This window comes from Thalassospira indica (genome assembly GCF_003403095.1).
GTDB classification, from domain to species: domain Bacteria; phylum Pseudomonadota; class Alphaproteobacteria; order Rhodospirillales; family Thalassospiraceae; genus Thalassospira; species Thalassospira indica.
Genome location: NZ_CP031555.1, coordinates 1,205,669 through 1,263,339, shown reverse-complemented (window position 1 = coordinate 1,263,339; position 57,671 = coordinate 1,205,669). Strand labels below are relative to the sequence as shown.

Below are 57,671 nucleotides of genomic sequence, written 5' to 3'. Positions count from 1 at the left end.
GGTTCCCCGATATCACTGAGATATCCGGTGCAGTAACGCGCCGGAATATTCATGCAGCGACACAGTGCGATGGCAAGATGCGTGAAATCCCGGCAAACGCCGCGTCGCTCCTCAAGCGCCTCTGATGCGGTCCGGGTCGCGCGTGCATCAAGATATCCAAACGTAATGTGATCGTAGACGAAATCACATATCGCCTGAACCCTTTCCGAACCCGGCGGTGTGCGTTCAAAAAGTCGCCACGCTTCGTTTGACAGCAGGTCCGTATCGCAATAGCGACTGCCAAGAAGGTAAATGATCGTATCAGACGGCAAATCCTCAACCGCATGCTGCTTGGCATCCCGGCATGGCTCATCCTCGGTCCCGTCGTCGAAGATAACGCCGTCTGATTGCAAGACGAATTTACCGACCGGCGCAGTCCAACGCGTACAGATATTGCCAAACCCGTCGACATAACGTGTTTGCGCCAGTTCCGGTACTGTCTGCAGGCGGTCGTCGCCCTCAAGATCATGAACGCGGGAGTGATGAACATTTAGCAGCGCGATCATTGGTGTGATTTGCTGCAATTGATACTGGAAATAATATCCGATGCTTAAACGCATTTAATCTGTCCTGACCGAGTTGAGTGGACCAAAGCAACAGCCGTGCAAAGCGCCCTCAAGATAGTGAGAGCTTCGCAAGGGCCGCGGCTGCAAGGGCATGCTCGCGGTCGTGATAGTGCCCGCGAAAAACGCCATCCACACTGATTTCCCAGATGCTGTTCTTTTTGATCAATTGCACACGATCAACACGGCCGCTGCGCTCTATACGCTGTCCATAGGGTGCGTGGGCAAAGCCGACACCGCCCTGCTGCCCGACCGACGTGTTCTTGCTCAGCGCGGATTTGTCACGGGCTGTCAGGCCTTTCGCCTCAAGCAACATCACAGCGCGAATGAAATCTTCGGCATATTCGTCTGTTTCTTTGTGGTCATGCTCATGAGGCGCCCGCGACATCGGCGCAACGAACCTGTCTTGCAGATGCTCAACAAATCGCGGATCGCTTCGCGACATGTAAGCGATAAGCGATTGCAAAATCCTCTCATGGGCAAGAACCCGCCGCTCCAAAGATGTCTCCTCAGGCGGCAAAGAAGAAGTCGTCCTCTCGTCTGACACTATCTTTATCTCCTTGGGTCTCGCAATTATGACAACTCCGGCTCAAGCGCTTTGACACAAGCCTGTGCAAGATCGCGGTTTGGAATATCGGTGCCTGGCATCGTTGCCCAGCCGGCTTCCATCAGGGCTTCTCTTTGCTGATAACTTGAAGCCCCCCGGATCGTTTCGAGTTTTGCCGCACGATTTAAATCCGCACTTGCCTTGGCAACACAAACAGGCACCAACGCGGCGATCACTTTGTCATCGGACATTGTCTCTGACATCTGACGCGCGTCACCGCCCGTCACCCAGCCGCCCCACGTAAAGCCGACAACCGTTGCCAAAGCAGCACCGGAAACCGCACCAAGAACATAAGGCTTCAACCAATCGGGATAGTTCATAATCTTGTCCTCCAAAAGGGCAGATAAAGGGCTCAAATGTCTGGATTGTTTCGCGCAAAGAGGGCTTGATAAAACACGGCTCTTTGCTTTGCGAAGTACGCATAACGACGCGAACGAACATGCGTCTCGAATTTTCAAATGATTGGAAAATTGCGGATTGATACAGCGACCAAATCGGCGCCTGCCAGCAACCCGCAGGCAGAGACCGGCCTTGATGTTAATCCAAGCCGACCGGTTACGAGATGCGATCCAACATCGCAGAACATTTAATGAAGACTACTCTTTTACACCGATTGTGTGCCTGTGGAGCTAACCTCGGTTAGTTTTGGCAAAATGGTCCGTCTGCAATTGAAAGAAATCCGTTCAGATGCGAGATCGATTTTGGCAACGGTGAACAGCCCTTCTATCTGCGTGCCAAATAGCGTTATGAACGCACAGCTAATCCACATTAGCTCCGCCGCGCACAGCTTGATCCATAATGTCAACCACATGGCATTTCGCCAGGGCAGTTAAATCAGGCTTCTTGCCAAAGATCTAACACCGACATTTGCATGGATTGGTCTATCATGATGGAAAACTATCCAAACGGCCTCGACACACGATACGACAGGTTTCTGCAAACAAGGATCGGTGCAGGTTTGAACGGAACGCCTGTTACGACACTTTCAATGTTGGCCAGACTTGGGCTGGATCCATGGCAAGTCGCGCGCGACCTCAGCGCGATGTCAAAAGAAACCGCCTGGGCAAAACTTGAAAAAGTAATGATCAGTTTCGCAGACCTGACGCACTCAGCTAAGAATCGTCAGAACATTGTAACGGGCTTGATCGCGTCTTTGCACTAAACGACATGACCCGGTCTGACGGCACAAATTCTGTGACCGGCATGTTGTTCGAACGCTGCGATATCAGACTGATTTTTGCGCGAAGATTGAAAGCGATGTAGCAGTGGTTACGTTTTGCAATCACTGCTCCATTGTTATGTGCCACAAAAGCTGACATTTCTCTCAAAGTACGTTTGCAGGTCTATGACTTTCTCTGCCTGAAACGGTCAAACGCCACGGCAATCACAATGAACGATCCAACAAACGTTCCCTGCCAAAATGTGCTTATGCCAAGCAAAATAAGGCTGTTGCGGATCACTTCAATCAACAATGCGCCGACGACAGCACCAAATGCAGTGCCTCCGCCACCTGCAAGATTGGCACCGCCAATAACCGCGGCGGCAATGACGGTCAGCTCCATGGCCTGACCAAGATTGGTCGTAACCCCACCGAGCCAGCCAACTTCCAGAACCCCGGTGATACCTGCCATCAGGGCTGAAAACATATAAACGCTGACTTTGATGCGCGCGACGGGAATGCCGGTCAGAACCGCTGCGTTTTCGTTACCGCCAATCGCGAACAAATGCTGGCCCCAACGTAAATGCCTGAACGCGAACGCCGTCAGGCAAGCCAGGATCACCATAATGATCAACGGATGCGGAAGACCAAGCGTTGAACCGCCCCCAAGCCAAAGCAAAAAGTCGTGATCCGGCCCGAACTCGTAGATCATCTTGTTATCAGAAAGCACCATTGCCAGACTGCGCGCGACCGACAGCATGCCAAGCGTCACCACGAATGGCGGCATTTTCGCATAGGCAATCAGCACGCCATTAACCGCCCCGACAAGCAGCGAGATGCCAAGTGCGGCAATACAACCGAGCCAAAAAGGCATTCCTGCGGACATGATCACGCTGACCGTCATCGCGGAGATCACCAGCGTAGAACCAACAGAAAGGTCAATCCCGCCGGAGGCAATAACCGCCGTCATGCCAAGCGCAATGATTCCGACAAACGCAAAATTGCGGGTCACATTGAACAGGTTGCGCTCTGTTGCAAAACTGTCAGTCAGGATCGTCAATGCCAGGCAGGCAAAGACAGCCGCCATAAACACCCAAAAAATCTGCTGGCTTGTGATCCGCGCAATCAGCCCATGATGCTGAGAACGATTGATGACTTCAGCAAGAGTCGGCGTTGCCATATTCATTGTTCCTTTTTTTGGTCCACTCATGCGTGCTCAATCGCGCCGGTAATCAGGCCCGTAATTTCTTCTGGCGAAGACTGCGAAGCTTTTTTGTCTGCAACAAGTTCGCCGCGCCTTAGGACAACAACCTTGTCTGCGACCTCAAAGACATCGGGCATTCGGTGGCTGATCAGAACAACGGCGATACCCTGATCACTAAGCTGCCGGATAAGGTTGAGGACTTCCGCCACCTGCCGAACGGAGATCGCAGCCGTTGGCTCGTCCATCAAAACGATCTTGGCATCACTCAAAAGTGTTCGTGCGATTGCAACGGCCTGACGCTGCCCGCCGGACATTTTGTGCACCAGATCACGGGGACGGGTTTCCGATTTCAATCGCGCAAACAGTTCGGCGGATTTGCTGCGCATGAAGGCATAATCCACAACCTTGATCGGCCCTATCCTGCGGGTTGGTTCACGTCCCAGAAATACATTAGACGCTGCACTCAGATTGTTGCAAATCGCCAAGTCCTGATAAACGACCTCGATACCGGCTTTCTGTGCATCCAATGGTTTGTTAAATGCCACTTTCTTATCGGAAATAAGGATATCGCCCGACGTCGGGGCAAAGTTCCCCGCAATCACCTTGACCAAGGTGGATTTCCCCGCACCGTTATCGCCCATAAGTCCGACAACTTCGCCCGGCGCAATGGCAAGTGACACGCTATCAAGCGCCTGTATGGCACCATAACGTTTGGATATGTTTTTAAGTTCAAGCACATTCATGAACACCCCCCATATCTGCTAATCCACCTGACGTGGTAACAAGCAGACGGTTTTCTTTTGTGATTTATGGTTTTTGCAGCAAACCCAGCGCCCTTTCGGTATTTTTTCTGGTGCGATAGGCTGCAAATTGCTGATCTGCCAAGACACCCAGTAAAATCACAGCGCCCATCACTGCGAAATTCAGCGAAGATGGAATGCCCAGCAAATTCACCAGGTTCTGCAGTTCTTGCAGCAACACGGCCCCAAGAACGATCCCGATCACTGAACCTTCGCCCCCGCGCAAAGAACATCCGCCCAAAACAGCCGCCGCAATCGCATACAGCTCGTAAAAGTTACCGTGCGAAGACGGCTGGACGGACTTGGTGAACATTGCGAAATATATCGCCGCAATCGATGCGAGCACGGCACAGATCACATATGCCATCACCGTGACGAAACGGGTGTTTATCCCCGAAAAGCGTGCGGCTTCCTCGTTCTTGCCGACCGCGCAAAGGTGACGGCCAAAAACTGTGTGATGCAATACGACCCACATCACCGCCGCTACAATCAGCATCGCGACGAAAGAGTGCGGGACGCCGAAACTCCGCCCGATTGTAAGCCATTCAAGCTGAGGATAACTGGAACCAAAAGGAAAGCCTGCCGTTGATTCCGCAGTGTATCCACGTGCGATGCCGCGATAAATCAAAAGCCCGCACAAGGTAACGACAAATGGCTGCAGCCTAAATCGTGTAATCAGGATACCGTGCGCCAGCCCGATCAGAACACCAAGGCCTATGATGATCGCCACGGCCAATGGCCAGGGAACACCGAACTTACCGACCATGTCGACAAACAACACACCAAGCAGTGCGATCACCGATCCGACGGAAAGATCAATACCGCCGGTCATGATGACAAACCCTTGTCCAATGGCAAACAGGCCAAACAGGCCGATAAGATTTGCGGTATTACCAAGGTTGATGGGCGACAGAAACAGCGGGTTGCGCATATAAACAATTGCGCCAACCACGATAATCAGAATGCCAAGACCGATATCTTTTTTTTGCATTTCTCAGGCCTCTTCCAGCACTTTACCGACGGCAAGATTGAGCACATTGCTCTCTGAAAAGCGAAAGCGCGGCAATTCCCCGGTAATCAGCCCGTCTTTCATCACGACAATCCTGTCTGAAACCCCGATTACTTCTTCCATATCGCTCGATATCATCATCACCCCCACTCCGCGATCGGCCAGCGATCGCATCAATCCATAAATCTCGGCTTTTGCGCCGACATCGATCCCCCGGGTCGGCTCATCGAAAATGATGACTTTGGGATCCATAGACAGCCACTTTGCCAGAACGACTTTTTGCTGGTTTCCACCAGACATTTCATTTGCAGCCCGGCGAACATCATGTGTCTTGATCGCCAATGCACTGCGCTGGGATTCCGCCACAGCGATCTGACGTTTCTGGGAAACAAGTCCGCGCGATGTGTATGCTGGCAAGTTGGCCATCGTGACATTTTCCAAGGTCGGAAATTCAAGGATCAACCCGGCCCGCTTGCGGTCTTCGGGCACAAGATAAAGCCCTGCTGCGATGGCATCGGCCGGGCTATTGATCTCGGTCTTTCTGCCATCAATCAGAATGTCCCCACCAAGCTTGTCGCCGACACCAAATATTGCCTCGGCCAAGTCTGTACGCCCTGCCCCGATCAAGCCCGCAACGCCAAGGATTTCGCCCGCCATCACATCAAAGCTTGCCGTGCGATCAGGTTTGCTTTTGATCGCAAAGTTTTTGACAGAAAGAACGGGTTTGGTGGCCGGCACCGAAGGTGGTGTGTAAAGCGCCTTGAGCTCTCGTCCAATCATCATGCGGATCATCGCGTCATGCGTAACGGCCTGACGCTCAAGCACCCCGACATTATGGCCATCGCGCAGGACAACCGCACGGTCGACACATTCCTCCACCTCGCTCAGGCGATGTGAAATATAGATGACGGCAATCCCTTGCGCCTTAAGGTCAGCAATGACCTTAAGCAGCATGTTGGTCTCAGAAAGTGTGAGACTTGATGTCGGCTCATCCATGATGACCAACCGCGCATTCATCGACAACGCCTTGGCGATTTCCAGCAACTGGCACTCCGCCAAGGATAATGTGGAAACCGGTGTATCTGGCTTGAACGGCGCGCCAACACGCTCGATCAGCGGCTCCGCCATTTTATTCATGGCTTTGCGATCCGTCAGCCGCAGAGGCCCACGCACCAGTTCCCGGCCAAGGAAGATGTTTGCGGAAACATCCATGTTATCGAAAACATTCAGTTCCTGATGGACGAACGCAATCCCTGCTTGTTGGGACTGTTTGACGTCAAAGGCGTCATACTGCTGTCCATCAAGAATAATTTTCCCGGATGTAGGCGCGATCAGCCCGCCGAGAATCTTCATCAGGGTCGATTTTCCGGCCCCGTTTTCACCAAGAAGTCCAACAACTTCGCCAGCTTTAATCTGCAATGAAACATCATTAAGGGCCACCACACCGGGATAAACCTTGGTGACGCCTTCAAGTCGCAGATCAAGCCCATGCACTGCACTCATATATTCGGCTCCCCAATGTCCATTCGACATCGTTGGAAAGGTGCGAGCAGGCGCACTCGCAGATTTCACACGCCCGCTCGCTAGGCAGGGGGAAGAAAATTACCCGCCTATTCTTTCCTTAACGACAGCCTCGAACTCATCAACATTGGATTTGTCGATTACCTGGGTCGGCACGATGATCAAGCCATCTGCGGGCACCTTCGACATATCGCCCTCAAGATAATCCGCCATCAGGTGCATGCCCTGATAACCCCACTGGTACGGGTCCTGAACAACCGTGCCGGCAAAGCTGCCCTCTCGAACCGCGCCAAGCGTTACAGGATCTTCATCAAAGGCAACAACCGTCACCTGCCCCAATTTGCCCGCAGCCTGCAATGCTTCGTAAATTTTAGGCGGGTTGTAGGAATAAAACCCGACCATGCAATCAATGTCGGGATTTGCCGCAAGCACGTCATCGACGTTTGATCGCGCACGCGCAAAATCAACATCATCACCACGCACATCAACAAGCTCAATACCGCTGCCTTCAACCGCCTGACGGAAACCGGCGATGCGTTCAATCGCGTTGTCGGCACCAAGGAACCCGACAAAGCCCATGCATTTTCCGCCGTTTGGCAGTGCGTTCACGGCAATCTCACCAGCCTGAACGCCAGCGGCAACGTTGGATGATCCAAGATAGGCGATGCGATCACTTTGCGGGGCATCACTGTCGGTAGTAAAGAGCGGCACCTGGGCCGCAATGCGATTGAACGCATCAATAGAGTTCTTTGGATCGGCCGACGAAATCATGATCGCATCCGTTCCCCCGGCAACCAAATCATCCATCAGCGCATTCTGAAGTGCTGCCGTTCCCTGTGCAGGATAACGGAACTGCAGCTCATATTCGGGGAGTTCTGCCTGTGCGGCTTCGACCCCTGCTTCTGCCAGTTTCCAAAAGTCCGAAGCAGCATTCACCACGAATGCAAGCTGCTGCTTTTCTTGTGCGAACGCCCCGCCAGCCAGAACCATTGACAGGCCGAGGGTCGCGAATGTTGTTGCAAATTTCATGCGTTTAATCCTCCCGATTAACAATCCGCACGACTGTATTTATAAATTATCTGTGCGGCTTATCATTAATAATATCATTAATAATTTTGGATCAAGCGTTTTTCACCCCAGGTTGCGTAAGTTGATGGTTTTAATTACAGATTGACCCACGTTTTTTGCTCTTCGCTCGCAAAAACCGCATCAAGAACACGCATGGAGGCAATCGAATCCTCGATGCCGTATGGCAAACTTCTTCCTGTCAGAATGGCCTGCGCAAACATTTCCGCCTGTTCGGTATATTGATCACACGCTGGCACGACCTCGCAGCCAGCCAGGCTGCCATCCAGGCTCTCGCCCGCATCGATAATCAGGGCGGTTTCTTTATCTGCCGGCGCATTGTAGGGGATCATGATTTCGGCCCGCGCCTTCGTGCCAAACACATTCAAGGTCTGATACGGACACAGTTGCGTCGAAACCATGAATGACAATTGCCGACCGCCGCCAAAGTCCGCAACCGCACTCGCCATCCGATCGGTTTTGAATACGGGATCTCGATCGATCAGGGCCATAACGCGCAAAGGCTCGTCTTCGAACAAAAACCGTCCCACCGTGATCGGGTAGCAACCGATATCCATGATGGCACCACCACCGGCCTCTGGCCTGTTGCGAATATCCTGACCATCATCGTTAAAGTAACTGAATGCCGCCTGGATCGCCCTGACCTCACCAAGCTCACCGCTTCTAACCATCTCGCGCACACGTATCCATTGCGGGTGGTAGCGCACCATAAAGGCCTCTGCGACCAACACATTTTTCGGACACGCGCGTAGCCGCTCTGCATCGCGGGCATTTAACCCGATGGGCTTTTCACACAGCACGTGCTTACCCGCCTGTGCCGCAGCCAGCGTCCAGTCGACATGCATGTGGTTTGGCAACGGGTTGTAAATCGCGTCAATTTCCGGATCAGCAATCAACGCCTCGTAGGACGCATAGGACTTCTGAATTCCAAGATCATTGGCCACCCTCGCCGATCGCCCTGCATTGCGCGATGCAATCCCCAGCACATTCGACGAGGCTGATTTTTTGATTGCCGGAATAACTTTCTCCACGCCGATATTGGCCGTCGAAAGAATGCCCCAGTTGATTTTTGTTTTTGTCACGTTGTCTTCCGCCCTGTGTAAGTCCGGATAAAAATCGAGCCGGATCTGATCAACAAATCCGGCCCAGTTCATCAAGGATTGGTATTAGTTATCCGCGCAAAAACCCGGATCCGACTGATTGCAAACATCCAGCCCCGTATAGAGTGGATCATCTACCTTTTTGCCATTAATCAGTTCGATCATCACATCAGGCGCCCGATACCCCATTTCAAACGGACGCTGACCGACCTGCGCATGACTGCGCCCGTCGCGGAATGCCTGGGTTTGCGGAGGAAGTGTATCGCCCGCAATCAGGATCAGTTCCTTGGATTTCAGCCGGTCCATGACCTGATCGGTAACCTGGGCATAGGCTTGCGGTGCAAACTGTGCCCAGCCGCCAATCAGAATAAAGGCATCAAGATCGGGATTTGCCGTGAAGGTATCGGCCATCTGCTGATTGGCAAGATCGACCTGATCATTGGTAAAGACCGGACACCCTTCAATTTCCGTCCAGCCATTGCTGTTCGCAAGGCGCTCTGTCCCCTTAGCCCCTGAAATCGTGTCGCGGAAGCCAGAAGCACGCGCGTTGATATTGTCCGCCGCAACATTCCCCAACTGCAAACATACCGATCCCCCATCCGGCTTAAGCATCATGGCTTCTTCGGCCATTTTGACACCCATCAGATAGTTGTCAGTCCCCAGATAGGTCGCACGCAAGTCACGATCTTTTTCAAGGAAATCGGCATCAATCGTCATCACCGGAACATTCGGGTTGATCTGACGAATTCGGTTTGCCATCGCCGGCGCATTTGACGGCGAAATTGCGATTGCGGCAACACCGCGGGTCAACAGATCATCGACGATCTGAACTTCACCAGCCTCATCAGCACTGGATGCAGGCCCGGTGTACAAACACTCATATTCAGAGTCCATGTTCTCCGACATCCACTTCTGACAACCCAGATTGATTTGCTCGAAGAACGGGTTATCCAAGCCTTTCACCACAATGGCCAATGTCTTTTTCCCATCAGCATTTGCAGCGCCAACACCTGTCGCAAGAATGAGCGCAGATGTGAGAGTTAGTAACATTTTATGTTTCACGTTTAGCTCTCCCTAGTTGGTCTGGCCCGGAATTGATTACCCCGGATACCAGATTTTCCGAGGATCGCTCGGGCTTCTTTCATATGCCCACGCCCGCTCGATCATCTCCTCGAAATCTACTTGCGGCCGCCAACCTAAGGCGTGCCGTGCCTTGGTGTTATCAAGCCAGTTGCTGTGAAACGGTGTGGGGATTTCCACGGGTTCCATATCGCGCGTTCGCACCAGGTAATCTGCGACCTGCGCGTAATCGACCGGCTCATCCATAGAGATATTGAAAAGCTCCTGCATCGCGGCAGGGTGATCGAGGGCTGCCATCAATGCAGCGACCAAATCATCGACATGCACAAAGTTGCGCTTAAGAGCTGCGCCCTTTTTATCACGCATCAACGGCACAAATCTGCCCTCGGCAAGGCGCGCAGCCTTTTCCGCGCTTATCAAGTCGCTCCAGACCGGGCCACCAAACTGGTCCGGACCAAACGAAAGCGCATATTTGAAATCGTCTTTTTCCATAATCCAGGGCGCACGCAAAACGGTGCCATTCAGGCCATACTGGATCTGATATTGCTCGATCATCACCTCTTCGAGCACCTTGGTCAGCGCATAACAGCCACTATAAGCCTGCCGCGGGGAGGTTTCCGTGATTGGCGCCGGATAATCCTTGAAAATGTGCCCAACAGAGCAATCGCCACCTATCAGAATGAACTGCTTAAGCGTCGATGACTGGCGCGCGGCTTCCAGAAGCAGGAACATCCCCTTTATCGCAACATCAATGACCAGATCGGGGCTTTCTTTCACCGCCGCCATATGAAGAACGTGGGTGACACCCTCCATCACGTGCGCAACCGCATCCGGATCCGACAGAGACCCCGTAATGACCTCTACCCGTTCACCCGCTTCGACCTTGCGGTTGTGGCACAGCGCCACGATCTTGGCCGATGTATACTTGGGGTTATCAAGAAATGCCGCCAAAAATGCCTTGCCGACCTTGCCGGTTGCACCCGTAATCAAAATTTTCATTAATTATCCTCCCTATTGAATTAATAATATTAATTAATAATATGGAGTCAAGTGACCTCAGGATAGAATGCCGATATAAATTCAACTGCAAGAATGATTACTAATTATGCTGCAGGCGCGGCAGACGGCTTGTCTTGATCGTCTTGAATAAGGTATTACCAATATCGGCTTGGTGGTTCAGACGTGCGCCAACCTGTTCAATTCTAAGGGCGAAAACGCCGCCTATCGGTCGTTTTTGCACCATCTGACGCAATCACTGCTCAATATCGGTTGGCTAAAAGACCAGAGGCAAAACGAGTTCAATGTCGCAAAAGAAACATTACGGTGGCAAAAATCGCCCGACGATGATGGATGTTGCCTCGATGGCGGGCGTATCGCAGGCAACAGTCTCACTGGTCCTGAACGGGAGCCCGGCCAAACTGACTGAATCCACACGTCAGCGCGTGATCGATTCTGCGAACAAACTTGGCTATCAGCTTGTTCGGCGTGAAAACCAGGTTGCGCCAAGCAACAAGTCACGATCCGTCATAATCTTTATCGCAGACGAAATCAGCACCGATCCCTGGATGGCGCTGGCCTTCGAAGGGGCGCACAACAAGGCCCTGGAATACGGGATCAATGTTTGCCTCGCAGTCAGCCACGGCAATGCGAACATCGAAGCCAGCATCGTCAATCAACTGGCAGACTCGAACGTCATCGGGATCATTTACGGTACAATTCTTACCCGACTGGTGGAATTGCCACCGATCCTGTCAAAGAAGCCCACTGTCCTTGTCAATTGCTACGACAGCACCCGCACCCTTCCGTCTGTTTTGCCAGGTGACCTGCTGGGGGGACGGGCGGCAACTGAACGTCTGATACAAGCCGGCCGCAAACGTATTGCGATCATTAACGGGCAAAAAGGTGTCGACGCCTCGCGCGACCGCCTCAAGGGATACCGTCAGGCACTTTCGAGCAACGATATACCTTTTGATCCGGCACTTGTCCGGCCAGGCAACTGGGAGCCCTCAACCGGTTATTCGATGACCCATGAGCTTATGGCACTCGATAATCCACCAGACGCGATTTTCTGTGCCAATGACCTGATGGCGCTTGGTTGTTTTGACGCCCTGCGTGAACTGGGGAAAAGCATCCCGGACGATGTGGCTGTGATCGGCTTTGACGACCGCGAAATCGCCCAGCACACACACCCTGCCCTCACGACGCTTATTCTACCGCACTACGAAATGGGCGAAATTAGCGCAGAACTGCTGATCGACAGCGTAGGCGGTCTTCTGGCAACACCAAACCAGATCAAGGTCGAATGCCTTATGGTAGAACGCGATTCTGTCGAGAAATCCGAAGAAAATGCTTGATTACCCTGAATTATGGCAATTTGGATGACAGCAGCGTCAGACTGATTCTTGCGGGAAGATATAGAGCGATGGAGCTGTCAGGTGCCACAAAAGGTGACAACCGACCTCTTGCGAAATCAATGCCTTAGCATTTCCAATTGTCAGATAAGTTGTCATCGATTGTCACAAAAGCTGACAAAACTCTGCAGAATTGACAGAAAAGCTGACATTTTTCTCAAAGTACTTTTGCCAACGGAAAACTGACGCGCTTCGTTTACCGGACACGTTTACAGTTTGAGGGTTGAACATGATTTCTTCCTTGCACAGTTCTTCGGATATCGTCGCCCAATAAACTTGGTCAACGTCAACGTTAACTGTCTCAGTGCAATCAATTGAAGCTCAAGCTCCTAGTCACTTGACCACTGTCAATAATCAGGAATCTGCGATGGAATATGAGAAGCATTATGGAAAAAATGCTTCGCACATTTCTGTTGTTTCTGATCGCACTTTCCCTGACCGGAACCGGTGTTGTTCAGGCTATTGCTCAGGTGACGAAGCAAACTGCAGGTGCTGACCTTGTTCAAATCACGATCTGCAGCACAGACCAGACTCCCGTGACAATATTGATCGACCGGAACGGCAACAAAGCACCCGCACCTGTCGAATGCGATTACCCAAATTGCATGAACTGCCTGAGCGGATCTGCATTCCAGCTTCCAGACCCTATTGGCGTGCCAGAACATGACCGCAAAGTCGTTCTGACGATCTTCCCCATGTCATTTGACCACGCTGGCGCAACACTGACTGCACCGGCGACGGCACGCGCGCCTCCGCACAAGGTTTGAATTCATGAACATCCCATTTGCCCCACGTCATCTTCAGACCAAATACAAGGCACCCAGAGCATTGATGCTCCTGCAGTGTCTTCTGGTCATTGCTGTTGTTTGTATTCTTTCTTCAGTGCTGTGGGTTTCCCGGGCAAACGCGCAAAACAAACCTGTTCTGGCGCAGTTCATTGAAAAAGTTCCCGCGTCGTCACTGGTCGAGGACGCTGATGGTTATGGTCCGGTTCAAAAAGACGTGCCTGTCGCACCGGTTCTCAAGAACGGTGAGCGGATCGGCTGGGCTTTCATTACCTCGGATTTTGTGGGCACCACCGGCTATTCCGGCAAACCGATCCACGTCATGGTCGCTGTTGACTCAAATGCCCGGATCATCGGTGTCAAACTGGTCAAGCATTCCGAACCGATTGTTCTGATTGGCATTCCAGAAGAGCGGATCGCGTCACTCACCGAGGGATATGTCGGCTTTGACCTGGTTGCAGCGACAAAAGATGCCGACCATGACCTGAACATTATTTCCGGTGCAACGGTCACCATCATGATCATTGATGACTCGATTCTGCGGTCTGGCATCAAGGTTGCGCGCATGCTCGGACTGGGTGGATTGAGTGCCCCCGAACCGTCTAACGCAGCACAATTTAAAATCAACTCAGATGCGACCGCCCCGGAAGACTGGTTCACACTGGTTGGTGACGGGACAGTTCGTCGCATGTCACTTGATGTCGGTCAGGTGAATGACGCTTTTGCCGCGATGGACGATCCAAGAGCGCTTGAGCGACCGATTGAAGCTCCCGCCGACGAAACCTTCATCGATATGTATGTCTCGCTTGTCAGCATTCCGGCCATTGGCAAGGCAACAATTGGCGAGCGTGGCTACAACAATCTGAAATCATGGCTCAAGGACGGAGAAGAAGCTGTTCTTGTGACTGCGCGGGGACAGTATTCGTTCAAGGGTTCGGGATATGTCCGCGGCGGATTGTTCGATCGTATCCAGCTCATCCAGGGCGATATGTCGGTACGTTTCCGCGACCGGAACCATCGCCGTGTCGGCGACATCATGGCCGATGGGGCACCGGAATTCAAAGAGATGGATCTGTTCAAGATCCCGACAGACAGCGACTTTGATCCAACGCAACCCTGGCGCCTCGAACTTCTCGTCCATCGTGATGTCGGCGCAATTGAACGCCTCTACACCACCTTTGACATCGGCTGGCAGCCGCCAGCCAACTACCTCACCAAGGTAGTTGCGCCGACGCCCGCGGCAGACAACTCAACCGGGGCCAGTTTCGCAACGGACGAACAGGTTGCCAAAACCGCCCTTTGGCAGCGGATCTGGCGTGACAAAACGGTCGAAATTGTCGTGCTCAGCATCATGCTGATTGTTCTGACGGCGGCATTCTTCTTCCAGGGCTTCCTGACACGTTCTGCAAAATTTACCTTCTGGTTCCGCATCTGCTTCCTGACGGTCACGCTGGTGTTCCTTGGCTGGTATGCCAACGCGCAGCTTTCCGTTGTGAATCTTATGGCGCTGACGAACTCACTTGTGACGGGCTTCACCTGGGAAGCGTTCCTGCTTGATCCACTGACCTTTATCCTGTGGTTCTCGGTTGCGGCGGCGCTGATCTTCTGGGGGCGTGGTGCCTATTGCGGCTGGTTGTGCCCGTTTGGCGCGCTTCAGGAACTGACCAACCGGATTGCCAAATTCTTCCATGTCCCGCAATGGACGCTTCCGTGGGGGCTGCATGAACGGCTCTGGGCGGTGAAATACATCATCTTCCTTGGCCTGTTTGGCACCATGCTGGCCTCCATTGATCAGGCGGAGAAACTGGCCGAGGTCGAACCCTTCAAGACCGCCATCATCCTCAAATTTGATCGGGCATGGCCGTTTGTTCTTTACGCCCTTGTCCTTCTTGGCGCCGGGCTTTTCGTCGAACGGTTCTATTGCCGGTATTTGTGCCCATTGGGCGCTGCCCTCGCGATCCCGGCGCGTATGCGCATGTTTGACTGGCTTAAACGCTACAAGGAATGCGGCAGCCCCTGCCAGAGCTGCGCGCATGAATGCATGGTTCAAGCCATCCACCCCACAGGAGAAATCAACCCCAACGAGTGTCACAACTGCCTTCACTGTCAGGTGCTGTATCAAAGCGAAAAAATCTGTCCGGTCGTGATCAAGAAACTCAAGCGGCAGGAAAGCCTCTTGGCAAGCACGGAAGGCGCACAAAAAGCGCTGAACCGGGCCCGGACGACCAAGCAAAATCTCAAGGAGAAGTCATGATGTCTGACAAAACATCCAAACCCGGAATCAGCCGACGTGATCTATTTGGCGTTGCCGCTGGCGGTGCTGCCTTTGCCGGCGCGGCAGGTGCTGCACGCTTGGCAGCAGTCGGTGGCGCAACCGGTGCTGCAACAGCCCTTTCGATTGGCAGCGCCCAGGCTTCAACCGGCGCTGAGGCAAGTCTCGCCCCCGGTCAGCTTGACGAGTATTACGGTTTCTGGTCATCGGGCCAGACGGGCGAAATGCGCATTCTGGGTATCCCGTCCATGCGTGAACTTATGCGCGTTCCTGTTTTCAACCGTTGCTCGGCAACGGGTTGGGGGCAGACCAATGAAAGCCTGAATATTCTTACCGAGAACATGTTGCCCAAAACCAAGGAATTTCTCGCTGCCAACGGCAAGAATATCCATGATAACGGCGACTTGCACCACGTCCATATGTCCTTCACCGAAGGCAAGTATGACGGCCGTTTCCTGTTCATGAATGACAAGGCGAATACGCGTGTGGCGCGTGTGCGTTGCGATGTCATGAAGGCTGACAAGGTCCTGGAAATCCCGAACGCAAAGGCCATTCACGGCCTGCGTCCGCAAAAATGGCCGCGTACCAACTATGTCTTTGCCAATGGCGAGGACGAGACGCCGATGGTCAATGACGGCAAGGTACTTGATGATCCGTCGCAATATGTGAACTTCTACACTGCAATCGACGCAGACGAGATGCAGGTCGCATGGCAGGTCATGGTATCGGGCAACCTTGATAATACCGACGCCGACTATGACGGCAAATATGCCTTTTCAACCAGCTATAACTCGGAAATGGGGATGAACCTTGCGGAAATGACCGCGTCCGAGCTTGATCACGTTGTTGTCTTTAACATCAAGGAAATCGAAAAAGGCATCGCAGCAGGCGATTACATCGAACTCAATGGTGTAAAAGTTATCGATGGCCGCAAAGGCAAGAACAAGAACTACACCCGATACATCCCGATCCCCAACAGTCCGCATGGCTGTAACATGGCACCGGACAAGAAGCACCTTTGCATCGCCGGCAAGCTTTCCCCGACTGTATCGGTGATTGATGTCACCAAGCTGGATGCCGTGTTCTATAACGGCGCAGAACCGCGTTCCGCCGTTGTTGCCGAACCGGAACTGGGTCTTGGTCCGCTACATACCGCATTTGACGGCAAGGGTAACGCACTGACCACCCTGTTCCTCGACAGTCAGGTGGTCAAATGGAACATTGAAAAAGCCGTGCGTGCCTATGCTGGTGAAAATGTCGATCCGATCATCAAAAAGGTCGATGTCCATTACCAGCCGGGCCACAACTCCACCTCGATGGGGGAAACTCTGGAAGCTGACGGGAAATGGTTCATTTCAATGAACAAGTTCTCCAAGGACCGCTTCCTGAATGTCGGCCCGCTTAAGCCAGAAAACGAACAGCTGTTCTCGATGCAGGGCGATGATCTGGTTCTTATGCATGATGGTCCGACATTCGCCGAACCCCATGATTCGATCATTGTTCACCGTTCGGTGGTCACCCCGGCCAGTGTCTGGAATCGTCAGGATCCGATGTGGGCCAAAACCCGCGAACAAGCCGAGGCAGATGGCGTCGACATTGACGACTGGACCGAAACCGTTGTCCGCGATGGCAACAAGGTCCGTGTCTATATGAGTTCTTCAGCGCCAACCTTCAGCCTTGAGTCCTTCAAGGTCAAGGAAGGCGATGAAGTAACCGTCATCATCACCAACATGGACGACATCGATGACCTGACACACGGTTTCACCATGGGGGACCATGGCGTTGCATTCGAGGTCGGCCCACAAGCAACTGCATCGGCAACCTTTGTCGCCTCCAAACCGGGTGTCTACTGGTACTATTGCCAGTGGTTCTGTCATGCCCTGCACATGGAAATGCGTGGCCGTATGTTCGTTGAACCGCGGAGTTAACCTGTGATGTTGCGCCCCGTCATGATGATCTTGGCCATGGCTGTCTTGCCGCTGCAGGTTCTTGCGGCAACGCAATCTGTGCCGTCAACTGACGGGGCGCTGATCTCTGCCATCGCCGGGGCTGCCCCCGGCGATGTGCTGCTGCTTGATCCGGGGCTCCATCAGGGTCCCATAGAACTCGATAGGCCCGTCACCATTGATGGTCAGGGCAAAGCAAAAATTTATGGAAACAAGACCGGAAGCGTCATTTCTGTAACCGGAACGGATATCACCATCCGTGGGCTTGAGATCGTGGGTTCGGGTTCAGCACATGAAACAATTGATTCCGGCATCCAGCTCCATCGGACAGCCGCACGTATTCTGGTCGAGGATAACCGCATCCTCGGAAACCTCTATGGGGTTGATATTCACGGCGCCAAACAAGCCACGGTGCGCGAAAATGTCATTATCGGACGCCGCGATCACAGACTGAATTCGCGTGGCAACGGCATATATGTCTGGAACGCGCCGGGAACACTGGTCGAAAACAACGAGATCCAATTCGGACGCGACGGCATTTTCGTGAACACCTCCAATCGCGGCGTCTTCCGTGGCAATCTGATGCGCGATCTGCGATTTGCGGTGCATTACATGTATGCCCATGATTCAGAAATCTCGGGCAATGTGTCGATTGGCAATCACCTTGGTTTTGCCCTGATGTATTCGAACCGCATCACGGTGCGCGATAATCTGTCTCTTGCTGATCGTGACCAGGGCTTGATGCTGAACTATACCAACAAGTCTGATCTGGTCGGAAATCTGGTACGCGGCGCAGGAGGGAAATGCCTGTTTATCTATAACGCGCATCACAATCTGATCGGGGACAACCGGTTCGAGGGCTGCCAGACCGGCATACATTTCACCGCTGGTTCCGAAAGCAATGCCCTGACAGGCAATGCCTTCATCGCCAACAAAACCCAGGTCAAGTATGTCGGGACCCGTGACGTCGAATGGAGTTTCGATGGCCGGGGAAATTTCTGGTCCGATCATCCGGTATTCGATCTTGATGGCAACGGCATTGCTGACAGCCGGTTCCGGCCAAACGATCTTGTCGATCATATTTTATGGTCCCAACCCGCAGCCGGTATGCTTTTGGGATCACCCGCCGTTCAATTGATCCGCTGGAGCCAGGCACACTTCCCCGCAACGTTGCCGGGCGGGGTCGTCGACAGCTTCCCGCTCATGAAACCGATCGAAATTCCGGTTCCCGAAGAAATCGTCTCTCTTGAAATGGCTGCTCGCGCCAATCCTGTCTGGCTGCGTGAAAGGACTGAAAATGTGTCTGACCCTCTCGCAAGTCACTAAACGCTATGATGATCATACCGTTCTTGATGCGGTTGGCTTTGATGTTGCCGCAGGTGAACGCGTTGCCTTGCTCGGCCATAATGGTGCCGGAAAATCGACACTGATGAAGATCATTCTCGGCCTTGTCACTGCAGAAGGGGGAACGGTTTCTGTCCATGGTCTTGCACCCGGAAGTTACCGGGCCCGCATGCAAACAGCCTATCTCGCGGAAAACGCGTCCTTTCATCCGTCGCTGACCGGACAAGAACAGCTTCGATATTATCTTCGACTTCGCGGCGAAGATCCCCGAAAGGCCGCATCGCTTCTTGAACGCGTCGGATTGGGGGCAGCAGCAAACCGCCGCATTGGCACCTATTCCAAGGGAATGCGCCAACGTGTCGGCATGGCTCAGGCGCTTATTGGTGAACCGAAACTCCTGATCCTTGATGAACCGACAAGCGGTCTCGACCCGGTATCACGACGCGAGTTCTATGTCATTCTTGATGAACTGGCAGCACAAGGCACCGCAATTCTTTTGTCTTCTCATGCCCTTACCGAGGTTGAGGCCAGAACTGATCGGATCGTCATTCTTTCGTCAGGCGTAATGGTCGCAAACGATACCCTGGCAAACCTGCGTCAACAGGCATCGCTACCCATCCACCTTCAGGTATCTGCCCAACGCGGCAAGGCAGACGAGGTCGCCCAAAAGCTTTCCGGGGAACGCAGCAACGGCGTGATGGTCGATCTGGTGTGCAATTCCGAGGAAAAGCTCGCACGTCTTGGCGATATCTCGGCACTGGGGCCATTGGTCGATGATGTCGATGTCATTCCGCCAAGCCTGGAAGATATCTATAGCCATTTCAGCAAACGGGGGAACGCATGAACAAGGTTCTGGCAACAGCCCATAGCGAATTCATCATTGCGCTTCGTAACCGCTGGGTCGCGATCTCTGTCGCGATGATGGTGTTGTTTTCTCTTGTGTTATCTGCGGCCGGCAGTGCCCCGACCGGCGCAGTTGGTGTGGATAAACTGTCCGTCACCGTCGCAAGCCTGACATCCCTTGCGGTGTATCTTGTGCCGTTGGTTGCACTGTTGATGTCATTTGACGCAATCGCAGGCGAAATCGAACGCGGCACCTTGTCCCTTGTTCTGACCTATCCCGTCGCCCGCGGGGAACTGGTCCTTGGAAAATTCATCGCCCATCTGGCGATCCTGAGTATCGCGGTCTTGGCCGGCTACGGAATTGCCACCGTCGCTGCGATTGCATCGGACCCCAATGCGCTTGTTGGTATCCCTGCCCTGTTTCGCCTGTTCTGGTCGTCGCTTCTTCTTGGCGCGACTTTCCTTGGCATTGGTTATGGCATATCGGCATTCGCACGCCGACCCGGCGCAGCAGCAGGGTTGGTGATCGGGCTCTGGCTGGTTCTAATCGTTTTATATGATCTTGGCCTCTTGGCAGCCATCGTCGCCGATGATGGCGGAACCTTCACAACGCATTATTTTCCGTGGCTGTTAATCGGCAATCCGGCAGATGCCTTTCGGATATATAACCTTGCCGTTTCGGATGCGACCGCTGCTGCAGCCGGCCTGACAGGGGCTGCCAATAGCATCCCCGCTGTTCATGCCCTGATATCCATGCTGATCTGGCCGGTGATTGCCACGGTCCTCGCCTGGCAGATTTTCAGGAGGGTGACACCATGATTTCCCGACTTGCGCTATCTCCAGTCACAATCGGCCTGCTTATTCTTGCCGGATGTCAACAGCAAACGAAAGATACCATGCCGCCACCGGTCGCCATGACCGAAGAAGCCGTCGGACATTTCTGCCAGATGAACATTCTTGAGCATGCAGGCCCGAAGGCACAAATTCATCTTGAAGGTGTACCCTATCCCCTGTTTTTCAGCCAGGTTCGCGATGGCATTGCCTATGAACGCATGCCCGAACAAAACTATAAAATCCGTGCGATTTACGTCACCGACATGTCGAGGGCCTATGACTGGGAAAATGTCGGACGAGAAAACTGGATACAGGCAACCAGCGCGCATTATGTCGTCGCCTCTGCCAAGACCGGGGGTATGGGGGCACCGGAACTTGTTCCCTTCTCCGATCAGGACGACGCCAAGAATTTCGTCAGTCGCCATGGTGGCCAGATAATGCGCCTTGAAGACATTGACGACGAGCTGGTTCTAAACAGTGCGCCACTCACACCATCTGGCGAGACACACGAAACGGCGATCATGCCAGATGACGACGATTATCGCGCGCGTCTTGAAAAACTTCGCAAAGAATGAGGTCCACCATGCCCGACTTTTCTCGACGCCGGTTTCTGACGATATTTGCCGCCGCTAGCGCACTATCGGCTGCACCGTTTGCATTAAAGGCACAGCATCCAGTCCGTACTTGGAAGGGCGTTGCAATGGGGTCTGCTGCATCGATCAGCCTGTCGCACCCCAACGCTGACGATATCCTTTTGCGTGCAACCCGCGAACTTGAACGACTGGAAAATATCTTCAGTCTCTATCGGGAAAATTCCACGCTTGCACAGTTGAACCGCGATGGTGTGATTAACACTCCGCCTTTCGAACTTTTGGAATGCCTGGGACTGTGCGGGACCATAAACCGGGCAAGTGGCGGGCTTTTTGATCCAACGGTTCAATCGCTTTGGCAAGTCTATGCGCAAAGCTATTCAGAAGGCCGGGCGCCCGAGAATGCATTGATCCGTAAAACGATTTCAAGAACAGGCTGGGACAAGCTTGTTATCAATCAGAGCCAGGTCAGCTTCAAAAGACCGAACATGGCAATGACCCTGAATGGAATTGCCCAGGGCTACGTTGCAGACCGTATCGCCAAGTTGCTTCGCGATGACGGATTGAACAACGTCCTGATCAATACCGGCGAGTTCGCGGCACTGGGTGGCCACCCTGAAGGTGAAGACTGGCCTGTTTCAATCAACACCGGATCAGAAATTCGAAAAGAAAGGGTAATGTTGCGCGACAACGCCTTGGCAACATCACTGCCGAACGGCACCTTCTTTGATCAGGCGGGCCTTGTTGGTCACATTCTTGATCCGCGCACCGGCCTTCCCGCACAAGCACGCCCAACGGCGGTTAGTGTGACAGCAACAAAGGCAGCTGTGGCAGATGGGCTCAGCACGGCAATTTGCCTTATGAATAAAGGCGAAGCAGACAAATTACTCGCACAGTTCCCAAGCGCAAAACTGGTCTAGCTTTGCCTCCCATACTGGATGACATTTCTGGCAAACGTTGGAACGCCGCTGACCTAGTGGGCCAGTTCCAGAAGTACGTCACGATCAAGTATCTGCAGTTTCGGCCCCGCTGATATGGCGCCAGATGCTTCAAGCTTGCGCAAGGACCGGGAAAACGTTTCTGGTGTAATACCGATCCGGCTGGCAATCTGGCGCTTATCGGGAAAGTTCTTGCCACTTGTGCCGTCGATGGTCGCGCCATTTCGGTCTTCAAAATCGATCAGAAACGCAGCAATTCGTTGGATCGGACGCGTATGACGCAGTTTATAGATTTCCTCAAGGAAGAACCGTTCCCACCGCAACAGGCTTGCCAGTACATCTCCGACAACGTCAGGCGCGCTTTTGAGGATGCCAAGATAGGCCGTGCGCGGAATGGCCACGATTTCACAATTCTCGACGACCTGACATTCAACCGGATAGGACCGGCCCGCAAAGGAAACTGCCTCCGCAAAGGAACCGGCCTCGGTCAGGAAATGCATCACTGTTTCATCCCCCTGCGAGGAGGTTTTCACAAGCCGCAAATGACCGGACAAAAGAATGTAGAAATATTCGGCCACATCACCGGCCCGAAAAAGATGTTCCCCCCGGTCATGGCTTTCGACCTTGCATGTTCCCAGCAGTGTCTTTAGCCGTTCTTCCCCAAGTGCCGCCAACAGCGGCACCTGAAAGATTACATCGTGATCTGCGCTAGACAGCGACCTTGAAACCATCAGACTGTTCCTCCCTGGCTTCACTGCTTGATAAACCACACCACTCGGCCAGCATCTCGGTATCTGCAATACGGATGATGTACCCGTTGGAGTGTTGGGAAACGCCATGTTCCGACAACTTTTTAAGCGCCCGGGAAAATGTCTCGCTTGTCATGCCAATCTTGCGAGCCAACGCAGACTTTTCCACGGTAAGCGGCGTTTCATGCACATCTCCGACAGGAACGGCATCTGCAAGCAAATATATCCCCAAACGTTGGGCCGCTGACCGGCATTTGAGTTCCTCGGTCTGGCGCAACATTTGACATAGTCTTTCTGTTACGACCGACATCATGGTTAGTGCCCGATCAAAGTGCGCCGAGAGAAAATCAGCAAAGGCAGCTCCGTCAATCCGGATGGCGGTCGTCGCGTCCAGCGTTTTGATTGAAACGGCGTAACAGGCTTCAGGTGCGAGCGCACACTCACCTACAAGCTGTCCGTCACCCAGCAAATCAATAACACCGTCCTTGCCCTCCCCGTCCGTGTAGGACAACTCAACATGCCCATTCACAATCAGAAAAAGGGCTGATGCTGGGTCTCCGGCATGAATGATTACCGTATCTGGATCATACCGAACCCACGTACACAATGACGCCAGTTCCAGAATGTCGTCTTTCGGCCAGTTTTTGAAATAGCGCCCAGACTGGAGAACACCCGAGATGCGATCAATATCTCTCATTGTGAAGTTTCCATGGAAAAACGCGGTGGTTGTTAAGCATTGGAACAAATCTAACATTCAACCGCTCGGGTTGGATTGTTCCATGTCAAACAAGTTGGTCAGGTCCATAAAACCAGATGCACTATCCAGCAAAAAAGCCCTGCTGATCAGCAGGGCTTTGCCACAAAAATGCTTAACGACATCGCCGTCACATTTTGCAGAAAACTATTCAAACCGTGGGAACAGGATCGAATTTTCCAAATACATATGGGCAACAAGATCTTCGATCAGCTTGCTGGTCCCGCTGTATAATCTGCGCCACGAACCACATACCCCGTCGGGCAAGGTGCAATTGTTCGTCAGTTTCTGCAGCTTGTGAATGGCTTGACCATGATCGTCATGCTCTTCGCGCATACAATGGATGGGCATGGCCAGTGCTGGCGTGATCGGGGTGTTCCGGCTCATTTCACGCATCGCCGGAAAAAGAACATTTTCCTCTTTCGTCATGTGCATATCAAGTTGCTCTGCCATTTCCATCAATGCATCTGCCAGCCCTACCGGCGCGTCCGGATGGTCACCATGGACAATTTCAATTTCGCGGGACAGCGCAATCAACTCGATCAATTCATCGCGGTGAACATCGTGATAGCGCGTAAGAATGAAATCGATAAACCCATCGACATCCCCCACATTTGGCAAGGTCAAAGGCCCCTTGGGAAGCGCACAGAGTTCCTCCGCAATCACATGCGGATCAAGTTCCTTGCGCTTTGCAGCTTCTTGAAGCGTCCGGTCAGGATGACAACAAAACCCGATGCGATGACGGCGAAAAACCAGCGTTGCGCCAGGGAAACATGAAATCAAGCCTCCCAGACTCTGATCAAGCAGTTCGGCGGGCTTAACGTCCAATGTTGCCATGTTCAACGCATCTTGCATAAAGGTGTCCTCCCTAAGATCGGCATCCAGCAAACAAAAGGGAGTTTAAACCAGCGATAATTTAGCAGATTGACGATGGTCAAATGGATTTATGCCAAAAAATGTTGCGGTCGGTTCTGTTTGATTATCACGTCAAAGTAACATCCTGTCGGGTTGTTCCAACTAAGCGTAATTCCAATCTCACGGTGATTTGACAAACATCAAACGCCAACCCGCCCGGGCCAGTGATACTTCGCCATGCAAAACGCCGGAGTATGCCGTGACAGAAAGCTATCCATCCTTTACGCCATTTTTGCTGGCAAACCCGTTCATACGCAATGCGCCAACCCTTTTGGTCGAGCGCATATGCCGCCACGCGATGGCGACGATGCATCATCGCTACAGACCGGTATTTGAACGGGTGGCAGAGCAAGAAGCATTCGCGTTGCTGATTTCTCCGACTGACCTGGATTTGCAATTCTATTTAAAAATAGATGCCGATCATCCTGAACTCCGCCCCGCAAGACATAGCGAAGAAGAAACTGTCGCAGCACAGATATCAGGACCGTTACCCGCATTGCTGGAGCTTCTTCAAGGGACATCGGATGGTGACGCACTGTTCTTTTCGCGCACATTGCGGATCAAGGGACGCACTGAACTTGTTGTCGCACTTCGCAATGCCCTGGATGGAGAATCAATTGATCTGCGATCCGCTGTGGCTGAAAGCTTTGGCGTGATGGGCCCTGCAGCCAGGGCAGCACTTGGCCTTGCCGAAAAGATTTATCGACAACTTCAGCACGACATGAACCGGACGGCAAATGCATTGACGTCCCCGACCGCCAAACGTTTGCTCGGCGTGGAAAAACGCACATCCGCGCAAGCGGTCACACTGGCTGAGATCGAGAAAACAATACAAAGGCGGAACCGCCATACGCGACCCAAACCGTCCGGTGCGGCCAAGGATGATTTCGCGCTGCCCGCAAATCCCTGATCCACAACCAGTCACAGGTTCAATATGGAACTCGTTTGTCCTGCAGGAACACCTGCCAGCCTGCATGCCGCCGTCGCGGCGGGTGCTGATGTTGTATATTGCGGTTTTCGGGACGCAACGAATGCCCGAAACTTTCCGGGATTGAACTTTTCACGTGCCGAATTACGCGATGCCGTCAAACACGCGCACAAGCACGGAGTTCATGTCTATCTCGCCTGCAATACCTATCCGCAAGCCGGGGCCGAAGAAATCTGGCATAAGGCAGTTGATGATGCCGTGGCAATTGGTGTCGATGCCATCATCCTTGCTGATATCGGTTTGCTGCGATATGCGCGCGGTCATCATCCTGACGCACGTTTGCATTTATCCGTGCAGGCATCGGCCTCGAACGAAGAAGCCATTCGATTTTATCATCAGGAATTCGGTGTACGGCGTGTTGTGCTGCCCCGTGTTTTGTCGCTTGATGAGATACGCACCCTAAATCAGCGCATACAGGTTGAAACAGAAGTATTCGCATTTGGCGGGATGTGCGTCATGGCCGAAGGTCGTTGTTCACTGTCTTCATACGCGACGGGCGAAAGTCCGAATATGAACGGCGTCTGTTCGCCGGCAGCACATGTTCACTATGAAGAACGCGGCGACGCGACAGTTTCCCGACTGGGGAACTTCACCATCAATATCTATGACAGCGATGAAAAGGTCGGCTATCCGACGCTGTGCAAGGGCCGGTTTCGTGCCATGGACAAATCCGGCTATCTGTTTGAAGAACCCACCAGCCTTGATGTCACCGCCATGCTGCCGGAACTTGCAGATGCAGGCGTTTCCGCGCTCAAGATCGAAGGGCGGCAACGCGGGAAGGCATATATATCGCAGGTCGTTGGCGCATTTCGAACATCACTGGACAAGATCGCCGAGGGCCAACTCAACGCGCGATCAAAACTCAGCACGCTGAGTGAAGGTCAAAGCGATACCACAGGTGCATACCGGAGAAGCTGGCAATGAAAAGATCGCGACTTGTTATGGGCCCGGTTCTTTTTCACTGGGACGAGGACCGCAAAAAGGATTTCTACAGCCGCATTGCAGATGAAACCGACGTCGATACCGTCCATGTTGGCGAAGTTGTCTGCGCAAAACGGATGCCCTTCTTTGACAAGCACCTCCCAAGCGTTATCGAACGACTTCAGCGCAGCGGCAAGGAAGTTGTTCTCTCTACACTCGCACTGGTGATGAATGAGCGCGAAGTTAATCAAATACGCGACATCGCGCAGATGCCCGACATTATGATTGAGGCCAACGATATTTCCGTTGTGCGTTTGCTCGCAGGTTAGCCGCACATGATTGGTCCCTACATCAACACCTATAATGAAGGGACGCTGTCCTACTTTGCCGAAAAAGGCGCTAAACGGATCGCCCTGCCATGGGAATTACCGATGTCCTCGATCGCAGCATTATGTGGCGCGCAGACCGCGGCCGAGATTGAGGTACAGGTATTTGGTCGTATGCCTTTGGCCATTTCGGCCCGCTGCTATTCAGCACGGGCGCAAGGCCTGCACAAGGATGGCTGCCGGTACGTTTGCGGGGACCACCTTGATGGCATGGATGTCGAAACACTCGACGATACGCCGTTTCTGGCGGTCAACGGGTTGCAAACCCTGTCCAGCCACTATGTTGAAATGGCGGACAATATCGCACAGATGCAAACCGCCGGTGTGACAGCGTTCCGCCTGTCGCCACATAGTCTGGACATGACAAGGGTTTCGGATCTCTATCGTCAAGTTCTCGCGCGTAAAACCGATCCGGAAGAACTCAGGCACCGCCTGAAGGAAATGCGTTTCCCGATGAACTTTGCCAACGGCTTCTTGCACGAAGCCCCTGGGGCCGAGTTTCGTCAGACGCGTGCGCGGCAGGCAGAATAAGAACCACGCCAGAACCCACCATGAAAGAAAGGGCTGCAATCTGACCGATCGCAGCCCTTCAATACATTCACAATTCGGGGAGTTAGCATGACATTACATTGTGAACACCAAGCAGCTTAACACTGCGATGTTAGGCACCCTTGACAATGATCAACTGGAAGTGCCCGAATGGAACCATGTCGGGAAGGGCACTAGATGTCCTCAATCCAGGTTTTCGCGGCAACCGCACGCGGCAAACCAAGAGGGCCGATAGACAACATCGCAATATGTAACAGATCTTCCTGTGCGATACCTTCGGCCTTGGCACGCCGGGTGTGTGAATGTACCGCTCCTTCAGAACCAATACCGATTGCAAGCGCAAGCTTTACAAGGCGGCGTTCCCGATCCGTCAAAGGTCCTGCCTCTGCAGCTGCCTTACCAAGTTCTGCATAAGCCTTCCAGATATCGGGATACTGGTCCGCCAGTGTTCCGGCAGCACCGGGCATAGATTTAACCATAGGCTCTCTCCTTACGTTTGATCATCGTCAATCAGAGATGTCGGCTTGGCAAATTTCTGAAGAAGGGCGGGGTTAGTTATCTCTATTTTTTCTCCGTTAACCGCGACCCCATATGCCTGAAGTGCCTTGAACGCGCGGCTGAGATTTTCGGGTGTCATCCCTAAAACCGACGCAAGTTGCCGTTTTTCCAGATCAAGATCGAAACTCGCCGGGGCACCATAGGCCCGATGTCGGGACAGCAAATAGTTCGCCAGACGTTCGAGGGCTGTGCGCAACTTCAGGTTCTTGGTGGTCTTGACCACTGAACGATAACAGGCGGCCAATTCGACGACAACCGCACGTGCAAAGCCTGCATCAAGGTCAAAGATCGCCCGAACATCCTGACTGGGGATCATGACAATCCGGCTTTTCTCCATTGTTCTGGCCGACATCAAATAGCGAGCATCGCGAATGGTAGCGGCAAGAATGAAAGTTGAAACCGGCTTGACGATCATGACACTCGTTTCCCGGTTATTCCAACTCGAAAACAGATCCACCGCGCCTGAGACCAAAACATGAAGGAAATCAGCACCTTCACCTTCACCTATCAGGTCAACATGCGGTGGAAATGTTTGCAAATAAGCGCCGCGCATGAGCTTGGCATAGTTCTCGTCGCTCATATCAGCGAAGAGATCCAGACTGCGTACCTCCGGGAAGGTCGAATCGGACATTTGTTCCTCTCTTGTCACCTTGCACAGAGACACGTCTGTCGCTTGATTGATATTTATCAAGCTTTCATTTGCTCTTGTTCTTGATATTCTTGATGTTCGGCAATTCGCCAGAACACATACTTGGCGTGCCTGTTTATTTCACCAAAGGGTTCCACGTTTTCTGATTTAGATCAACCCTGAGCGGCCCCTTCCCAACAGATGATCGGTATCGCAGCAAACACTGCAATATGATGACAGATGTTTGAGGGGATCGAACATGCATACCTTAGAAGGGGTATCCCGAACCGATCAATACCGCGCGTTGGGGCTTAGTACTTTTGCCTTTACGATATGTTTCGCGGTCTGGACAATCTTTTCGATTATCGGGGTTAAAATCAAACAGGACCTCGGGCTGAGTGATACTCAGTTTGGCCTGCTGGTTGCGACACCGGTTTTGACCGGTTCCGTTAGCCGCATTTTCCTTGGTGTCTGGACAGAACAGTTCGGCGGGCGGGTTATCTTTCCACTACAGATGCTGATTACGGCAATTTGTGTGTGGCTTCTGACCTCGGTTCAAAGCTATGAAGTTTTTCTGATCGCCGCACTTGGCCTTGGCCTTGCCGGTGGTTCCTTCATCGTAGGTGTCGCCTATACGTCGCGCTGGTTCGAAAAGGAACGTCAGGGCACCGCGTTGGGCATCTTTGGTTCCGGCAATGTCGGCGCGGCGGTTACAAACTTTGCCGCCCCGTTTCTGGTTGTTGCTTTGGGATGGGAAGAAACGGCGCGTATCTATGCCATTGTGCTGGCCATTACGGCTGTAGTGTTCTTCCTCCTGGCGAAAACCGATCCGCTACAAAAAGCACGTCTGGAATCTGGCGAAAAGCCGGTATCGACACGTTCGCAGCTTGAACCCCTGAAAGACATTCGGGTCTGGCGTTTTGCCACCTATTACTTCTTTGTCTTTGGTGGCTTTGTTGCACTCGCAAGCTTTCTGCCGCGCTACTATGTCGGGGCCTATGGTTTGGAACTGACGACTGCAGGTGTATTTGCAGGGCTTTATTCATTGCCCGGTTCCGTTTTTCGCGCGCTTGGCGGCTGGATGTCCGACAAATGGGGGGCACGTGCTGTCATGTACATGACATTCATCGTGTCCCTGATTGTTTTGTTCATCATGAGCTATCCCGAAACGACATACCTTGTTTCGGGCATCAACGGACCTATCCAGTTCAACTTCGGTGTTTCTGCGGGTCTGTTTGTCGCGATGACCGTGGTACTTGGGTTCGTCATGAGCCTTGGCAAGGCTGCGGTCTACAAACATATCCCGGTCTATTATCCATACCATGTCGGATCAGTGGGTGGTCTGGTTGGTATGATCGGCGGTCTGGGCGGCTTTTTCCTGCCAATCTCCTTTGGCGTTTTGCTTGATCTGACCGGTGTCTGGACAGCACCCTTTATGCTTTTGTTTGCGCTGGTGGCTGTATCAACAGTCTGGATGCATGTTGCGATCCGCCGGATGGAACGTGCCCGTCACCCGGGACTTGCAGACGAAAAATCTCTTTCCGATTTGCCCGACAAGCCACTGGGAAAACAGGTCGTAACGGATTGGAGACCCGAAGACAGCGGCTTCTGGTCAAACACAGGCAGTGCCATTGCACGCCGTAACCTCTGGATTTCCATTCCGTGCCTGTTGCTTGCCTTTGCGGTTTGGATGGTCTGGTCGGTCGTGGTTTCCAAGCTGCCGGTTATCGGCTTCACCTACACGACCGGCGAGTTGTTCTGGCTGGCGGCGCTTCCGGGGCTGTCGGGGGCAACCTTGCGGATTTTCTATAGCTTCATGGTGCCTATTTTTGGGGGCCGTGTCTGGACAACCGTAAGTACGGCATCTTTGCTGTTGCCAGCACTTGGTATCGGCTTTGCCGTTCAGGATCCCAACACATCCTATAGCTGGTTTCTTGTTCTGGCCCTGCTGTGCGGGTTCGGAGGCGGCAACTTTGCATCATCCATGGCAAACATTGCCTATTTTTACCCGAAAAGCTCCAAAGGTAATGCGCTTGCACTGAATGCCGGGCTCGGAAATCTCGGGGTTTCGGTCATGCAATTCGTCGTGCCATTGGTCATTACTGCCGGTGTATTCGGTGCGCTTGGGGGGGAAGGCCAGAATATCGCTGATGGCAGCACGATCTTTTTGCAGAATGCCGGGTTCATCTGGGTACCCTTCATCGTGGTTTCGACGATTGCTGCCTGGTTTGGCATGAACAGTATTGCCGATGCCAAAGCCAGTTTCAAAAAGCAGTCGATCATCTTCACCCGCAAACACAACTGGATCATGTGCATTCTTTATACGGGCACATTTGGCAGTTTTATCGGTTACTCCGCCGGGTTCCCGTTGTTGATGAACATTCAATTCCCGGAAGTTAATGCCCTTCAATATGCCTTTCTTGGCCCACTGGTGGGTGCATTGAGCCGTGCCGGAACCGGTTGGATATCCGACCGGCTCGGTGGTGGCCGCGTCACCTTCTGGACGTTCATCGGCATGATTGTCGCTGTTGCTGGTGTCCTTCAATTCCTGCCGCTTGGGGACAATACCGGCCATTTCTGGGGTTTCTTTGCCTGCTTCATGGCTTTGTTCTTCCTGACCGGTGTTGGAAATGCGTCAACTTTCCAAATGATCCCGTCGATCATGCGTCAGGAAATTCCACGCCTGATGCCCGATGCCGACCAGGCCACCCTGCTGAAACAGTCAGAACTCGAAAGTTCAGCCATCATCGCCTTTACCAGTGCGATTGCCGCCTACGGCGCATTCTTCATTCCAAAAGCCTATGGCACATCCATTGCGCTGACCGGTGGCCCGGCAGGTGCACTTTGGGGCTTTGCAGTCTTCTACGCAGTTTGTGTCGCAATCACCTGGTTCTACTACAGCCGCAAGAACGCACCGGTTCCTTGCTGATCACTTGAAATTCTCCCTGCCCGAACCTGCCGGTTCGGGCAGGGCCCCGCAGCCTTGAGGAGAAACGCCATGAGTCACCTCTTAGACAGACTGAACTTTTTTCAGAACAAAGAACTGGAAAAGTTTTCAAACAATCACGGTCACGTCACCCGCGAAAACCGCGACTGGGAAGACACCTATCGCAACCGCTGGCGCCATGACAAAATTGTTCGTTCGACACATGGTGTGAACTGCACCGGGTCGTGCAGTTGGAAAATCTATGTCAAATCCGGGATTGTCACCTGGGAAACCCAGCAGACCGATTACCCGCGCACCCGTGCCGGATTGCCAAACCATGAACCACGTGGTTGCGCCCGTGGGGCAAGCTATAGCTGGTATCTGTATTCTGCCAACCGCGTTAAAAACCCGCTGATCCGTGGCAAGCTGCTTAAGCTGTGGCGTCGGATGCGTTCGACAATGAACCCGATTGAAGCCTGGACAGCCATTCAAAATGACCCCGTCTTGCGCGCAAGCTATGTGGCAAGCCGTGGCAAGGGCGGGTTTGTCCGTGCAACCTGGGATGAGGCAACAGAACTGGTTGCCGCCGCAAACGCCTTTACGGCAAAAACTTATGGTCCTGACCGGGTGTTTGGTTTCTCGCCCATTCCGGCAATGTCGATGATCAGTTATGCGGCGGGCTCACGCTATCTCAGCCTTCTGGGCGGCGTGTGCATGTCATTCTATGACTGGTATTGCGATTTGCCGCCGGCGTCTCCGATGACCTGGGGGGAACAGACCGACGTTCCGGAATCCGCAGACTGGTACAATGCCGGATATCTGATCCTGTGGGGATCGAATGTGCCGCAAACCAGAACACCGGATGCGCATTTCTATACCGAGGCCCGGTATCGCGGAACCAAGTCAGCCGTCATTTGCCCGGATTATTCCGAAGCCGCAAAATTCGGTGACGTATGGCTGAATGCCAAGCAGGGTACGGATGCCGCACTGGCATTGGCGTTTGGCCATGTGATCCTGCGAGAATTCCATCTTGATCGTCAAACCGAATATTTCGAAGAATATTGCCGCAAATATTCGGACTTCCCGATGCTGGTGAAACTCGACGAAAAGAACGGTTCGCTTATTCCGGGGCGGTTCCTGCGCGCTTCTGATCTCAACGGCAAACTTGGCGAGGACAACAACCCCGACTGGAAAACCGTCGCGATTGACGAAAAGACCGGCAACCTGGTTGCGCCGAACGGGTCGATTGGCTACCGCTGGGGCGAAGCTGGTGAATGGAACCTGGAAGAACGTGCTGCGGGGGCTGACACCAACCTCAAGACGTCGCTGATCCTTGAAGAGGATCATGATGACATTGTCGGGGTTGATTTCCCCTATTTCGGTGGTGATGCCTCGGAGCATTTCGCAACTGATGCTCAGCATCCAAACATTCTGACCCGGAATATTCCGGTCAAACGCGTTCAGACTGCAGATGGGGAAATTATGGTTACGACCGTATTTGACCTGTTCTGTGCCAACTATGGCCTTGATCGCGGGCTGGGTGGCGACTGGGTCACCAGTGACTATGCCGACGGCATGCCCGGCACCCCGGCATGGGCCGAAAAGATTACCGGCGTTTCCGCCGACAAGATCATTCATGTTGCCCGTGAATTCGCCCAGAATGCCGAAAAGACCAAAGGCAAATCGATGGTCATCATCGGGGCTGCGATGAACCACTGGTACCACATGGATATGAACTATCGTGGTGTCATCAACATGCTGGTGATGTGCGGCTGTGTCGGCCAATCGGGTGGCGGTTGGGCCCACTATGTCGGACAGGAAAAACTCCGCCCGCAAACCGGCTGGCAACCACTGGCCTTTGCCCTTGATTGGGGACGCCCGCCCCGGCACATGAATTCGACCAGTGCCTGGTATGCCCATACCGATCAGTGGCGCTACGAGACGCTGACGGCCAAAGAAATCCTGTCTCCGACGGCGCCGGATGGGGACTGGGACGTTTCAATGATCGACTACAACATCCGTGCTGAGCGGATGGGGTGGCTGCCATCGGCACCGCAGCTGAAGACCAACCCGCTCGACGTTGCAAAGGCGGCGAAAGCCGCTGGCAAGGAAATTCCGGTCTATGTTGCCGAACAATTGAAGTCCGGAGATCTGGAAATGTCGTGCGAAGACCCGGATGATCCCAAAAACTGGCCGCGCAATCTGTTTGTGTGGCGGTCCAACCTGCTGGGGTCTTCGGGCAAGGGCCACGAATATTTCCTCAAACATCTGCTTGGCACTGACCACGGTGTCATGGGCAAGGATCTTGGCGAAGAAGGCCGTCAACTGCCCAAGGAAGCCAAATGGCATGATGAAGGCCCGCGCGGAAAGCTTGATCTTCTGGTCTGCATTGATTTCCGGATGAGCACGACCGCGGTCTATTCCGATGTCGTTCTGCCAACCGCAAGCTGGTACGAAAAGAACGATCTTAATACATCGGACATGCACCCGTTCATCCACCCGCTTCAGGCGGCTGTTAACCCGGCCTATGAAAGCAAGTCGGATTGGGAAATCTTCAAGGCCATTGCCAAGAAATTTCAGGAAATCGTTCCGGGTTATCTGGACAAGGAAACAGATATCGTTGCCTTGCCGATCCTTCATGACACACCGGGTGAAGTCGCCCAGGATCAGGTCAGGGACTGGAAGAAAGATGAATGCGAACTTATTCCCGGCAAGACTGCGCCAAACTATATCGCAGTTGAGCGCGATTACGCCGCAATCCATGACCGCTTTACCGCACTTGGTCCGTTGCTCGACAAGCTGGGCAATGGCGGCAAGGGGATCAACTGGAAGACCGAGCCGGAAGTTCAGCATCTTCGCGATTTGAACGGCGTGTGGCAGGAAGGTTCTGCCAAAGGCTGTGCGAAGATCGATACCGATATTGATGCCACAGAAGTGGTTCTGATGCTGGCACCCGAAACCAATGGTGAGGTTGCGGTCAAGGCATGGGATGCGCTTGGCAAGGTTACCGGACGCGATCACACACATCTTGCCCTTCCCAAGGAAGACGAAAAAATCCGCTTCCGCGATATTGCCGCCCAGCCGCGCAAGATCATCTCTTCGCCGACCTGGTCGGGACTTGAGTCCGAGCATGTCTGCTATAACGCGGGCTACACCAACGTTCACGAACTGATCCCGTGGCGAACCCTTACCGGGCGTCAGCAGCTTTATCAGGATCATCTGTGGATGCGGGCCTTTGGCGAAGGGTTTGTCTCCTATCGTCCGCCGGTCGATCTCAAGACCGTGACCGAGGAAATCAACGACGAGGCCCGTGACGGTGTGCCGCATGTCGTGCTGAACTTCATCACGCCGCACCAGAAATGGGGCATCCATTCGACCTATACCGACAACCTATTGATGCTCACACTCAACCGTGGCGGTCCGGTTATCTGGATCAGCGAACATGACGCGAAACGTGCGGGCATCGTCGATAACGACTGGGTGGAACTATACAACACCAACGGTGCGCTGACCGCGCGTGCGGTTGTATCCCAGCGCATCAAGGATGGTACGACCTTCATGTATCACGCTCAGGAGAAGATCGTGAATACGCCCGGCTCCGAGAAAACCGGCAATCGTGGCGGCATTCATAACTCTGTTACCCGCACCATCCTTAAACCCACGCATATGATCGGGGGCTATGCCCAGCAATCCTATGGTTTCAACTATTACGGAACCGTCGGGGCCAACCGTGATGAGTTCGTCATTGTCCGCAAAATGCAGAAAATCGACTGGCTTGACGAAGAAGCAAACGACAAGGAGGTCGGGAAATGAGAGTCCGCGCACAAATCGGCATGGTGCTGAACCTCGACAAATGCATTGGGTGTCATACCTGTTCGGTAACTTGCAAAAACGTCTGGACCAGCCGCGATGGCGTTGAATACGCCTGGTTCAACAACGTCGAAACCAAACCGGGTACCGGCTATCCGACCGACTGGGAAAACCAGAACCGCTGGAACGGTGGTTGGGAACGCACCAAGTCGGGCAAGCTGCAACCCAAACAGGGATCGAAATGGCGCATTCTGGCAAATATCTTTGCCAATCCGGATTTGCCGGAAATCGACGACTATTACGAGCCGTTCGACTTCGATTACGATCACCTGAAATCCGCCCCGGAAATGAAAGCCTTTCCGACGGCCCGTCCGCGCTCACGCATTACCGGCGAACGGATGGAAAAAATCGAAAAAGGTCCGAACTGGGAAGAGATTCTGGGCGGAGAGTTTTCGAAACGCTCGGAAGATTATAATTTCGAGGGCATCCAGAAGGAAATCTACGGCGAATACGAAAATACATTCATGATGTATTTGCCGCGCCTGTGTGAACACTGCCTGAACCCGGCATGTGCCGCAAGTTGCCCGTCTGGTGCGATTTACAAGCGTGAAGAAGACGGCATCGTCCTGATTGATCAGGAAAAATGCCGCGGATGGCGCATGTGTGTTTCCGGCTGCCCCTACAAAAAGGTGTATTACAACTGGTCGACCGGAAAGTCGGAAAAATGCACCATGTGCTATCCGCGTATTGAGTCCGGCAACCCGACGGTATGCTCCGAAACCTGTGTCGGGCGCATCCGCTATATCGGTGTCATGCTTTATGATGCTGACAAGATCGAAGCCGCGGCCAATGCCGAAGAAACCACCGATCTTTATGATGCCCAGCTTGGTGTGTTCCTGGATCCGAAAGATCCGGAAGTTATCGCGGCGGCCCGTGCCGACGGCATTCCGGAAGACTGGATCAAGGCAGCCCAGGACAGCCCGATCTGGAAAATGGCGATGGAGTGGAAAGTTGCCTTCCCGCTGCATCCGGAATACCGCACCCTTCCGATGGTTTGGTATATCCCGCCACTTTCCCCGATCCAGAATGCTGCCGAAGCCGGTGCAATCGGCATGGACGGGGCAATGCCCGATGTCCGCAACCTTCGCATTCCTTTGAAATACCTTGCCAATATGCTGACAGCAGGGGACGAGGAGCCAGTGGCACATGCTCTCGAACGGATGTTGGCCATGCGGGCCTATATGCGGTCGAAAACCGTCGATGGTGTCATTGATGAGTCGGTCGCCAAGCGCGTCGGTCTTGATGGTGCAACCATCGAGGACATGTACAAAATCATGGCGCTTGCCGATTACGAAGACCGGTTCGTCATCCCGACCACCCATCGCGAACAGGTCGAGGAAGCCTATGACCTGCGTGGCGGCGAAGGGTTCACCAACTGCAACGGTTGTTCTTCGGGCATCAGTCAGGGGTCCCTGTTTGGTGGCAGCAAGAAGCCTCTGAAAATGCCAGAGGAGGTACGCTGATGGACCGCACACTCAAATCGTTCTCGCTTCTGCTGAGCTATCCGACAACAGAACTGCAAGAAGCCATGCCTGAAATCGGTGGTGTTCTGGCATCGGACACCCGCCTGACAGCGGCGGCGCGTCGCGATCTGCGACCGTTGGTAGAGGCCATGTCAAACGATGACATCTACGATCTTCAGGAACGTTTCGTCATGCTGTTTGATCGTTCGCGCAGCCTGTCACTTAACCTGTTCGAACATGTTCACGGCGAAAGCCGCGACCGTGGTGGTGCCATGGTCAGCCTGCTTGAAACATATCGGGCTGGCGGCTTTGAACCGGCAACAACGGAGCTTCCAGACCATCTTCCTGTTCTGCTGGAATTCCTGTCAACCCGGCCGCGTGCAGAGGTGCAGGACACATTGGCTGACGCAGCACACATCTTTGAGGCAATCCGCGCCCGTCTTGAAAATCGCGAAAGCCCCTATCAGGCGGTGTTTTCCGCCTTGCAGCAACTGGCCAATGTCACGGCTGACGCCAATGCCGTTGCCGAACTCCTTGAACAACCTGAAGACGACCCCAATGACCTCGAGGCCCTCGACGAAGTCTGGGAGGAAAGCGAGGTCACGTTTGGACCGGACCCGAATGCCGGTTGCCCGCAGGTGCGTGACATTCTGTCGCGTATTGATCAACCCGCTGGACCGGTACCGCCGGCAGCAGCAGAGTAAAGGAGGCCCAAATGCATAACTTCCTTTTCGGGATCTATCCCTATATCGCGCTATCGGTCCTGGTTATCGGCTCTATCGCCCGATATGAACGTGATCCCTTCACCTGGAAAACATCATCAAGTCAGCTTCTGCGTCGCAGGCAATTGATGCTGGGCTCCGTTCTGTTCCATGTCGGTGTGCTGGTCATTTTCTTTGGCCATCTGGTCGGACTTTTGACGCCAATCTGGATTTTTGATGCCCTTGGGATCACTCATGGTGCCAAACAGACCCTGGCAGTTGTGGCCGGTGGCATTGCCGGTGTCATGGCCCTGATTGGCGGCCTGATGCTGTTTCATCGCCGGATCACCGATCCGCGTATCCGCAAAACGTCAAGCTTTGCCGATATAGGCATTCTGGCCCTGTTGCTGGCACAGCTTTTTCTTGGGATCGGCACCATCTTTGTGTCGCTTGAACATCTCGACGGGTATGAGATGACCAAGTTCATGGCTTGGGCACAGGGAATTTTCACGTTCCAGTCTGATGCCGCCAGCCACATTACCAATGTGGCCTGGATCTTCAAACTGCATCTGGTTCTGGGCCTGACGATTTTCCTGGTGTTCCCGTTCACGCGCCTTGTGCACATGCTGTCAGTTCCAGTGCGGTATTTCTTGCGTCCGGGGTATCAGATTGTCCGGTCACGCCGCACCAGACCTTTGTCACATCGATAATGGACAGTCGGCGCATTCATGCGCCGACGACTTCCTGCAAACAAAGGACAAAGCGCTATGAATACGCAAATGTTTCCCGATCTCGTCATCAATGGCGAAACCATTCCGCAAACAGCGGTTGCTGCGGAATTGCAAAACCACACAGCGTCAAAGGACAATTTTGCCGACGCTTTGCGTAACGCGGCAAATGCACTGGTCATCCGTACCCTGTTGCTTCAGGAAGCGCGCAAAAACGGTATTGAAGCAGTCCCGCAGGAAGTTTCACCAAACCGGTTTGAAACCAACGAAGAGGCCATGATCCGCGCATTGCTTGAAGCAGAAATCGATATCATCCCCCCAAGCGAAGACGCCATTCGTGCCGAATGGCAAAAGGATCCTGAACGGTTTCGCTCGATGCCGTTGTGGGAAGTGTCCCACATTCTGTGCAAATGCGATCCGAATGACGCCGTGGAGAGAGAACTGGCCCTCAGACGGGCAAACGATATCCTCAGCGAACTTCGCAAAGGTGGGCAAACGTTTGAAAATATTGCACGCACGCAAAGCGACTGTGGATCGCGTTCAGCTGGCGGATCGCTTGGTCAGTTGCGCCCCGGCGACACGGTGCCGGAATTTGAAGCCTCTCTTCGCCAGCTTTCTGAGGGCGAAATCGCGCCCGAGCCTGTACTGAGCAGATATGGCTATCACGTCCTCCGGCTAGATGCACTGGCAGAGGGGCATCCACTGCCGTTCGAGACCGTGAAACCAAAAATCTCCGAAGCGATGGAAAAAGCCCAATGGGCCCGCAAGGCAAAGGCGTTTGTCGACGGCCTTATTGCGTCCTCCTCCATCACCGGAGCCGACCTTGGACGCGGGACCAACAATACGAAACCCAATTAAGCGCGCGGTTTTAGCGCATATAACCCACAACCGGTGTGAGGTTTCCATGCTTGAAAACCTTTTGGAACGAAACAAGGTCTGGTCGCGATCACGGCAAGACGAAGAGCCGGGATATTTTTCCAGACTGGCAAGCCATCAGGCGCCAGAGTTTTTCTGGATCGGATGTTCAGACAGCCGGGTACCGGCCAACGTTGTTGCCGGGCTTGATCCCGGAGAAGTTTTTGTTCACCGCAACGTTGCAAACGTGGTGCATTCATCAGACCTGAACCTTCTGTCTGCGCTGGAGTTTGCCGTCGAAACCCTGAAGATCCGCGAGATTATTGTTTGCGGTCACTACGGGTGTGGTGGGGTGAAAGCCGCGACGGAGGACCTTCCCCATGGCTTGGCCGATCACTGGCTTGAACCAATCCGTCGTCAAGCCCGCTATCATGCCCGTGCACTTGACCAGCACAGTGACATCGAGGTGCGGCGTGACAGGCTCGCGGAGCTCAATGTGATTGAGGGTGTTAGCCGGGTGGCCGAAACCCCGATCATGCGGCGTGCCTGGCGCGCTGGCGCAGAAATCAAAATTCATGGCCTGATTTATAGCCTGAAAGACGGCCTTCTGCGTGACCTTGGATGCACGATCCGTCGATCGGATTTTCCCAATTCCGAGGAACAGGCTTCCTGACTCAGGTGAGCTATTCCCCGACGAAACGAAACAAGGAATACGAAGATGAAAATCGCATACACGATGGCAGCGGGTAGAGGCGACACAGACTTGCTTTTGTCGCGCGTTGCCCGGTGCCTCTTGGACAAGGGCTTGCGCGTTTGCGGAACAGTCCAGATCAATTCAGAACGGGAAATGGACGATCCGTGCGATATGGATGTCAAGGTACTGCCGGATGGTCCGGTTATTCGCATTTCTCAGGCACTGGGCAAACATTCACGCGGCTGCCGCCTCGATACAAGTGCACTGGAAGATGCCGTTGGCTTCGTCACCCAGGAGCTTCAAAAAGGTGCTGATGTTCTCATTATCAACAAATTCGGCAAGCACGAGGCCGAAGGGCGCGGTTTTCGGGATGTCATTGCCGATGCTTTGGTAAAAGACATCACGGTATTGGTCGGCCTGAACCAACTAAACCTCGAAGCATTCAAGGAATTTGCCGGAGGTCTGGAAATCGCCTTGCCTCCAAAAGAAAACGATCTTTTTGATTGGCTTGAGGAGAATTGTGCGTTGGCCCAGCCAGCCTAGCACACGCATTAACCGAATATGACAACGTCACGAAAACACCCGAGGCAAAAAGTGAGACCATTGGTAGACGGGGGAGACTTTACCAGGGATAATAATCATATCGTATGATTATTATCCTGTGCCACAAAGGGTGATATCTGCCAAAACAACTACAGCGTTACCGAAGTAGCTTTAGGATTAAATATCAAAATTGGTCGGCAGAACGATCATGTCGCGGATGGTGACGGTTCTTGGACGTGAGAGCATATAAATCACGGCATCCGAAACTTCTTCAGGATCAAGCAGCGCACCATTTTCCTTCGCCTTGCGCAGATTTTCTTCCGGCCAGTCGGCCAGAAGTGCTGACACAACAGGCCCTGGTGACACCTGGCCCACGCGAATGCCGTGTTTGTTCAGCTGGCGGCGCATGGTCTGGACAAAGCAGGTAATTGCCCATTTCGACCCGGAATAGACCGGCTCCCATTGAATGGGCATGTGGCCTGCAACCGAGGCGGTGACAATAATATCGCCCGTACCGCGTTCCTGCATATGCGGAATGACATCGCGGACATTCTTCATCACCGCATTCACATTCAAATTCAGCATCCGGTCGATGGTCGCTGTATCAGTTTCAGTCAAATCACCACCGATATAAGAACCTGCATTGCAATGCAGAATGTCGATCTGATCGACCTTTTGCAGGATTTCCGGAACCATCGCCGCACAGCTGTCTGCATCAAGCAGATTGGTATGTTGGGCAATGGCATTGGGGCCGAGCTCTGCTGTCAATTCCGCCAGCGCATCCTTGTTATAATCGACCATGACAACCTTTGCGCCTGCATCAAGCAGTGCACGTGTGGTGGCAAGGCCGATACCCGACGCCGCACCTGTAACAACGGCAATCTTGCCCGCAAGTGATTGAGCCATAATCTATCTCCGAAAAAATAAGGATTTGATTGGATCAGACAGCCAGAAAACCGCCATCGACAGGAAGAACCGCGCCACTGACAAAGGACGCTTCATCATCCAGCAACATGACAATAGATCGCGCGACTTCTTCGACCTCGGCAAAGCGGCCATGGGGATGACGCACCATCATCGGGTCGCGTTTTGCCGGGTCTGACCAAGCCGCGGCCGCCAGTTCCGTCATGGTCACGGTCGGAGCCACCGCATTGACACGAATGCCATGTGGGCCAAGTTCCTTGGCCATCACACGCGTCGCACCTTCGAGCCCGGCCTTGGACGCGGCATAACACATATGGTCGACAAAGCCGCGATGACCGGCAATGGACGTGACATTGACAATCGCCCCGCCCCCGCCCGCCGCAACGCGTGCGCAGGCAAACTCCTGCGCGCATATAAGGGCAGCACGCAGATTGATCCCCATGACGGTTTCATATCCCGCATCAGTCATCTCAAGCACGCTTTCAAGGACGTTGGTCCCCGCGCAATTGATCAGATAATCCGCCGGGCCCGCGGATTTCATCGCGTCGCGGGCAGCATCGCTATCGGCCAGATCAACACGAATGCCCTCTGCGCCGATGTCGGCCGCCAGCGCATCAAGGTCGGCTTGCGTGCGTGCCATGGCAATGACGGACGCGCCGCGTTTGGCCATGTTTTCCGCACTGGCACGCCCGATGCCCTTACCGGCCCCGGTGATGATGACTTTCTTCCCTGAAAATGTATCTGTCATATCTCGACGTTTTCCCTGATGTAAGATCGCACAATGCCCTGTTTCTATTGCCATATACCCTGGCTTACTGGCGTGCGCAGAATTGGTTATCTCATGGTTTCGAGTAAAAGCTCCGCCGTCAGGTCATCGGTCACAAGTGTGTCGACCAGTCCCCGCCTGATCGCAGCCCTGATGATCGGAACCTTGTGCCTGCCTGCGGCGGTCAGGATCTTGTTGGGGATATCAGCCAGCGCATTCAGGTTCACCCCGACGGTGCGTGCATTAAGTGGATGATCAATCTCGTTACCCTCGGCATCGAGGAAACGACCAAGCACATCACCGACCGCGCCGGCATCACGCAATTCCTGCATGGTCACGTCGCCGGGCAGTCCGTATTTGACCATGAACGACAGGTCGGACACATCGCCAACAACCAGCAAGACAGCGTCTGCCGATAGGCAGCGTTTGATATGGGATGCATAGATTTCCTGACTGAGGAAGACATCCTTATCAACGTCATCGGGCAAATAGATCGGGGCCACCAAATGAGAGTAATTGGCATCAAACCGTTCAGCAAAACCCGAGGCTATGCTAAAGGCGTTAAAGGATGACCCGGCCGATGTCCCCCCCATCAGCGCCAGAATTTCAAGATCTGGTACGGAATGCAGCGGCAAACGTTCCATGGCGCGTTGCAAGGTAACGCCCCAGGATACGCCAATGCGTTTCCATGGTTCGCTCTTGAGCGTGGCAGAAAGATAATGTGCCAATGCCGCGCCAACCGGCGCATGGTTGTCGTAATTTTTGTGGTCAACCGGCACCACCAGCGCTTTGCCTATGCCAGCCAGTTCAAGACGTTGTTGTACTTCCAGACGCGTCACAAACGGCGATTCGATCTGGATTTTCACAAGACCAAGCGATTTTGCCTTCTGAATCGCCTGATTGACGCGAAGACGAGTCACCCCCATGTCGCGGGCAACTTCCGCCTGTGTTTGGCCATTCACATAGTAACGCCAACAAACTTCGGTGACGAACCCTTCCCCGTCCTCAAGCGACTCTCTTGGCATGCGCGACTTCCTCTCCTGGCACTGCTCGTTGCGGCAGTTCGTTTTGTTACAGGCAGAAACTAACAAATGTATTTTGATAAATACAAATGAAAATTTTCACTTGCATGCACTATAATACATATGCATTCTTCCCGCGACTGGAATCGCGATTCCGAAGCAACGCAAGATTGCTGGTTGCGGTACCCCATCAATCCAACGGGAGGAATAACCAATGAATTTTGCACTCAAAGTGGGCGTTTCCGCTTTGGCGATGGCCGTTGCATCCAGCACGGCATATGCCGACGATGCGTTCTGGAAAGAAGCTGCTGCGCCGTATCAGGACGTCACCCTTCATGGCGTGACCGAATCCACCCCGCCTTCGAACTACATTCGTGAAGTTCTCGCACCGCAGTTCGAAGAACTGACCGGCATCCGCGTAGATATCGAAACCACGTCCTGGGATCAGATGTATGACAAGGCCATCAAGGACATGGAAGCCGGCACCGGCATCTATGACATGGTCTTCATCGAACAGGACATCGTCTATTCCTATCTGGCACGCGACTTCCTGACCGACACGACCAAGCTTCTGGCTGATAATCCGGATCTTAAGGCGCCGACCTATAGCGAAGACAACTTCACCACCTTTGCTGATTATTTCCGCGGTGAGGACGGTGATCTATACGGCGTTCCGATGGAAGCGTTCATCAAGATCTATCTCTATCGCACCGATCTGTTCAATGATCCGGAAATCAAGGCGGCCTTCAAAGAGCAGACAGGTCGCGATCTTGTCCCGGCCAAGACCCATGAAGAATATGCCGAAATCGCGCAGTTCTTCACCAAATGGGGTGAAGATCACGACATGGATCTGTGGGGCACCACCGCACAGGCCCATACCGGCCATCCGGCATCATGGTACGAGTTCTTTGAAACCATCGCGCCGACCTTTGGTGTCTATAACTGGGGCATTGATCCAGACAACAACTACGCAGCATCCGTTTCCAATGGCGGTTCAATGAACAGCGATGAAGCCAAGGAAGCCATGAAATGGTGGCTCAGCATGCGTGATATCGCGCCGCCTGAAAGCAACGCATCCACCTGGACCGAAGTCGGCACCACATTTGGCGCCGGACGTGTGGCCCAGGGCCTGGTCTATGGCGAAAACGCAGGCTGGATCGCAGCTGACGAGTCGAAATCACTCGTGGTTGGCAATGTTGGCGTCGCCCTTCCGCCAATGGAAGATGGCATTCTTGAAGAAGTCGAAGGGGGCGAAGGCTACATCGGGTATTACGATGGCGGTGCATTTGGCATTCCTTCAACGTCAAAAAACCAGAAAGCCGCGATGCTGTTCCTGCAATATATCGGTCAGGACGAAGTTCAGCCTGACTGGGCAGTTGCAGCACCACGTGTAACCAACAAGACCACTTATGACGACCCCAAGGTTCAGGCAATGAACGAGGAACTTGGCGGTTACTACGACCTGCTGCGTGACAAGGGTTACCTGTTTGCCGGCGCGCCGGCATATCCGTTCCACGCCCAGGTTCGCGAAGCCACGGCTCCGATCCTCTATCAAATCCTGACCGGTGACCTTGGTGCTGACGAAGGTCTTGATCAGATGGCGGCCAAGGCCGAGGCTGAACTGACCGACCTTGGCTATCGCAAATAGGTCTGTTTCCTGAGAACATCCGTCGTGGTCGCTGTCCTTCCATTGGGCAGTGACCACGAAGCGGCTTGGCCTTTTCGGGCCATGACCGTCTGACTGCATCCTTTTTCCAGGGAGTAGACGATGCAATCCAACAAACTCGGTTGGATCCTCCTGGCCCCGACGCTGGTGATCCTTTTCTTCTTCGGTGTTTTGCCGTTTCTCTATGTCGTTTTTGTCTCGTTCCATCAATGGAACCCGTTTGCGGCATCACCCGAGATGATCTTTAACGGGGCGGAGAATTTTCGCCGCATTGTCTTTGACGAAGCCTTCCTCAATTCGTTGGGGGTCACCGTCATGTTCGTGGTCTTTGCTGTGCTGTCCGAACTTGTTATCGGATACTTGCTTGCTCAGGCCTTCATGAAGGAATTCCCCGGAAAATCGATTTTCCGCACCATTCATACCCTGCCTCTTATCATGGCGCCCATCATTGTCGGTTCGGTCTGGAAACTGATGACCACGCCGTCGATCGGGATCATTCCGCATTACCTTGATGAATGGTTTGGTATTTCCATGAATATCGGCACGTCGGCACCAGCGGCCTTCATGACGATTGTCATCATGGATATCTGGCACTGGACGCCGCTTGTTACCCTGACACTGATCGCAGCCCTCGTGTCGCTGCCGCGTGATCCGTTCGAACAGGCGCAGATTGATGGCGCCAACAAGGGGCAGATTTTCTGGCACATCACGTTGCCGATGATCACGCCGGCCCTTGTCGCGACCATTTTCATCCGCCTGATGGATGCCCTGCGTACCGTTGACGAGGTCTGGATGCTGACCGGTGGCGGACCTGGTTCGTCGACCCGTTTCCTTGGCGTGCACATCTTCAAGGAAGTCTTCCCCAAAACCAATTACGGCTACGGGTCGACCATTTCCGTGATCGTGCTTTACCTGACCATCGTGGTCTGCTGGTTGCTCTATGTCAGCATGCTGGCCCCGCGCAAGAACCGGAAGGGATAAGACCATGAAAAAGCGTAATCCGCTCCTTACGACACTCTTCTGGGTTCTGATCAGCCTAATGACCCTGTTCCCGATCTACTGGTTGTTTGTCATTTCCGTCAAACCGGCCGTGCAACTTTTCAGCACGCCTGACCTGATCGTGAACAACCCATATTGGGGCAACTACACCGAGGTACTCGGCAACCGCCTGCTTCGAAGCTACATGATCAATTCGCTGGTGATTTCAACGGGCAATGCCGTTCTGTGCACCGTGCTTGGCTTCTTTACCTGTTACGCACTTTCGCGCTTTCAGTTCCGGGGCAAGGAATCGATCTTTTTCTGGACGATTACCAACCGCATGGCGCCACCGGCGGTCTTCCTGTTGCCCTTGTTCCTGCTAATGACACAGGTCTATCGCATTGGTGACTTCACGTTGCTGGATACCCGCATTGGCATGATTTTGGTCTATTGCACCTTTAACCTGCCGTTTGCGATCTGGACGCTCCGCCCAACGATTGACGCCATCCCGCGCGAACTCGATGAGGCCGCCTATGTCGATGGCGCAAGCCCGTGGAAAGTCATTACTGAAATCGTCTTCCCGCTGTGTCGCCCCGGTCTGGCTGTAACCCTTATCCTGACCTGGGTCTTTGCCTGGAATGAATATCTTCTGGCGGCAACGCTGACCAACTTTGAAGCCCGGACACTCACCACCGGCCTTTCGGAATATGTCACCACCACCGGGACGGAGTGGGGAATTATGGCGACCATCTCGGTCTTTACCCTGATCCCGGCGCTCATCGTGTTCGGTCTGGTGCAAAAACACATTGTCGCAGGCCTGACCTTTGGCGCGGTGAAAGGATAACACCATGACAAAGCAAAACGCGACGCAGCTCGACACAGCCCCTCTGACCGAGGAAGAAAACGAAAAAAAACCGACCACGACGCAAGAACGCCAGGGCTTCCTGCCGATTGAAACCAACGCCTTTGACAGGTGCTTCATTTCGGTCGTGATCTGGGTGGCGATGTCGCTCTTCTGGTTCCGCTTTATCGAACCGATGGGCGCGTCAATCTGGATTTCGAACATCATCGCCCTTGCTCTTGCCGTCTATATTGTCAGGAAAGGATAACATCTTGAAATCCCTGGTTCTTGAAAAAAAGGATGACATCACCCTGCGTGACTTTCCTGCCATTGACCGCGAGGAAGAGGTCCTTGGTTCGCGCGATATTCGCATCAAGATGCATACTGTCGGCATTTGCGGCTCTGATGTGCATTACTACACACACGGTCGTATCGGTCCATTTGTCGTCAAGGAACCGATGATCCTCGGTCACGAGGCATCGGGCACCGTTATTGAGACGGGGAGCGAGGTCACAACCCTTTCCGTCGGGGACCGCGTCTGCATGGAACCGGGCGTACCCGACCCCAACAGCAAAGCCACCCGTCTTGGCATGTATAATGTTGATCCTGCGGTCCGGTTCTGGGCCACCCCGCCGGTACATGGCATTTTGCGTCCGACCTGCGTGCACCCCGAAGCCTTTACCTTCAAGCTGCCCGACAATGTCTCCTTTGCCGAGGCTGCCATGGTTGAACCATTGGCGGTTGGTGTCCATGCCGCGACCAAGGCCAAGATAAAACCCGGTGATATTGCCCTTGTTATTGGTGCTGGCCCAATTGGGCTTGTTACCGCGCTTTCTGCCCTTGCTGGCGGATGTGCGCGCGTCTATGTCGCCGACCTTGCGGAAAAGAAACTTGAAATTGCCGCATCGCTCAGCCCGGCCATCACCCCGATTAACGTCAAATCCCAGGACATCACCGAAATCGTCAAACGCGATACGGATGGCTGGGGTGTTGATGTTGTCTTTGAAGCCACAGGCTCGCCAAAGGCAGCCGCTGGCGTGTTTGAACCACTGTGTCCGGGTGGATGTGTTGTCATGATTGGCGGCCAGCCTGACCCGATCAGTTATGACGCCGGGGCGGCGATGATCCGCGAAGCCCGGGTCGAAAACATTTTCCGTTATGCCCACGTCTTTCCGCGCTGCGTTGCCATGCTGAGCTCAGGCGCGATCGACGTCAAACCACTTATCACCAGAACATTCGCATTCGAAGACAGCGTGCGCGCATTCGATATCGCAGCCTCCGCGCCACCCGCGGACGTCAAATTGCAGATCGAACTGCCGCAATAGGGAGAAGCCTTATGGCCGATGTAAAAATAGAAAACGTAATCAAACGCTACGCCAATGTTCAGGTCATGCATGGGGTGGATGTCGACATCAAGGACGGCGAGTTTGTTGTACTGGTCGGGCCATCGGGCTGCGGCAAATCAACCCTGCTGCGCATGCTGGCCGGACTTGAGGAAATAACCGACGGCACGATTTCGATCGGTGGACGCGTCGTGAATGACGTGATCCCCAAGGATCGCGACATTGCGATGGTGTTCCAAAGCTACGCCCTTTATCCGCACAAGACGGTCTATGAAAATATCGGCTTCCCGCTCAAGATGGCCAAGCGCCCTGAAAGCGAGATCAAGGAAAAGGTGACCAACGCGGCGGAGATCCTTGACCTTGCCCACCTGCTTGACCGCTACCCCAAACAGCTTTCCGGCGGTCAGCGCCAGCGTGTTGCCATGGGCCGCGCGATTGTCCGTGACCCGCAGGTCTTCCTGTTTGATGAGCCACTTTCAAACCTTGATGCCAAACTGCGCGTGACCATGCGCGTCGAGATCAAGGAACTTCATCAGCGCCTTGGCACCACAATCGTTTATGTCACCCACGATCAGATCGAAGCCATGACCATGGCTGACAAGATTGTCGTGATGCGCGATGGCCGGGTTGAGCAGATCGGAACGCCGCTTGATCTTTATGACTATCCGACCAACGTGTTCGTCGCCGGTTTCATCGGATCGCCCTCAATGAACTTTGTGCATGGGAAAATTGGCGCGACCGATGGCAAGAAGCATTTTGAGTCTGATAACGGCTTGATCCTGCCGATCCCCGAAACAACCGCCGAGATTGGCCAAGGTGTTACTTACGGCATCCGTCCGGAGCATATTGATATCGGGGAAACCGGCATTGCGATGAAGGTCGTTGTCGTCGAACCCACCGGGTCGGAAACCCAGGTTGTCGCCAAATCCAATGGTGATCTGATTGACGCCTTGGTCAAACAGCGCATCTCTGCCCGGCCCGGCTCGGAGCTTTACTACGTGATTGATCCTGCCAATGCGCACCTGTTCGATCGTGATACCGAACAACGGATCTAGAGGCTGACAATGGATGTACCTGCCGCGGTTATTTTTGACCTTGATGGTTGCCTGGTCGACAGCGAACCATTGTCACTGGAAGTCATTGCCACCGAGATGAATTTTCTTGGTATTGATGATGTCACCATCAATTATGTGCGTGACCGTTTTCTCGGTGTGTCGATTCAGGACATCTGCAAGCATGTCTCTGAACGGCTTGGCAAAGCCTGCCCGGATGATTTCACCAAGCGGGTCGAAGACCGCCTGCTTGGTGAATATAAAACACGGCTGCGGCAAATTCCTGATGCCGAGAACCTGTTGCGCCGACTGACAGAGGCCGGTGTCAAAACTGCGTTGGCCACTGGTAGTTCGCTGCGCCGCATGGGGGCGACACTCGACATTTCCGGGCTTGTGACGCATTTTGCGGGTACGGCCTTCAGTGCCGATCAGGTCGAAAATGGCAAACCTGCCCCTGACCTGTTTCTGTTGGCGGCTGAGGGCATAACTGCACCGCCGGAAAACTGCGTGGTGATCGAAGATTCTCCGCATGGTGTCAAAGGTGCGCGCGCAGCAGGCATGACGGCATTGGGCTTTGTTGGTGGCACGCATCTGAACGATATTCGCAGCGATCAGGCGCAAAGGCTTCGTGATGCAGGTGCGACGCAAATCTTTGAAAGTCTTCAGGAGATCGGAGACGAAATTCTGAACAATCTTAAATGATGCCATGCTATGACGGCCTACCGCGTATCGAGTTACCGGCTTGAATTTCCTTAAGAAAGCGATGGAATGACTTTTCTTGGTATTGACCTTGGAACCTCAGGCGTACGTTTGTTGCTGGTCGATGAAGACGGCCAGCCCATTGGCGCGACCGAACGTTCCTATCATGCAGCGCACCCGCATCCGGGTTGGTCGGAACAAGATCCGGCTGACTGGATCGCTGCCCTGGAAGAGGCCGTCGCCGAACTTCGCGACCAATTTCCGCAATTCTCGGCCCTGCGTGGCATTGGCGTTGCTGGTCATATGCATGGCGCGACACTTCTTGATGATGCTGGTCGTCCGCTGCGCCCATGCATCTTGTGGAACGACACCCGATCACATGCGCAGGCTGCCCGCCTGGATGCCAAGGATCAGGTGCGGGCCATTTCCGGCAACATCGTCTTCCCGGGCTTTACCGCCCCCAAACTCGAATGGGTGCGCGAAAATGAACCGGAAATCTATGCCAAAATCGCCAAGGTCCTGTTGCCTGCCGCGTATCTAAATTTTTACCTGACCGGTGAATATGTGGCAGACATGTCTGACAGTGCAGGTACATCATGGCTTGATGTCGGCAATCGGACCTGGTCCGACACCCTGCTTGATGCCGGGAACATGCGCCGCGACCAGATGCCACGCCTTGTCGAGGGCACCGAGGAAGCCGGTCGTTTGCGCCCTGCCCTTCTTGATAACTGGGGCCTCAATGGTGCGGTGACGGTTGCCGGCGGTGCAGGCGACAACGCAGCAGCAGCCTGCGGCATTGGCGCGCAAAATGAAGGTCAGGGCTTTGTCTCGCTCGGGACGTCGGGCGTGTTGCTTTCCGCGCGGGATGGCTATCACCCGGCACCGGAAACCGCACTGCATACATTCTGTCATGCCATTCCCGGGCGCTGGTATCAAATGGGTGTAATGCTATCGGCAACCGACAGCCTTAACTGGCTTGCACGGATCACCGGGAAAAACCCGGTCGAAATGACAACAGAGCTCGGCGGCACCTTGCAAAAGCCCGGCTCGGTGCGTTACCTGCCTTACCTGTCTGGCGAACGCACCCCACATAATGATGCCGAAATCCGTGGCAGTTTCACTGGCCTTGCCACCGACACCAGTCGGGCAGACCTCACGCGTGCGGTGCTTGAAGGCGTTGCTTTTGGCCTGCGCGACAGTTTCGAAGCTCTTGTCGCAACCGATGCCAAGCTCAATCAACTGATTGCTATTGGTGGCGGTTCGGCATCCAGATATTGGATTGAGCTGATTGCAACCACCCTTGGCGTACCATTGTCGCTTCCCAAAAGTGGTGAATTTGGCGCAGCACTTGGGGCTGCTCGCCTTGGCATGACGGCAGCTACGGGCGCTGCCCCAGACAGTATTATGACCATTCCCGAAGTCCGTAAAACGATCCAGCCGAATTACTATCACCGCAACGAATTTGAAGATGCGTACATCAGGTTCCGGGCAGCCTACCCGGCAATCAAGGTCTCGCAGTAGGCTGAGTGCAAATTGATATGTTTGGCAACAAATACCGACAGTATTGTTGCATACCCCTGAATTATGACAACAGGACACAGGCTTCGGTTCAATGAAAATCGTGACTATCGATCTTCAGTTTTGGTGCTTTCAGGGCTTCTGATGCGTGTGATTGGCTCAAACTGTTCAGTCCGCCTGTCCAGCGCAGATTACGCGGATGGGTATTGTTACTCCGCGCAATTTTGGTCGTATCTGTCAAACCTTGTAACATCCCGGTCAGATCTACAAGCCTGTCCGCAATGATGTGGGTTACACTATCTTCCCGCTGAAGTTTTCCGGCGACACCAAGCACGGTGGCGGTCATCACCTCGCGGCGGTGTTGTTCCATGACCTTGCTCCAGACCACAAGGTTGGTGATGCCGGTTTCATCCTCAAGGGTTATGAAAACAACTCCGGATGCCGTGCCGGGGCGCTGGCGGACAATCGCCAAGCCGGCATGGGTCAAACGATCCCCATTTCGCACATTGGGCAGATCAATGGCAGTACAGACCCCGGCGGCAGCCAATGCATCGCGCAGCATCGCCATTGGATGGCCCTTAAGAGATAAGCGCAGGCTGGCGTAATCTTCGATGATCTCCTCGCCCGGACCCATGATCGGCAGGTCCACCGGGGCTTCGGCGCCAAATTCGGCCGAGACACCCATATTGTGGTTGAAGTTCTGGGCGGCTTCAAACAGTGGCAGGCTTGCTGGTGCCTTGCGGCCCTTGCCAAAGCGGCGCACAGCCCAAAGGGCTTCGCGCCTTGATAAGCCCAGTGACCCGAACGCATCGGCCTCGGCCAGTTTTTCAAGCGCGGCCGGGGATAGTCCTGTCTGGCGCGCCATCAGATAGACATCCTGAAACCCGCCAGCGGGCCGATTGGAAATCAGGGCAAGGGCATCGAGCTCGCCAAATCCCTTGATCTGACGAAAACCAAGCCGCACGGAATGATACCCTGCGGTTCGGCCCAGTTCGCGTTCCAACTGATTGTCCCAGAAACTGTGATTGATATCGATTTCAAGTACACGCACCCCGTGATTGCGGGCATCATTGACCAACTGTGCCGGGGCATAAAACCCCATCGGTTGCGAATTCAGAAGCGCACATAAAAACACATCCGGGTGATGGCATTTCAGCCAGGAAGACGCATAGGCCAGAATGGCAAAACTCGCCGCGTGGCTTTCGGGGAAGCCATAATCGGCAAAGCCTTCGATCTGTTTGAAGCAGCGTTCGGCAAATTCCATGTCATAGCCGTTACCCAGCATGCCATTGATGAACTTGGTCCGATGTTCGCCAATGGTGCCGGTGCGCTTGAACGTTGCCATGGCGCGCCTGAGGTGATCGGCCTCTCCGCCGGAATAGCCGGCGGCGACAATGGCGATCTGCATCGCCTGTTCCTGAAACAGCGGCACACCGCAGGTGCGTTTCAATACGGCTTCGAGTTCCGGGGACGGGTATTCGACCTTTTCGCGGCCCATGCGTCGCTGCAAAAACGGATGCACCATACCGCCCTGGATCGGGCCAGGGCGGACGATGGCAACCTGAATGGTCAGGTCATAAATGCTTTGCGGTTTAAGGCGGGGCAGCATGCTCATTTGTGCGCGCGATTCCACCTGAAAAGTGCCGATACTGTCGGCCTTTTCAAGCATGCGATAGGTTGCCCGGTCTTCCTTGGGCAGGCTGGCAAGGTCGTAATCAATGTTCTTGTGCGTGCGCAACTCATCCAATGCCTTTCGGATGCAGGTCAGCATGCCAAGTGCCAGGATATCGACCTTGAGGATACCCAGCGCATCAATGTCATCCTTGTCCCATTCAATCGTGGTACGGTCCGCCATGGCGGCATTGGCAATCGGGGAGAGTTCACAAAGCGGCCCGCGCGTGATGACAAAGCCGCCAACATGTTGCGACAGATGGCGTGGAAAACCCGTCAGTTCGCCCGCGATATCCAGAACAGCCTTCAGGCGCGGTTCATCAGGATGAATGCCCGACTGGCGCATCATGGTGTCATGCGCGCCCTTGCTGCTGGATCCCCAGATGGTTTTGGTCAGTTTGACGATGGTGTCTTCAGACAGGCCAAACACCTTGCCGACATCGCGCATGGCGCTACGCGACCGATATGAAATCACCGTTGCGGTCAGGCCTGCACGGTCGCGGCCATAGCGTTCATAGATGAACTGAATGACTTCCTCGCGGCGTTCATGCTCAAAATCGACATCGATATCAGGCGGTTCATTGCGCGCATTGCTGATGAAGCGCGAAAACAGCAATTCTACCTTGTTGGGATCGACCGATGTGACATGCAAACAAAAACACACTGATGAATTGGCCGCAGATCCGCGCCCCTGACACAAAATGCCCTTGGACCGGGCAAAGGCGACAATGTCATGCACGGTCAGGAAATAGGGGGCATAGCCCAACTCGTCGATCAGTTTAAGTTCTGTCTCGATCAGGTTTTTGACCTTGCCCGGCACACCTTCGGGATAGCGTTTATGCGCCCCTTCCCAGGTCAGGCGGATCAAACGTTCCTGGGTGCCTTCGCCCGTGCCGTCATTTTCATCGGGGTATTCATAGCGCAGCTCATCCAGGCTGAAGGTGCATTGATCGGCAATCTCGACGGTGCGGGCCAACCAATGCGGGTGATTTGGAAAAAGGCGGACCATTTCGCGCGGCGATTTGATGTGGCGTTCGCCATTTGGAAACAAACGGTACCCGGCATCTTCAAGCGTGCAGTGATGGCGAATACAGGTCAGGACATCCTGCAACGGTTTGCGCGATCGCAAATGCATATGCACGTCATTGGTCACCACGGCGGGAATGCCAAGGTCGGCCTCGACCGCCTCGGTATATTCAAGGCGTTCGCTGTCAAACCCGTCCATGAACCGCCCAACAGATAGCCACAAACGTCCTTCAAGATGGGGTTTCAGGCGCATCAATTCAGCACGAAAGGTGTCATCAGGGACTTGGGGCGGCACGGCGATAAACAGCAGGCCCTCACTGTGGGTGAGAATGTCAGCGATATAAATCTCGCACGATCCCTTGGGTGCGCGGCGCTTGCCAAGGGTCAGTAACCGACACAGCCGGGCATAAGACGCGCGATCTGTCGGATAACACAGCAAGGATGGCCCATCCATCGGATCAAGCCGACAGCCAACAATGTAATTCAGCCGGTCGGCATAATTGCGGTGTGCTGTGTGGCCGCGCACCACGCCAGCCAATGTGTTGTGATCGGTGATCGCAATCGCCTGCAGGCCCTTGGTGGCCGCCGTCAGGACCAGTTCCTCGGCATGAGATGCGCCGCGCAAAAAGGAAAAGTTGCTGCTGACATGGAGTTCGGCATAGGCCGGGGGAGCGGATGTGGTGTTGGTGCTGCTTGGTTTGTTCATGACATCATCCGGCAAACAATCCATGCACCGACCAGATATCCTGCCCGGCATGGCCGCTGCGAAACAGCCAGATCAACCGGCCTTTCTGATCGCAGATGCGGAAATAATCGCGTGTCATCTGCGACAGGGCGTAATTATCCCGGTCCAGATGGCTCCACCATTCCGGGCAGATGCGCTCTGGCCCGTCGGCCAGCAAGACATCAATCATCATCTTGCGCCAGCGCAATTTTGTCGGCGCGCCGTTAGCATTGCGTTCCATGACATCAACCGGTTCAGGCGGATCAATCAGCCGCACCGGGCGTTTGGGCAAAGGCGCATCCGCAAGACGTGCCGGTTTGGCAGCCCCGGTGGGCGATTGCCGGATGGTGGCCCGTTCGGGCAGGTGGCTGGCGTGATGGGCCGGACGAAACAGGATATCCTTGGGCCCCAGATGATGGGCAATGCGATCGAGCAGTTGGGCAAGGGCGATATGATCGCTGCTCTCTTCCTGTTTGCGATCAAGGCGGACCTGACGAAAGGCAACATGTTCGACCCAGGGGGCATAGACAATCACCTGTTCGATGCCAAAGCCGGTATCCACCCCGGGCATCTTTTCCGCCAGAAGGCGCAAGATATGGCTTTCGGACTGGCAGGGCGTGCCAGTTGTGGTCGTGATGGTATGGGCATGGCCATCGACCCGAATGGACCGGACGAGTAACCGCCTAAGACCAAGGTTTTCATCGCGCAGTTTGGCGCAAAGCTCGGCCACCATGCTTTCAATCGCATGTGCCAGCGTGTCTGCACTCCCCAATGGTTCGCCAAAGTTCTGTTTGATCAGCCACGGGGCATCGGGCAGCTCGAAATTCAGATGTTCGGGCAGGCGGCCATAAAACTGATCAAGGCGATGCAACACATTCGGGCCAAGGCGGGTGGTGATATTGGCACGCGGCAGGGGCGTGATATCGCCCAGTTGTTTTAGGCCAAGCCGCGACAGAACCGCGTTGATGTCATCAGACAATCGCAGGCACGATACCGGAAACCCGGCCGCAACCCCGTGATCGCGCGGCAGGGACAAAATGCGCTCACCGGGTGCGCCCGGATGACACCGGGCCGCGGCCCATGCGGCCCCGGCGGTATCGGCAATGGCAGCACGGGCAGCAATGCCCTGGGCTTTCATATCGCGCAGGATCTGTTTGATCATCACACTTTCGCCGCCAAACAAATGACTGCCGCCGGTGATTTCAAGCCACAGGCCCGCATCGCCATTAAGCCCATGCGCATGCAGGTCGCGGTCTGGTGCGATCCATGGGCTATAGCGGTCCATGAAGCGCACCAGACGGGCAAATTTGCTATCGCAGAGTTCTGGCTCTTCGGGGCTGTCCTGAAGATCGGGCAGGATGCTGCGCGCATCAGAAAGGCGCATGCCGCCCTGCAGCCCGGCCTTTTGTGCCGCTGCATTCAGGCCACAGACGAGCACGCCCTTGTGGTCACTGCGCGTGATCACGTGCGGGGTGGCTTGTGCCTTTGAGGCCTGTGGGGCAGTTTTCTGACTGTCAACATCGCGGGGCTGACCAGGCGTGGGCGTGCCTGTCTTTGGGGTTGTCTTCTGACAGTCGGTTTTCCAGTGGGTCAGCCACAGATAAAGAAAACGTTTTTGCATCGGTTTTGACTTTCCAGCTTCCCGGTCGGACCCCGCGTCCCCCGATCAGGCTGAGATGATGAATATTCCCCGTTCTGTTCTGCTCTGCACCCGATACCGGTTCAATCTTCCAGCGCGTCAGCGCGCTTGATGGCATCAAACATCCGCTTTGTGATGCGTTGCGCATGACGATCATCCGTGTTCCGGCAACCTCACAAGCCAGTTGCAAACGCCGTGACGCCGTCAGTTCGTAATCGGTGGTTTCCAGTATGATTGATAAAAACTGTCCAGATTTGGCGACCTCTTCACATACCCAAAGTGCTGTGGCCTGTTGATCAACCACCATCATCAAAGGTCGTGTCCCTGCATCCAGATCAATCGGCAATGCCAGATGATAAAAACCACCCTGATCAATCGCCCCCCTTTGCCTGACCCAAAGCACGGGCCTGCCTATTGATTTCCCTACCTGTTCCTGCAAGTCAATCTGCGACAGATACCACGCCAGAATTGATGCCGCCCCCACATCATGACGACTGATTACTTCATGCAGACCAACCCGAGCGATACCACCAAGACTGATATGCCGAGATAATGTGATGATGTTCCCGAACATATACGAAATGACATCGCTTGAATCACCAGACAAGCCGGAAAAGCTCACTTTCCATTGCTTTTCCGCCTCTGCCAATACGACGCGTGCATTATGAAGTCTGTCAGCCAGCATCTCACATCAAGATCAAATGTTCACTATTTGTTCTTAATTAGGATTCTCGCCTCTCAGAGTCAACCAGGAAGCTGTCACCACTTTGCGAAATTGTTCTCGATTGCTTCGTTTTTGCAGCACCGTACCAATCAACCCTTCATTGCCCCAAATTATGACAACCGGGCGAGCGGGACGCAAAAAGTCTGATGATTTACGGTGAGGGTAAGGTAACCACGGGAAATCATCATATAATATGGTGATTGTCAGGTGCCACAAAAGGTGACATTCGGCATCCAGCGAAATCAATGTCTTAGCATTTTCGATTGCCAAATAAGTTGCCACGGATTGACATAAAAGATGACAATTTCCGTCAAAGCGACTTGAGAAACTGTTTTAACGATGTCGTCCTATCGAAAAGCTACAATGAAAATCGTGAGTTGCAACGAAATGGATTGGAAGCCGATTACGACTTCCAATCCCACCACGCCTTAATCATAGGCTGTCATAGAGCCATCTGGTCGGGCGACCCAGACGTCACCATCCGCTCCAACCGACACGGTCTGCGCTCTGGTTTGGTCAATGCCCTCCCAGTTCTCATCTTTGGCGTTCCATTTATACAAGACATCGCCGTTCGGGCCGCCCAGATGCCATACCGACCCATCTCTGCCGACAGCCACATCACGTGCCGAGCCAGGCATCTCGTTCCAACGGTCGTTAGCAAATCGGTAGATTTCATTATTTCTACCGACTGACCAAACTTCCCCGTCGCCACCGGCCGC

53 protein-coding genes (2 of these 53 running past the window's edge) are annotated in these 57,671 nt (G+C 53.9%); 30 read left to right on the top strand and 23 right to left on the bottom strand.

Annotated elements, in window-relative coordinates:
• The 3 genes from DY252_RS06010 to DY252_RS06000 form a co-directional block, all read right to left on the bottom strand.
• A protein-coding gene (locus DY252_RS06010; protein WP_064787255.1) for a transglutaminase-like domain-containing protein crosses the window boundary here: on the bottom strand, positions 1-599 show its 5' portion. 205 nt of this gene lie to the left of the window's left edge; only the first 599 of its 804 coding nucleotides appear in the window; its start codon is at positions 597-599; its stop codon lies beyond the left edge, outside the window.
• Positions 600-654: 55 nt separating this feature from the next.
• On the bottom strand, positions 655-990 hold the full coding sequence (locus DY252_RS06005; RefSeq protein ID WP_197482537.1) for a hypothetical protein: 336 nt from the start codon (positions 988-990) through the stop codon (positions 655-657).
• Positions 991-1,175: 185 nt separating this feature from the next.
• Positions 1,176-1,529: a hypothetical protein gene (locus tag DY252_RS06000; protein WP_008889527.1), complete on the bottom strand. Its 354-nt coding sequence runs from the start codon at positions 1,527-1,529 to the stop codon at positions 1,176-1,178.
• 566 nt (positions 1,530-2,095) lie between these two features.
• On the opposite strand from DY252_RS06000, the gene DY252_RS05995 reads away from it, so the two are divergent.
• Positions 2,096-2,371, top strand: a complete 276-nt coding sequence (locus DY252_RS05995) for a hypothetical protein (RefSeq protein ID WP_129542688.1) — start codon at positions 2,096-2,098, stop codon at positions 2,369-2,371.
• A 181-nt stretch (positions 2,372-2,552) separates the two neighbouring features.
• Here DY252_RS05995 and DY252_RS05990 read toward each other — a convergent pair whose 3' ends face one another.
• The 8 genes from DY252_RS05990 to DY252_RS05955 all read right to left on the bottom strand — a co-directional run bounded on the left by DY252_RS05990 (position 2,553) and on the right by DY252_RS05955 (position 11,167).
• Entirely contained in the window at positions 2,553-3,548 is a 996-nt protein-coding gene (locus DY252_RS05990) for an ABC transporter permease (protein ID WP_064779986.1), read from the bottom strand.
• A gap of 26 nt (positions 3,549-3,574) precedes the next feature.
• Entirely contained in the window at positions 3,575-4,315 is a 741-nt protein-coding gene (locus DY252_RS05985; protein ID WP_064779987.1) for an ATP-binding cassette domain-containing protein, read from the bottom strand.
• Between the two features lie 64 nt (positions 4,316-4,379).
• The gene (locus DY252_RS05980) at positions 4,380-5,363 is read right to left on the bottom strand and encodes an ABC transporter permease (protein WP_064779640.1); all 984 of its coding nucleotides are present in this window, start codon (positions 5,361-5,363) and stop codon (positions 4,380-4,382) included.
• A 3-nt stretch (positions 5,364-5,366) separates the two neighbouring features.
• Positions 5,367-6,884, bottom strand: coding sequence for a sugar ABC transporter ATP-binding protein (locus DY252_RS05975; RefSeq protein ID WP_064787258.1), 1,518 nt, complete (start codon positions 6,882-6,884; stop codon positions 5,367-5,369).
• 99 nt (positions 6,885-6,983) lie between these two features.
• Positions 6,984-7,931 (bottom strand): sugar-binding protein, encoded by a 948-nt coding sequence (locus tag DY252_RS05970; RefSeq protein ID WP_082923307.1) that lies wholly within the window; start codon positions 7,929-7,931, stop codon positions 6,984-6,986.
• Positions 7,932-8,065: 134 nt separating this feature from the next.
• Positions 8,066-9,070 (bottom strand): Gfo/Idh/MocA family protein, encoded by a 1,005-nt coding sequence (locus DY252_RS05965; protein ID WP_064788205.1) that lies wholly within the window; start codon positions 9,068-9,070, stop codon positions 8,066-8,068.
• Positions 9,071-9,154: 84 nt separating this feature from the next.
• A complete protein-coding gene (locus DY252_RS05960) occupies positions 9,155-10,138 on the bottom strand; it encodes a substrate-binding domain-containing protein (protein WP_063088765.1) in 984 nt (327 codons plus the stop codon).
• A 48-nt stretch (positions 10,139-10,186) separates the two neighbouring features.
• Positions 10,187-11,167, bottom strand: coding sequence for an NAD-dependent epimerase/dehydratase family protein (locus DY252_RS05955; protein ID WP_064787259.1), 981 nt, complete (start codon positions 11,165-11,167; stop codon positions 10,187-10,189).
• Positions 11,168-11,469: 302 nt separating this feature from the next.
• On the opposite strand from DY252_RS05955, the gene DY252_RS05950 reads away from it, so the two are divergent.
• From DY252_RS05950 to DY252_RS05910, 9 genes are all read left to right on the top strand, one after another.
• Positions 11,470-12,522: a LacI family DNA-binding transcriptional regulator gene (locus DY252_RS05950; RefSeq protein WP_197482538.1), complete on the top strand. Its 1,053-nt coding sequence runs from the start codon at positions 11,470-11,472 to the stop codon at positions 12,520-12,522.
• A gap of 443 nt (positions 12,523-12,965) precedes the next feature.
• Positions 12,966-13,346, top strand: a complete 381-nt coding sequence (locus DY252_RS05945; RefSeq protein ID WP_064787260.1) for a hypothetical protein — start codon at positions 12,966-12,968, stop codon at positions 13,344-13,346.
• Between the two features lie 4 nt (positions 13,347-13,350).
• The gene (locus DY252_RS05940; RefSeq protein WP_197482539.1) at positions 13,351-15,618 is read left to right on the top strand and encodes a NosR/NirI family protein; all 2,268 of its coding nucleotides are present in this window, start codon (positions 13,351-13,353) and stop codon (positions 15,616-15,618) included.
• The gene (gene nosZ / locus DY252_RS05935) at positions 15,615-17,564 is read left to right on the top strand and encodes a TAT-dependent nitrous-oxide reductase (protein WP_231959603.1); all 1,950 of its coding nucleotides are present in this window, start codon (positions 15,615-15,617) and stop codon (positions 17,562-17,564) included. The genes DY252_RS05940 and nosZ overlap by 4 nt, the downstream gene beginning before the upstream one ends.
• A 6-nt stretch (positions 17,565-17,570) precedes the next feature.
• Positions 17,571-18,908, top strand: a complete 1,338-nt coding sequence (locus DY252_RS05930) for a nitrous oxide reductase family maturation protein NosD (RefSeq protein WP_064787261.1) — start codon at positions 17,571-17,573, stop codon at positions 18,906-18,908.
• Positions 18,880-19,770, top strand: a complete 891-nt coding sequence (locus DY252_RS05925; RefSeq protein ID WP_064787262.1) for an ABC transporter ATP-binding protein — start codon at positions 18,880-18,882, stop codon at positions 19,768-19,770. The genes DY252_RS05930 and DY252_RS05925 overlap by 29 nt, the downstream gene beginning before the upstream one ends.
• Entirely contained in the window at positions 19,767-20,588 is an 822-nt protein-coding gene (locus DY252_RS05920) for an ABC transporter permease (RefSeq protein WP_064787263.1), read from the top strand. Before DY252_RS05925 ends, DY252_RS05920 begins: the two co-directional genes overlap by 4 nt.
• A 77-nt stretch (positions 20,589-20,665) precedes the next feature.
• On the top strand, positions 20,666-21,178 hold the full coding sequence (locus DY252_RS05915; protein ID WP_197482540.1) for a nitrous oxide reductase accessory protein NosL: 513 nt from the start codon (positions 20,666-20,668) through the stop codon (positions 21,176-21,178).
• An 8-nt stretch (positions 21,179-21,186) separates the two neighbouring features.
• On the top strand, positions 21,187-22,113 hold the full coding sequence (locus DY252_RS05910) for an FAD:protein FMN transferase (protein ID WP_064787265.1): 927 nt from the start codon (positions 21,187-21,189) through the stop codon (positions 22,111-22,113).
• A gap of 53 nt (positions 22,114-22,166) precedes the next feature.
• Here the strand turns inward: DY252_RS05910 and DY252_RS05905 are convergent, their stop codons facing one another.
• The 3 genes from DY252_RS05905 to DY252_RS05895 all read right to left on the bottom strand — a co-directional run bounded on the left by DY252_RS05905 (position 22,167) and on the right by DY252_RS05895 (position 24,489).
• On the bottom strand, positions 22,167-22,862 hold the full coding sequence (locus DY252_RS05905) for a Crp/Fnr family transcriptional regulator (RefSeq protein ID WP_064787266.1): 696 nt from the start codon (positions 22,860-22,862) through the stop codon (positions 22,167-22,169).
• Positions 22,840-23,577: a Crp/Fnr family transcriptional regulator gene (locus tag DY252_RS05900; RefSeq protein ID WP_064787267.1), complete on the bottom strand. Its 738-nt coding sequence runs from the start codon at positions 23,575-23,577 to the stop codon at positions 22,840-22,842. The genes DY252_RS05905 and DY252_RS05900 overlap by 23 nt, the downstream gene beginning before the upstream one ends.
• A 204-nt stretch (positions 23,578-23,781) precedes the next feature.
• Positions 23,782-24,489 (bottom strand): DUF542 domain-containing protein, encoded by a 708-nt coding sequence (locus DY252_RS05895; protein ID WP_082923311.1) that lies wholly within the window; start codon positions 24,487-24,489, stop codon positions 23,782-23,784.
• Between the two features lie 259 nt (positions 24,490-24,748).
• Between DY252_RS05895 and ubiT the strand changes: the two genes are divergently transcribed.
• From ubiT to DY252_RS22330, 4 genes are read left to right on the top strand one after another with little or no spacing between them, the layout of a single operon-like run.
• On the top strand, positions 24,749-25,459 hold the full coding sequence (gene ubiT, locus DY252_RS05890; RefSeq protein ID WP_064787268.1) for a ubiquinone anaerobic biosynthesis accessory factor UbiT: 711 nt from the start codon (positions 24,749-24,751) through the stop codon (positions 25,457-25,459).
• A 24-nt stretch (positions 25,460-25,483) separates the two neighbouring features.
• Positions 25,484-26,461, top strand: a complete 978-nt coding sequence (gene ubiU / locus DY252_RS05885) for a ubiquinone anaerobic biosynthesis protein UbiU (RefSeq protein WP_064787269.1) — start codon at positions 25,484-25,486, stop codon at positions 26,459-26,461.
• On the top strand, positions 26,458-26,787 hold the full coding sequence (locus DY252_RS22335; protein ID WP_197482541.1) for a hypothetical protein: 330 nt from the start codon (positions 26,458-26,460) through the stop codon (positions 26,785-26,787). The genes ubiU and DY252_RS22335 overlap by 4 nt, the downstream gene beginning before the upstream one ends.
• A 6-nt stretch (positions 26,788-26,793) precedes the next feature.
• Positions 26,794-27,375, top strand: a complete 582-nt coding sequence (locus tag DY252_RS22330) for a U32 family peptidase (RefSeq protein ID WP_197482542.1) — start codon at positions 26,794-26,796, stop codon at positions 27,373-27,375.
• A gap of 191 nt (positions 27,376-27,566) precedes the next feature.
• On the opposite strand, the gene DY252_RS05875 is transcribed toward DY252_RS22330, so the two are convergent.
• Together DY252_RS05875 and DY252_RS05870 are read right to left on the bottom strand one after the other, a co-directional pair.
• A complete protein-coding gene (locus DY252_RS05875) occupies positions 27,567-27,872 on the bottom strand; it encodes a carboxymuconolactone decarboxylase family protein (protein WP_064779672.1) in 306 nt (101 codons plus the stop codon).
• A gap of 11 nt (positions 27,873-27,883) precedes the next feature.
• Entirely contained in the window at positions 27,884-28,642 is a 759-nt protein-coding gene (locus DY252_RS05870; protein ID WP_231959604.1) for a helix-turn-helix domain-containing protein, read from the bottom strand.
• 196 nt (positions 28,643-28,838) lie between these two features.
• Here DY252_RS05870 and DY252_RS22670 point away from each other — a divergent pair, with 196 nt between their 5' ends.
• From DY252_RS22670 to DY252_RS05830, 8 genes are all read left to right on the top strand, one after another.
• A complete protein-coding gene (locus DY252_RS22670) occupies positions 28,839-31,508 on the top strand; it encodes a nitrate/nitrite transporter (RefSeq protein WP_064787271.1) in 2,670 nt (889 codons plus the stop codon).
• Positions 31,509-31,577: 69 nt separating this feature from the next.
• Complete coding sequence (locus DY252_RS05860) at positions 31,578-35,318, top strand: nitrate reductase subunit alpha (RefSeq protein WP_064787272.1); 3,741 nt, start codon at positions 31,578-31,580, stop codon at positions 35,316-35,318.
• Positions 35,315-36,838 carry a nitrate reductase subunit beta gene (gene narH, locus DY252_RS05855; protein ID WP_064787273.1) on the top strand — a complete coding sequence of 508 codons (1,524 nt, stop codon included), beginning with the start codon at positions 35,315-35,317 and terminating at the stop codon, positions 36,836-36,838. The genes DY252_RS05860 and narH overlap by 4 nt, the downstream gene beginning before the upstream one ends.
• Positions 36,838-37,542: a nitrate reductase molybdenum cofactor assembly chaperone gene (narJ, locus tag DY252_RS05850; RefSeq protein WP_064779675.1), complete on the top strand. Its 705-nt coding sequence runs from the start codon at positions 36,838-36,840 to the stop codon at positions 37,540-37,542. Before narH ends, narJ begins: the two co-directional genes overlap by 1 nt.
• An 11-nt stretch (positions 37,543-37,553) precedes the next feature.
• The gene (gene narI, locus DY252_RS05845; RefSeq protein WP_064787274.1) at positions 37,554-38,249 is read left to right on the top strand and encodes a respiratory nitrate reductase subunit gamma; all 696 of its coding nucleotides are present in this window, start codon (positions 37,554-37,556) and stop codon (positions 38,247-38,249) included.
• Positions 38,250-38,306: 57 nt separating this feature from the next.
• Positions 38,307-39,125 carry a peptidylprolyl isomerase gene (locus DY252_RS05840; RefSeq protein WP_064787275.1) on the top strand — a complete coding sequence of 273 codons (819 nt, stop codon included), beginning with the start codon at positions 38,307-38,309 and terminating at the stop codon, positions 39,123-39,125.
• Between the two features lie 46 nt (positions 39,126-39,171).
• Positions 39,172-39,795 carry a carbonic anhydrase gene (locus DY252_RS05835; protein WP_064787276.1) on the top strand — a complete coding sequence of 208 codons (624 nt, stop codon included), beginning with the start codon at positions 39,172-39,174 and terminating at the stop codon, positions 39,793-39,795.
• Positions 39,796-39,840: 45 nt separating this feature from the next.
• Positions 39,841-40,359 carry a DUF2478 domain-containing protein gene (locus DY252_RS05830; RefSeq protein WP_064787277.1) on the top strand — a complete coding sequence of 173 codons (519 nt, stop codon included), beginning with the start codon at positions 39,841-39,843 and terminating at the stop codon, positions 40,357-40,359.
• Between the two features lie 177 nt (positions 40,360-40,536).
• Here DY252_RS05830 and DY252_RS05825 read toward each other — a convergent pair whose 3' ends face one another.
• The 3 genes from DY252_RS05825 to DY252_RS05815 all read right to left on the bottom strand — a co-directional run bounded on the left by DY252_RS05825 (position 40,537) and on the right by DY252_RS05815 (position 43,074).
• Positions 40,537-41,265, bottom strand: a complete 729-nt coding sequence (locus DY252_RS05825; RefSeq protein WP_064787278.1) for an SDR family oxidoreductase — start codon at positions 41,263-41,265, stop codon at positions 40,537-40,539.
• Between the two features lie 34 nt (positions 41,266-41,299).
• Complete coding sequence (locus tag DY252_RS05820; RefSeq protein WP_064787279.1) at positions 41,300-42,031, bottom strand: SDR family oxidoreductase; 732 nt, start codon at positions 42,029-42,031, stop codon at positions 41,300-41,302.
• Between the two features lie 86 nt (positions 42,032-42,117).
• Positions 42,118-43,074, bottom strand: a complete 957-nt coding sequence (locus DY252_RS05815) for a sugar-binding transcriptional regulator (protein WP_064787280.1) — start codon at positions 43,072-43,074, stop codon at positions 42,118-42,120.
• A 211-nt stretch (positions 43,075-43,285) separates the two neighbouring features.
• Here DY252_RS05815 and DY252_RS05810 point away from each other — a divergent pair, with 211 nt between their 5' ends.
• The 8 genes from DY252_RS05810 to xylB all read left to right on the top strand — a co-directional run bounded on the left by DY252_RS05810 (position 43,286) and on the right by xylB (position 51,171).
• Positions 43,286-44,719: an extracellular solute-binding protein gene (locus DY252_RS05810; RefSeq protein ID WP_064787281.1), complete on the top strand. Its 1,434-nt coding sequence runs from the start codon at positions 43,286-43,288 to the stop codon at positions 44,717-44,719.
• A 120-nt stretch (positions 44,720-44,839) separates the two neighbouring features.
• Positions 44,840-45,718, top strand: coding sequence for a carbohydrate ABC transporter permease (locus tag DY252_RS05805; RefSeq protein ID WP_064787282.1), 879 nt, complete (start codon positions 44,840-44,842; stop codon positions 45,716-45,718).
• Between the two features lie 4 nt (positions 45,719-45,722).
• Positions 45,723-46,559 carry a carbohydrate ABC transporter permease gene (locus tag DY252_RS05800; RefSeq protein ID WP_064787283.1) on the top strand — a complete coding sequence of 279 codons (837 nt, stop codon included), beginning with the start codon at positions 45,723-45,725 and terminating at the stop codon, positions 46,557-46,559.
• 4 nt (positions 46,560-46,563) lie between these two features.
• On the top strand, positions 46,564-46,824 hold the full coding sequence (locus tag DY252_RS05795; protein WP_129542687.1) for a DUF2160 family membrane protein: 261 nt from the start codon (positions 46,564-46,566) through the stop codon (positions 46,822-46,824).
• 4 nt (positions 46,825-46,828) lie between these two features.
• Positions 46,829-47,881, top strand: a complete 1,053-nt coding sequence (locus tag DY252_RS05790) for an NAD(P)-dependent alcohol dehydrogenase (RefSeq protein ID WP_064787284.1) — start codon at positions 46,829-46,831, stop codon at positions 47,879-47,881.
• 11 nt (positions 47,882-47,892) lie between these two features.
• The gene (locus tag DY252_RS05785; protein WP_064787285.1) at positions 47,893-48,954 is read left to right on the top strand and encodes an ABC transporter ATP-binding protein; all 1,062 of its coding nucleotides are present in this window, start codon (positions 47,893-47,895) and stop codon (positions 48,952-48,954) included.
• A 9-nt stretch (positions 48,955-48,963) separates the two neighbouring features.
• The gene (locus DY252_RS05780; protein WP_064787286.1) at positions 48,964-49,653 is read left to right on the top strand and encodes an HAD family hydrolase; all 690 of its coding nucleotides are present in this window, start codon (positions 48,964-48,966) and stop codon (positions 49,651-49,653) included.
• A gap of 66 nt (positions 49,654-49,719) precedes the next feature.
• The gene (xylB, locus tag DY252_RS05775; RefSeq protein ID WP_064787287.1) at positions 49,720-51,171 is read left to right on the top strand and encodes a xylulokinase; all 1,452 of its coding nucleotides are present in this window, start codon (positions 49,720-49,722) and stop codon (positions 51,169-51,171) included.
• An 88-nt stretch (positions 51,172-51,259) separates the two neighbouring features.
• On the opposite strand, the gene DY252_RS05770 is transcribed toward xylB, so the two are convergent.
• The 4 genes from DY252_RS05770 to DY252_RS05755 all read right to left on the bottom strand — a co-directional run.
• Entirely contained in the window at positions 51,260-54,571 is a 3,312-nt protein-coding gene (locus DY252_RS05770; protein WP_231959605.1) for an error-prone DNA polymerase, read from the bottom strand.
• A 4-nt stretch (positions 54,572-54,575) separates the two neighbouring features.
• On the bottom strand, positions 54,576-56,210 hold the full coding sequence (locus DY252_RS05765) for a Y-family DNA polymerase (RefSeq protein ID WP_231959606.1): 1,635 nt from the start codon (positions 56,208-56,210) through the stop codon (positions 54,576-54,578).
• Positions 56,104-56,877 (bottom strand): ImuA family protein, encoded by a 774-nt coding sequence (locus DY252_RS05760; RefSeq protein WP_245960870.1) that lies wholly within the window; start codon positions 56,875-56,877, stop codon positions 56,104-56,106. The genes DY252_RS05765 and DY252_RS05760 overlap by 107 nt, the downstream gene beginning before the upstream one ends.
• Before the next feature lie 503 nt (positions 56,878-57,380).
• Positions 57,381-57,671 carry the 3' portion of a tectonin domain-containing protein gene (locus tag DY252_RS05755; protein ID WP_129542686.1) on the bottom strand. Its footprint extends 3,213 nt past the window's final position, so 291 of the gene's 3,504 nt are visible here — the last part of the coding sequence; its start codon lies off the right edge, out of view; its stop codon occupies positions 57,381-57,383.

Bases quoted from the DNA above. Each gene is read 5' to 3' on its own strand.
- DY252_RS22330 (WP_197482542.1), top strand. From the start codon at position 26,794: ATGATTGGTCCCTACATCAACACCTATAATGAAGGGACGCTGTCCTAC.
- DY252_RS05990 (WP_064779986.1), bottom strand. From the start codon at position 3,548: ATGGCAACGCCGACTCTTGCTGAAGTCATCAATCGTTCTCAGCATCAT.
- DY252_RS05970 (WP_082923307.1), bottom strand. From the start codon at position 7,931: ATGAAATTTGCAACAACATTCGCGACCCTCGGCCTGTCAATGGTTCTG.
- DY252_RS05905 (WP_064787266.1), bottom strand. From the start codon at position 22,862: ATGGTTTCAAGGTCGCTGTCTAGCGCAGATCACGATGTAATCTTTCAG.
- DY252_RS05815 (WP_064787280.1), bottom strand. From the start codon at position 43,074: ATGCCAAGAGAGTCGCTTGAGGACGGGGAAGGGTTCGTCACCGAAGTT.
- DY252_RS05835 (WP_064787276.1), top strand. From the start codon at position 39,172: ATGCTTGAAAACCTTTTGGAACGAAACAAGGTCTGGTCGCGATCACGG.
- DY252_RS05940 (WP_197482539.1), top strand. From the start codon at position 13,351: ATGAACATCCCATTTGCCCCACGTCATCTTCAGACCAAATACAAGGCA.
- DY252_RS05800 (WP_064787283.1), top strand. From the start codon at position 45,723: ATGAAAAAGCGTAATCCGCTCCTTACGACACTCTTCTGGGTTCTGATC.
- DY252_RS05785 (WP_064787285.1), top strand. From the start codon at position 47,893: ATGGCCGATGTAAAAATAGAAAACGTAATCAAACGCTACGCCAATGTT.
- DY252_RS05810 (WP_064787281.1), top strand. From the start codon at position 43,286: ATGAATTTTGCACTCAAAGTGGGCGTTTCCGCTTTGGCGATGGCCGTT.
- DY252_RS05920 (WP_064787263.1), top strand. From the start codon at position 19,767: ATGAACAAGGTTCTGGCAACAGCCCATAGCGAATTCATCATTGCGCTT.
- DY252_RS05770 (WP_231959605.1), bottom strand. From the start codon at position 54,571: ATGAACAAACCAAGCAGCACCAACACCACATCCGCTCCCCCGGCCTAT.
- DY252_RS05930 (WP_064787261.1), top strand. From the start codon at position 17,571: ATGTTGCGCCCCGTCATGATGATCTTGGCCATGGCTGTCTTGCCGCTG.
- DY252_RS05825 (WP_064787278.1), bottom strand. From the start codon at position 41,265: ATGGCTCAATCACTTGCGGGCAAGATTGCCGTTGTTACAGGTGCGGCG.
- nosZ (WP_231959603.1), top strand. From the start codon at position 15,615: ATGATGTCTGACAAAACATCCAAACCCGGAATCAGCCGACGTGATCTA.
- DY252_RS05805 (WP_064787282.1), top strand. From the start codon at position 44,840: ATGCAATCCAACAAACTCGGTTGGATCCTCCTGGCCCCGACGCTGGTG.
- DY252_RS05925 (WP_064787262.1), top strand. From the start codon at position 18,880: ATGTGTCTGACCCTCTCGCAAGTCACTAAACGCTATGATGATCATACC.
- DY252_RS22670 (WP_064787271.1), top strand. From the start codon at position 28,839: ATGCATACCTTAGAAGGGGTATCCCGAACCGATCAATACCGCGCGTTG.
- DY252_RS05910 (WP_064787265.1), top strand. From the start codon at position 21,187: ATGCCCGACTTTTCTCGACGCCGGTTTCTGACGATATTTGCCGCCGCT.
- narH (WP_064787273.1), top strand. From the start codon at position 35,315: ATGAGAGTCCGCGCACAAATCGGCATGGTGCTGAACCTCGACAAATGC.
- DY252_RS05945 (WP_064787260.1), top strand. From the start codon at position 12,966: ATGGAAAAAATGCTTCGCACATTTCTGTTGTTTCTGATCGCACTTTCC.
- DY252_RS05955 (WP_064787259.1), bottom strand. From the start codon at position 11,167: ATGAAAATTTTGATTACGGGTGCAACCGGCAAGGTCGGCAAGGCATTT.
- DY252_RS05795 (WP_129542687.1), top strand. From the start codon at position 46,564: ATGACAAAGCAAAACGCGACGCAGCTCGACACAGCCCCTCTGACCGAG.
- DY252_RS05780 (WP_064787286.1), top strand. From the start codon at position 48,964: ATGGATGTACCTGCCGCGGTTATTTTTGACCTTGATGGTTGCCTGGTC.
- DY252_RS05950 (WP_197482538.1), top strand. From the start codon at position 11,470: ATGTCGCAAAAGAAACATTACGGTGGCAAAAATCGCCCGACGATGATG.
- ubiU (WP_064787269.1), top strand. From the start codon at position 25,484: ATGGAACTCGTTTGTCCTGCAGGAACACCTGCCAGCCTGCATGCCGCC.
- DY252_RS05820 (WP_064787279.1), bottom strand. From the start codon at position 42,031: ATGACAGATACATTTTCAGGGAAGAAAGTCATCATCACCGGGGCCGGT.
- DY252_RS05975 (WP_064787258.1), bottom strand. From the start codon at position 6,884: ATGAGTGCAGTGCATGGGCTTGATCTGCGACTTGAAGGCGTCACCAAG.
- DY252_RS22335 (WP_197482541.1), top strand. From the start codon at position 26,458: ATGAAAAGATCGCGACTTGTTATGGGCCCGGTTCTTTTTCACTGGGAC.
- DY252_RS05980 (WP_064779640.1), bottom strand. From the start codon at position 5,363: ATGCAAAAAAAAGATATCGGTCTTGGCATTCTGATTATCGTGGTTGGC.
- DY252_RS05915 (WP_197482540.1), top strand. From the start codon at position 20,666: ATGCCGCCACCGGTCGCCATGACCGAAGAAGCCGTCGGACATTTCTGC.
- DY252_RS05895 (WP_082923311.1), bottom strand. From the start codon at position 24,489: ATGCAAGATGCGTTGAACATGGCAACATTGGACGTTAAGCCCGCCGAA.
- xylB (WP_064787287.1), top strand. From the start codon at position 49,720: ATGACTTTTCTTGGTATTGACCTTGGAACCTCAGGCGTACGTTTGTTG.
- narJ (WP_064779675.1), top strand. From the start codon at position 36,838: ATGGACCGCACACTCAAATCGTTCTCGCTTCTGCTGAGCTATCCGACA.
- DY252_RS05875 (WP_064779672.1), bottom strand. From the start codon at position 27,872: ATGGTTAAATCTATGCCCGGTGCTGCCGGAACACTGGCGGACCAGTAT.
- DY252_RS05985 (WP_064779987.1), bottom strand. From the start codon at position 4,315: ATGAATGTGCTTGAACTTAAAAACATATCCAAACGTTATGGTGCCATA.
- DY252_RS05860 (WP_064787272.1), top strand. From the start codon at position 31,578: ATGAGTCACCTCTTAGACAGACTGAACTTTTTTCAGAACAAAGAACTG.
- DY252_RS05840 (WP_064787275.1), top strand. From the start codon at position 38,307: ATGAATACGCAAATGTTTCCCGATCTCGTCATCAATGGCGAAACCATT.
- DY252_RS05830 (WP_064787277.1), top strand. From the start codon at position 39,841: ATGAAAATCGCATACACGATGGCAGCGGGTAGAGGCGACACAGACTTG.
- DY252_RS05765 (WP_231959606.1), bottom strand. From the start codon at position 56,210: ATGCAAAAACGTTTTCTTTATCTGTGGCTGACCCACTGGAAAACCGAC.
- DY252_RS05900 (WP_064787267.1), bottom strand. From the start codon at position 23,577: ATGAGAGATATTGATCGCATCTCGGGTGTTCTCCAGTCTGGGCGCTAT.
- DY252_RS06005 (WP_197482537.1), bottom strand. From the start codon at position 990: ATGTCGCGGGCGCCTCATGAGCATGACCACAAAGAAACAGACGAATAT.
- DY252_RS06000 (WP_008889527.1), bottom strand. From the start codon at position 1,529: ATGAACTATCCCGATTGGTTGAAGCCTTATGTTCTTGGTGCGGTTTCC.
- DY252_RS05995 (WP_129542688.1), top strand. From the start codon at position 2,096: ATGATGGAAAACTATCCAAACGGCCTCGACACACGATACGACAGGTTT.
- narI (WP_064787274.1), top strand. From the start codon at position 37,554: ATGCATAACTTCCTTTTCGGGATCTATCCCTATATCGCGCTATCGGTC.
- DY252_RS05960 (WP_063088765.1), bottom strand. From the start codon at position 10,138: ATGTTACTAACTCTCACATCTGCGCTCATTCTTGCGACAGGTGTTGGC.